Origin of the sequence: Frisingicoccus sp., from assembly GCF_048388605.1 — a bacterium.
Lineage (GTDB): Bacteria > Bacillota > Clostridia > Lachnospirales > Lachnospiraceae > Frisingicoccus.
The window spans coordinates 1-42,562 of record NZ_DBGCTU010000053.1 but is presented as its reverse complement, the minus strand read 5'-3'; the positions used below and the strand labels follow the sequence as shown (position 1 = coordinate 42,562).

At 46.1% G+C, this 42,562-nt stretch carries 44 protein-coding genes and 1 pseudogene; 8 read left to right on the top strand and 37 right to left on the bottom strand.

The window, feature by feature from the left end:
* The 4 genes from ACMN7X_RS14705 to ACMN7X_RS14690 all read left to right on the top strand — a co-directional run.
* A partial coding sequence (locus tag ACMN7X_RS14705; RefSeq protein WP_418748202.1) for a winged helix-turn-helix domain-containing protein occupies positions 1-240 on the top strand: 240 nt, incomplete at its 5' end.
* Positions 237-1,268 carry a sensor histidine kinase gene (locus ACMN7X_RS14700; RefSeq protein ID WP_418748201.1) on the top strand — a complete coding sequence of 344 codons (1,032 nt, stop codon included), beginning with the start codon at positions 237-239 and terminating at the stop codon, positions 1,266-1,268. The genes ACMN7X_RS14705 and ACMN7X_RS14700, both read left to right, overlap by 4 nt.
* Positions 1,269-1,390: 122 nt before the next feature.
* Complete coding sequence (locus ACMN7X_RS14695; RefSeq protein ID WP_418748200.1) at positions 1,391-2,056, top strand: ABC transporter ATP-binding protein; 666 nt, start codon at positions 1,391-1,393, stop codon at positions 2,054-2,056.
* Between the two features lie 12 nt (positions 2,057-2,068).
* A complete protein-coding gene (locus ACMN7X_RS14690; RefSeq protein WP_418748199.1) occupies positions 2,069-4,429 on the top strand; it encodes an ABC transporter permease in 2,361 nt (786 codons plus the stop codon).
* A gap of 180 nt (positions 4,430-4,609) precedes the next feature.
* On the opposite strand, the gene ACMN7X_RS14685 is transcribed toward ACMN7X_RS14690, so the two are convergent.
* The 20 genes and pseudogenes from ACMN7X_RS14685 to ACMN7X_RS14590 form a co-directional block, all read right to left on the bottom strand.
* A complete protein-coding gene (locus ACMN7X_RS14685; protein WP_418748198.1) occupies positions 4,610-4,873 on the bottom strand; it encodes a Txe/YoeB family addiction module toxin in 264 nt (87 codons plus the stop codon).
* Complete coding sequence (locus ACMN7X_RS14680; protein ID WP_418748197.1) at positions 4,866-5,132, bottom strand: type II toxin-antitoxin system Phd/YefM family antitoxin; 267 nt, start codon at positions 5,130-5,132, stop codon at positions 4,866-4,868. Before ACMN7X_RS14680 ends, ACMN7X_RS14685 begins: the two co-directional genes overlap by 8 nt.
* Before the next feature lie 116 nt (positions 5,133-5,248).
* Positions 5,249-5,848, bottom strand: a complete 600-nt coding sequence (locus ACMN7X_RS14675) for a YdcF family protein (protein ID WP_418748196.1) — start codon at positions 5,846-5,848, stop codon at positions 5,249-5,251.
* Between the two features lie 7 nt (positions 5,849-5,855).
* Positions 5,856-6,770 carry a DMT family transporter gene (locus ACMN7X_RS14670; RefSeq protein WP_418748195.1) on the bottom strand — a complete coding sequence of 305 codons (915 nt, stop codon included), beginning with the start codon at positions 6,768-6,770 and terminating at the stop codon, positions 5,856-5,858.
* Between the two features lie 4 nt (positions 6,771-6,774).
* Positions 6,775-7,512, bottom strand: coding sequence for a thiamine diphosphokinase (locus ACMN7X_RS14665; protein WP_418748194.1), 738 nt, complete (start codon positions 7,510-7,512; stop codon positions 6,775-6,777).
* Positions 7,509-8,168 carry a ribulose-phosphate 3-epimerase gene (gene rpe, locus ACMN7X_RS14660; RefSeq protein ID WP_418748193.1) on the bottom strand — a complete coding sequence of 220 codons (660 nt, stop codon included), beginning with the start codon at positions 8,166-8,168 and terminating at the stop codon, positions 7,509-7,511. Before rpe ends, ACMN7X_RS14665 begins: the two co-directional genes overlap by 4 nt.
* Positions 8,169-8,170: 2 nt before the next feature.
* Complete coding sequence (rsgA, locus tag ACMN7X_RS14655) at positions 8,171-9,049, bottom strand: ribosome small subunit-dependent GTPase A (RefSeq protein ID WP_418748192.1); 879 nt, start codon at positions 9,047-9,049, stop codon at positions 8,171-8,173.
* Positions 9,050-9,060: 11 nt separating this feature from the next.
* Positions 9,061-11,229 carry a Stk1 family PASTA domain-containing Ser/Thr kinase gene (gene pknB / locus ACMN7X_RS14650; protein ID WP_418748191.1) on the bottom strand — a complete coding sequence of 723 codons (2,169 nt, stop codon included), beginning with the start codon at positions 11,227-11,229 and terminating at the stop codon, positions 9,061-9,063.
* A complete protein-coding gene (locus tag ACMN7X_RS14645) occupies positions 11,223-11,963 on the bottom strand; it encodes a Stp1/IreP family PP2C-type Ser/Thr phosphatase (protein WP_418748190.1) in 741 nt (246 codons plus the stop codon). The genes pknB and ACMN7X_RS14645 overlap by 7 nt, the downstream gene beginning before the upstream one ends.
* Before the next feature lies 1 nt (position 11,964).
* A complete protein-coding gene (gene rlmN / locus ACMN7X_RS14640; protein WP_418748189.1) occupies positions 11,965-13,020 on the bottom strand; it encodes a 23S rRNA (adenine(2503)-C(2))-methyltransferase RlmN in 1,056 nt (351 codons plus the stop codon).
* Between the two features lie 3 nt (positions 13,021-13,023).
* Positions 13,024-14,361 (bottom strand): 16S rRNA (cytosine(967)-C(5))-methyltransferase RsmB, encoded by a 1,338-nt coding sequence (gene rsmB / locus ACMN7X_RS14635; protein WP_418748188.1) that lies wholly within the window; start codon positions 14,359-14,361, stop codon positions 13,024-13,026.
* On the bottom strand, positions 14,351-15,070 hold the full coding sequence (locus ACMN7X_RS14630) for a zinc metallopeptidase (protein ID WP_418748187.1): 720 nt from the start codon (positions 15,068-15,070) through the stop codon (positions 14,351-14,353). Before ACMN7X_RS14630 ends, rsmB begins: the two co-directional genes overlap by 11 nt.
* 11 nt (positions 15,071-15,081) lie before the next feature.
* On the bottom strand, positions 15,082-16,023 hold the full coding sequence (gene fmt / locus ACMN7X_RS14625; protein ID WP_418748186.1) for a methionyl-tRNA formyltransferase: 942 nt from the start codon (positions 16,021-16,023) through the stop codon (positions 15,082-15,084).
* Positions 16,024-16,025: 2 nt separating this feature from the next.
* On the bottom strand, positions 16,026-16,499 hold the full coding sequence (gene def / locus ACMN7X_RS14620; RefSeq protein WP_418748185.1) for a peptide deformylase: 474 nt from the start codon (positions 16,497-16,499) through the stop codon (positions 16,026-16,028).
* A 15-nt stretch (positions 16,500-16,514) separates the two neighbouring features.
* Positions 16,515-18,740: a replication restart helicase PriA gene (priA, locus tag ACMN7X_RS14615; protein WP_418748184.1), complete on the bottom strand. Its 2,226-nt coding sequence runs from the start codon at positions 18,738-18,740 to the stop codon at positions 16,515-16,517.
* Positions 18,741-18,838: 98 nt separating this feature from the next.
* Complete coding sequence (rpoD, locus tag ACMN7X_RS14610) at positions 18,839-19,942, bottom strand: RNA polymerase sigma factor RpoD (protein ID WP_418748183.1); 1,104 nt, start codon at positions 19,940-19,942, stop codon at positions 18,839-18,841.
* Positions 19,943-20,147: 205 nt separating this feature from the next.
* Positions 20,148-20,396 (bottom strand): annotated as a pseudogene (gene rpoZ / locus ACMN7X_RS14605) (DNA-directed RNA polymerase subunit omega); the annotation flags it as partial.
* 3 nt (positions 20,397-20,399) lie between these two features.
* Complete coding sequence (gene gmk / locus ACMN7X_RS14600) at positions 20,400-21,044, bottom strand: guanylate kinase (protein ID WP_418748182.1); 645 nt, start codon at positions 21,042-21,044, stop codon at positions 20,400-20,402.
* Positions 21,037-21,303, bottom strand: coding sequence for a DUF370 domain-containing protein (locus ACMN7X_RS14595; protein ID WP_418748181.1), 267 nt, complete (start codon positions 21,301-21,303; stop codon positions 21,037-21,039). The genes gmk and ACMN7X_RS14595 overlap by 8 nt, the downstream gene beginning before the upstream one ends.
* 22 nt (positions 21,304-21,325) lie before the next feature.
* A complete protein-coding gene (locus ACMN7X_RS14590; RefSeq protein WP_418748180.1) occupies positions 21,326-22,204 on the bottom strand; it encodes a YicC/YloC family endoribonuclease in 879 nt (292 codons plus the stop codon).
* 198 nt (positions 22,205-22,402) lie between these two features.
* On the opposite strand from ACMN7X_RS14590, the gene ACMN7X_RS14585 reads away from it, so the two are divergent.
* A complete protein-coding gene (locus tag ACMN7X_RS14585) occupies positions 22,403-24,148 on the top strand; it encodes an Rqc2 family fibronectin-binding protein (protein WP_418748179.1) in 1,746 nt (581 codons plus the stop codon).
* A gap of 52 nt (positions 24,149-24,200) precedes the next feature.
* Here the strand turns inward: ACMN7X_RS14585 and ACMN7X_RS14580 are convergent, their stop codons facing one another.
* The 4 genes from ACMN7X_RS14580 to ACMN7X_RS14565 form a co-directional block, all read right to left on the bottom strand.
* The gene (locus tag ACMN7X_RS14580) at positions 24,201-24,857 is read right to left on the bottom strand and encodes a GDSL-type esterase/lipase family protein (protein WP_418748178.1); all 657 of its coding nucleotides are present in this window, start codon (positions 24,855-24,857) and stop codon (positions 24,201-24,203) included.
* A gap of 154 nt (positions 24,858-25,011) precedes the next feature.
* A complete protein-coding gene (locus ACMN7X_RS14575) occupies positions 25,012-25,398 on the bottom strand; it encodes a hypothetical protein (protein ID WP_418748177.1) in 387 nt (128 codons plus the stop codon).
* A gap of 21 nt (positions 25,399-25,419) precedes the next feature.
* A complete protein-coding gene (locus ACMN7X_RS14570; protein ID WP_418748176.1) occupies positions 25,420-25,788 on the bottom strand; it encodes a hypothetical protein in 369 nt (122 codons plus the stop codon).
* A 123-nt stretch (positions 25,789-25,911) separates the two neighbouring features.
* The gene (locus tag ACMN7X_RS14565) at positions 25,912-26,139 is read right to left on the bottom strand and encodes a hypothetical protein (protein WP_418748175.1); all 228 of its coding nucleotides are present in this window, start codon (positions 26,137-26,139) and stop codon (positions 25,912-25,914) included.
* Between the two features lie 112 nt (positions 26,140-26,251).
* Between ACMN7X_RS14565 and sdaAB the strand changes: the two genes are divergently transcribed.
* Both sdaAB and sdaAA read left to right on the top strand, forming a co-directional pair.
* On the top strand, positions 26,252-26,923 hold the full coding sequence (sdaAB, locus tag ACMN7X_RS14560) for an L-serine ammonia-lyase, iron-sulfur-dependent subunit beta (RefSeq protein ID WP_418748174.1): 672 nt from the start codon (positions 26,252-26,254) through the stop codon (positions 26,921-26,923).
* Between the two features lie 21 nt (positions 26,924-26,944).
* On the top strand, positions 26,945-27,826 hold the full coding sequence (gene sdaAA, locus ACMN7X_RS14555) for an L-serine ammonia-lyase, iron-sulfur-dependent, subunit alpha (protein ID WP_418748173.1): 882 nt from the start codon (positions 26,945-26,947) through the stop codon (positions 27,824-27,826).
* A gap of 77 nt (positions 27,827-27,903) precedes the next feature.
* On the opposite strand, the gene ACMN7X_RS14550 is transcribed toward sdaAA, so the two are convergent.
* The 12 genes from ACMN7X_RS14550 to trxB all read right to left on the bottom strand — a co-directional run bounded on the left by ACMN7X_RS14550 (position 27,904) and on the right by trxB (position 40,721).
* Positions 27,904-29,028, bottom strand: a complete 1,125-nt coding sequence (locus ACMN7X_RS14550) for a permease (protein WP_418748172.1) — start codon at positions 29,026-29,028, stop codon at positions 27,904-27,906.
* A gap of 53 nt (positions 29,029-29,081) precedes the next feature.
* The gene (locus tag ACMN7X_RS14545) at positions 29,082-30,686 is read right to left on the bottom strand and encodes an FAD-dependent oxidoreductase (protein WP_418748171.1); all 1,605 of its coding nucleotides are present in this window, start codon (positions 30,684-30,686) and stop codon (positions 29,082-29,084) included.
* 12 nt (positions 30,687-30,698) lie between these two features.
* Complete coding sequence (locus tag ACMN7X_RS14540; RefSeq protein ID WP_418748170.1) at positions 30,699-31,373, bottom strand: 4Fe-4S dicluster domain-containing protein; 675 nt, start codon at positions 31,371-31,373, stop codon at positions 30,699-30,701.
* Positions 31,374-31,393: 20 nt separating this feature from the next.
* Positions 31,394-32,227, bottom strand: a complete 834-nt coding sequence (locus ACMN7X_RS14535; protein ID WP_418748169.1) for an FAD/NAD(P)-binding protein — start codon at positions 32,225-32,227, stop codon at positions 31,394-31,396.
* On the bottom strand, positions 32,220-33,260 hold the full coding sequence (locus ACMN7X_RS14530) for a 4Fe-4S dicluster domain-containing protein (protein ID WP_418748168.1): 1,041 nt from the start codon (positions 33,258-33,260) through the stop codon (positions 32,220-32,222). The genes ACMN7X_RS14535 and ACMN7X_RS14530 overlap by 8 nt, the downstream gene beginning before the upstream one ends.
* Before the next feature lie 3 nt (positions 33,261-33,263).
* Positions 33,264-34,259: a 4Fe-4S dicluster domain-containing protein gene (locus tag ACMN7X_RS14525; RefSeq protein ID WP_418748167.1), complete on the bottom strand. Its 996-nt coding sequence runs from the start codon at positions 34,257-34,259 to the stop codon at positions 33,264-33,266.
* Entirely contained in the window at positions 34,252-34,704 is a 453-nt protein-coding gene (locus tag ACMN7X_RS14520; protein ID WP_418748166.1) for a hydrogenase iron-sulfur subunit, read from the bottom strand. The genes ACMN7X_RS14525 and ACMN7X_RS14520 overlap by 8 nt, the downstream gene beginning before the upstream one ends.
* The gene (locus ACMN7X_RS14515; protein ID WP_418748165.1) at positions 34,695-36,680 is read right to left on the bottom strand and encodes a 4Fe-4S binding protein; all 1,986 of its coding nucleotides are present in this window, start codon (positions 36,678-36,680) and stop codon (positions 34,695-34,697) included. The genes ACMN7X_RS14520 and ACMN7X_RS14515 overlap by 10 nt, the downstream gene beginning before the upstream one ends.
* A gap of 22 nt (positions 36,681-36,702) precedes the next feature.
* The gene (locus ACMN7X_RS14510; protein WP_418748164.1) at positions 36,703-37,086 is read right to left on the bottom strand and encodes a 4Fe-4S dicluster domain-containing protein; all 384 of its coding nucleotides are present in this window, start codon (positions 37,084-37,086) and stop codon (positions 36,703-36,705) included.
* Between the two features lie 12 nt (positions 37,087-37,098).
* A complete protein-coding gene (locus ACMN7X_RS14505; protein WP_418748163.1) occupies positions 37,099-37,881 on the bottom strand; it encodes a CoB--CoM heterodisulfide reductase iron-sulfur subunit B family protein in 783 nt (260 codons plus the stop codon).
* A 111-nt stretch (positions 37,882-37,992) separates the two neighbouring features.
* A complete protein-coding gene (fumC, locus tag ACMN7X_RS14500) occupies positions 37,993-39,387 on the bottom strand; it encodes a class II fumarate hydratase (RefSeq protein WP_418748162.1) in 1,395 nt (464 codons plus the stop codon).
* 422 nt (positions 39,388-39,809) lie between these two features.
* Complete coding sequence (gene trxB / locus ACMN7X_RS14495) at positions 39,810-40,721, bottom strand: thioredoxin-disulfide reductase (protein ID WP_418748161.1); 912 nt, start codon at positions 40,719-40,721, stop codon at positions 39,810-39,812.
* A gap of 160 nt (positions 40,722-40,881) precedes the next feature.
* Between trxB and ACMN7X_RS14490 the strand changes: the two genes are divergently transcribed.
* On the top strand, positions 40,882-41,874 hold the full coding sequence (locus tag ACMN7X_RS14490; protein WP_418748160.1) for a 1-aminocyclopropane-1-carboxylate deaminase/D-cysteine desulfhydrase: 993 nt from the start codon (positions 40,882-40,884) through the stop codon (positions 41,872-41,874).
* 52 nt (positions 41,875-41,926) lie between these two features.
* On the opposite strand, the gene ACMN7X_RS14485 is transcribed toward ACMN7X_RS14490, so the two are convergent.
* Positions 41,927-42,259 carry a sporulation initiation factor Spo0A C-terminal domain-containing protein gene (locus tag ACMN7X_RS14485; protein ID WP_418748159.1) on the bottom strand — a complete coding sequence of 111 codons (333 nt, stop codon included), beginning with the start codon at positions 42,257-42,259 and terminating at the stop codon, positions 41,927-41,929.
* Between the last annotated feature and the right edge of the window lie 303 nt (positions 42,260-42,562).

Below are 42,562 nucleotides of genomic sequence, written 5' to 3'. Positions count from 1 at the left end.
ACTTTATCTCCGATGGAATTTAAGATGTTAAACCTGTTCCGTAAAAATCCCCGGCAAGTGCTGACCCGTGGACTGCTTTTAGAAAAGCTATGGGATATAGACGAGAAGTTTGTGGACGAGCATACCCTGACGACTTCTATCAGCCGTATTCGCGGCAAGATTGAAGCGGATGGAGGCGCACCTTACATTAAGACTGTTTACGGCATGGGCTATCAATGGACGGGAGGCGAGGCAAAATGAAACTTAAGGGTCTTTCAGTGAAGCGGCTGTTTGGCCGGGTAGCACTGGGACTTGTCCTTTCCATGTCGGGAATCACTATCGCATTGTTTCTTATAACAAATCAGACGGCGGTGCTGCTGACTGGCGGGGTGCTGCTGCTGTGCGCCCTTGTGGGGATTTTTATACTGACGCAGGCGTTTGGGAAACGACTGTCACAGTTTACCGCTGACTTGTGCCAGACCTTAGATCACATGATTGCCGGGAATGAAGCGCCAAAACGTCCAGAGAACAGCGAAACCCAGCTTGCCAGAATCGGCCACCGGCTGGCAAGGCTCTATCAGATCATGCAGGAGAACCGCCGCCGGGTGGATGAAGAACGGCAGGAGTTACAGACCCTTGTGTCCGATATTTCCCATCAGGTGAAAACACCGGTAAGCAATCTGAAAATGGCGACGGACACGCTATTGGAAAAGCCTATGACCGAGGCGGAGCGCACCGACTTTATCGAGGGAATCCGCAGCCAGACGGATAAGCTGGACTTTCTCTTTCAAGCCCTTGTGAAAACCTCCCGGCTGGAAACGGGCGTAATCCAGTTGGATAAGAAACCAGTCCGCCTTTTTGATACCGTGGCGCAGGCCATGAGTGGAATTGTGTATGCAGCAGAAAAAAAGAAAATTGCCGTGTCCGTGGACTGCCCAGAGGATTTATTCTTTTCCCATGACAGCAAGTGGACATCCGAAGCCCTCTTTAATCTGCTGGACAATGCGGTGAAGTACACCCCGGCAGGCGGGAAAATCACGGTATCGGCAGTGTTGTGGGAAATGTATATGGAAATCAAAGTAGCCGACACGGGCAAGGGCATTTCCGAAAGCAATCAGGCCGCTATTTTCCGGCGCTTCTATCGAGAAGAAGAAGTACACGAACAGCAGGGCGTGGGCATTGGCTTGTATCTGGCCCGCGAAATCGTAACGCGGCAGGGCGGCTATATCAAAGTGGTTTCGGAGCCGGGTAAGGGGTCGGAGTTTTCCATTATGCTGCCTGCAAAATAAAACGCGGCGTAACATTTCACCCTGATTTTCCTTGAATTTTTTGCCGCTGTAACATTTCACGGACATTTTGGGTATACAATGACCTTATCAATCGGCAGAAACCTTGAAAGGAGTTTTTGAATATGAGTGTTTTGCAGACCATCGACCTGAAAAAGTATTACGGCACCGAGCCGAACATTACCCGTGCATTAGATGGCGTCAATTTCTCTGTGAAGCAGGGAGAGTTTGTCGCAGTGGTTGGAACCTCTGGCAGCGGCAAATCTACTCTGTTGAATATGATGGGAGGACTTGATACCCCCACTTCCGGCAGCGTCATTATGCGCGGAGAGGAATTGTCAAAAAAGAGCGATGAAGAATTGACGATCTTTCGCCGCCGTAATATCGGCTTTATTTTCCAAAACTACAATTTGGTGCCTATTTTGAATGTGAGTGAGAACATTGTCCTGCCGGTAGGTTTGGATGGTGATGTAGTAGATCAAAAGTTTATGAATGAAGTTGTGAGAATACTGGCGTTGGAGGATAAGCTGCAAAATATGCCTGACAACCTTTCCGGCGGACAGCAGCAGCGTGTTGCTATCGCCCGTGCCCTGATTACAAAACCGGCGATTATTCTTGCCGATGAACCAACCGGGAACTTAGACAGCAAGACAAGCGCTGATGTATTGGGGCTGTTAAAACGTACTGGCATGGAGTTTAATCAGACCATTGTAATGATTACCCACAACAACGAGATTGCCCGGCTTGCTGACCGTATTGTGCGGATTGAGGACGGCAAGATTGTGGAATAGGGAGGAGAAACTATGACATGGCCTTTTGAAAATGATACCAGCGCAGCAGTAAAAGCATTTGCAGTAAGAAGCTTGAAAGTAAGTCGAAAGAAAAACTCTCTTATTGTGGCAGCGGTACTGATTATAACTTTTCTTCTAACGCTTGTTTTATCTGCCGGTAACATCTTTGTTTCTGCGCAGAGGACAGAGTCTTTAAGACTTATCGGGACTACTGCGGAAACAACTCTCAGTAACCCGACTGAGGGGCAGAAAGAATTGCTGAGAAGCTCGACGTTGGCAAAGCATGTTGGCATGGAATTGTATTTTGGAACCATAAAAGATACCGGAAGCCGTATTGGAATATCATATATTGATGTGGCGGAATGGGAATGGCACAGATTTCCTCTTGTTCGTAATTTTGTAGGGCAATTCCCGAAAAAAGAAAATGAAATTATGGCTGCACTCTGGCTGTTAGAAGATATAGGAATTAAAGAACCGGAGCTTGGTATGGTAGTTTCCGTGACCTACTTTGATAGAGATAATGCGGTGCATAGTCAAGAGTTTATCCTGTCTGGATATTTTGAGGATAATTCTTATATACGATCAGGCGGTAGAGGAAACCTGTATGTTTCTCCGGCCTTTGCCATGTCCGTAGATAAAATGTCGGAGACTCTTTACATGGATTTGACTGGAAGTAATAAAGAGAACGCGCTTCAACAACTGGCAGCAGAATTGCGCTTACAATCAGGACAGAGTTTAACTTTGTCACCTGCTTACGAAAGTGCGGGAAAGGTTTCATGGATTACGATTGGATTTTTGGTTGTTATTATCGTATTAAGCGGATACCTTTTTATATACAGCTTCTTTTATTTTTCTGTTTCAAAGGATGTGCAAATGTATGGTGAGTTAATTACCATAGGCGCCACAAAAAAACAGATAAAACGAATTATGTACTATCAAATCAGGAGACTGCTTATAAGAGGAACGCTGATAGGAGGAACCGCCGGGTTTATTGGCGCTTATGCTATTCTGCCGTATTTTATAAATATCTTTTTTGACGGACAGATAAATATTGGGTTTGTTAGTGTGATCGTAGGAACTGTGGTATCCATAGCACTTTCTTCTTTGGTGGTTTATATCAGCTGTAACAAGCCTGTCAAAATGCTTGCGTCAATGCAGCCGATCAATACCATTCGTTATGAGAATTACAGTAATATCAAATACACCAAAATTCCGGGGATCAAAAGCTATGTCCTTGATATGGCATGGAGAAATTTATGCCGTAGGAGAAAAAATGCCATTATGCTTATAGTGTCATTTACATTAGGCTGTACGGCCTTTTTGGCAATCAGCCTTTTCTACGAAAGTATTGATCCAAAGCAATATGTAGATCGTTATTATCAATATGATATAGAAGTAACAGACGAGTCGGGCGAAGGAACAACCATTACAAAAAATATGTTGACGCAGATAAACGGGCTATCCGGAATAGAAAAGATAGATGTAATAGAAAGACAACGTATTTTTATAGAGTACGATGAAGATATTTTTCAAGAATACTTGATGGATTTTCAAAGGAAGACCAGTCTGGATATTAGCAGCTATGATCGTAAAACCTTATCAGAGCAGTTTTGGAACTATGTTTATAGTCTTCCGGAAAAATATGCTGAAGATGATGAACCCGGTGCGGCTTATTTGTCCGAAGAATATGCAGAAATTCTTCCAATCGGTACTGTGTTCAGCATAAAAGTTTCTCAGGTGGCGGCTTACACAGTTCATGTTGCAGGGTATATTGATGTTGAAGACTCTCTGCCCGCTGGAGGTATGGCGCCAGTCCTTTATCTTTCAGACGCGACAAAGAATAGTATCGGCGGAGAGGATAGTATTTTCCAAATCGGTATTATGTGCGCAGCCGGGCAAGACAACGAAGTGCTGACAGAGATTGAAAGCATACTTCCAACAGGCGGTGTAAAAATAGAGTCAAAGGCGGCATGGGAGGAAAAGTTGTCCAGTAACATGAGTATTTTTTATATTGCGTTAGGCGGGTTATCAATATTTTTGTTATTTAACAGTATTCTCAACTTTATAAATACAATGTATAGCAGTTTACAAGAAAGGAGCGCTGAGTTCAAAACATTATCAAATGTCGGAATGACAGAAAGACAAATCAAAGCTATGCTGAGGCATGAGGGAACCATATACACCATGATCATAGCAAGTTTAGTGACCTTGATTGCGTGTGTGGGAGCTAAATTGTTGTTTGGCGGTATTTCCGGAATTGCGCCTTATGCTGAGTTCCATTTCCCCATAATGCAACTACTGGGTATTGTTGGGTTAGTAGGAATTATATGTATGGGAGTTCCCGGTGTTATGTATAAAAAAATGAAGCCGTGAACTATGCAAACACCCTTGCATAGCAATTATAAGGAATCTCCGATGATAATGTTATCGTCGCACAATCGAAACAACAAAACGCCAGAGCAAAATCCACTATATTCAGGAAGTCACACTCTACAAGCGGGTGTTGACTTCCTTATGAACCTCCGTCTAATTCCGATTTTCCCTTTTTATAAATCACCTATCTCCATAATGATATCTGCACGCTAATATATATACGTTTTTTTCATCAATTTTATATATCAGCCTATCTTTATCATTTATACGCCGACTCCAAAATCCTGTCAAATTTCCAGTCAACGGTTCCGGCTTTCCTATTCCAACATTTCCATTCCGACTAATATCTTCTATTAAGGCATTAATCTTTTTTAAAGTTTTTTTATCTTCTGTTTGCCAATAAATATAGTCCTTCCAGCCATTTTCGGTAAATACTTTATTCATTTTCGCCCGCCTCAGCCAATTCCTGAACAAAGAATTTTCCTTCTTCCAACTGCTTCTTCGATTCCATCAGCCAATCATAATTTGCTTTGTTGCCCATAACATAAACGTTTTCCATAAGATTATTATAGGCTTCCTCAGATATTATCACGACATTTTTATTATCTTTCCTGGTAACAATCATAGTCTCATAATCATCAGTTACTTTATCCATATAAGTTTTCATATTATCTCTTAAATTCGTATAATTCACTGCCAACATATCGTCGCCTCCAAAACGTACAGTTTTCTGTACTTATATTATATTGCATAGATTTCTTCACGTCAATATTTATTCCATTATTGATACCCATACGGGATGCCTGAATAGGTATAATTTTATCTTCCTACCATTCGATATACTTTATAACCGATATAGAAAAATTCCTCTCTGGCCAGAAATGGTATTTTCGTCTTTAAACTTATATATCTCGAAGTCGGCGTCGGCGAACTATAAGCCTCGATTCCATAGTCGCGGGCCATGAGCATTGCCCGCTTCATATGAAGAGGATCGCTGACAATGATCGCCGTGCGGTATCCCTTCTCGTCCATAATCTTTTTTGCATTTGCAATGTTTTCCTGAGTAATCACAGATTCCTCTTCCAACAGTATATGCTCTGCCGGCACGCCCTGCTCAATCGCATATTGTCCGGCGACCCAGGCATCTGACCTGGCATTTCCTTCTCCAACTCCACCGGTAAAAATCAGCGTATCCACATATCCGTTTTGATACAGCCAAATGCCATGATGAATCCGCTCCCTGAATACCAGGGAGATTTCGCCGTCCGCCGTTCCTGCGCCCAGAACAATGGCTGTATCTGCGGACTGTTTTTCATCCACCGAGGCATATTGCCATATCGACAGGGCTGTCGCCGCCAGATATATCGCGAGCAAAAGGAAAATTCCGAGCATCACAGGGAAAATTCGCTTCTTTTTCATTTTTGTTTCAAACCTTTCCCCTATCCACGGCCGCAGCTTTATCCACACTCCCGGAGGAGTCCACACCCCTTGCCGTATCCACCTGTGAATATGCGGCGACGCCGCCAATGGCGATCACACCGCCAAGAATCACCAAGGCCGCCGGAATCTCACCGAAAATAAAGAATCCGAAAAGGGCTGAAAAAAAGGACTCCATCAATTTCACTGTCGAAATATAGGAAGCGCTGAGATATTTCAGTCCCCAGCTGTAAACACTGTGGCCAAAAAAAGTACAGAAAATCGTCATCCCGAAGGCAGCGCCGTAATCCGCCATTGCATAACCGGTAAAGGGCGTTCCCGAAAACAGCATCCCGACACAAACGGTCAGACAGGCAAAGCCATAGACAAAGCACGTGTAAACCGATGTTGAAATATGGGTTCTGCAGGACCTTCCTATAAGTGTATAAGCCGACGCAAAAAAGGCGCCAAGCAGCGCAAGGGCATCCCCGAATATGACGTTGCTGCCGCTGCCCATATCCGACACCGCAATAAGCACCGTTCCGAGAAACACTGCGCCAATCCCAAAAATTCCCTTTCGGGGAATCTTTTCGCCGCACCATAAAACAAGGCTTATTGAAACAATAAAAGCCTCCATATTCACGAGGACAACCGAAGCCGCAATACTCGTATATTTCAACGATTCAAAAAATGCGGTAAAATGCAGGCCAAGAAACAGGCCGCCGCAGGCGCACCAGAGAATATCCCTTATTTTCAGCTTTTTTATTTCTTCCCGAAATTTAATAACAAGCATCGGAATCAAAATAAGTACCGCAAAAAGCATCCGATAAAATACAAGTACAATCGATGGGGCCGATGACATACGGACAAAAATAGCCGACATGGCGATACTTACCGTCCCCAAAATCATTATCAGTTTCTTCATTGAACTAATCCCTGGATAAGATCATCCAGGCTGTTCCCTCCTCTATTGTAATCCATCCTTCCTCCGCCGTCAGTTCATTGCTGACGCAGAGACTTTCTCCAAAATGGGTATCTGCCCGGTCCAGCGGATATTTAAACCCCTGAAGCGTTATGCCGGACAAATCCATTGTCGCCGGGATCAGCGACATATATTTTCCGAAGATTCCTTCCATTTTCAAATGATGGGTTCCCCGAATCATCTGAATCTGATTATTCTTATCAATGATCATGCCGTCGATTCCCGCATCCATAATATTCTTTAACATTTGAAGATTTGCCAGAACATGATCCAGCCGGGTGCCTGTCGCGCCCAAAATGTGAAGAATCTTCTCCCCTGTCTCTTTCATGGGAATTTCCTGTTCCGGCAATAACTTCAGTGAAAGCCCTTCCGACATCGGGTCCAGCGGCACTCCCATCCCGGAAAACAGCTCTATTGCCAGTTTTACCGCAATATCCGTATCCGTATAATCCTTTTCAGGGACAAATTGATGCACACAGATATCCTCCCGATGGATATATTTTTCCAACACTGCCCCATCAATCGTATCAAAATCTCCAACCAAATGAGTAATCTTTATTCCGGCCCTGTCGGCAAAAGCCAGGCCGCCGTCCACGGCGATCACTTCATCATATCTATTATTTTTCAAAAAAGAGAAGGCAAAATCATCATCGATATTGCCTCCCGTAATAATCAGCACTTTCATTCGTATTTCTTAAATACCTCCAGAAATCCTTTGACATTCTCCTCCACTGAACCTTTATAGACAGCGGAACCTGCCACAAAAATATTTGCCCCGGCCTCAATGAGCATGGCCACATTGTCCGGCGTCACACCGCCGTCCACTTCGATATCCACAGACAGATTCCGTTCAGAAATCATCCGGCGGAGACGGCGCACCTTATCCGTTGTCGTTTCAATATATTTCTGACCGCCAAATCCCGGATTGACACTCATGAGCAGTACCATGTCCACCTCCGGCAAAATCTCTTCCACAGCCGAGAGCGGTGTCGCCGGATTTAAAACAACTCCGGCTTTGATGCCATAGCTCTTAATCACCTGTACCGTTCGATGGAGATGTTTACACGCCTCCGCATGGACCGTGATCATATCGGCTCCCGCATCGACAAACTCTTTAATAAAACGAACCGGTTCATCGATCATTAAATGCACGTCAAATACTTTATCCGTCACCGGGCGGATAGCCTTGATCACCGGAATCCCAAAAGAAATATTCGGCACAAACTGTCCGTCCATCACATCAATATGAATATATTCCGCACCGGCCGCAGCGGTCTTTGCCACATCCCGGCCCAAATTCGCAAAATCCGCGGATAAAATCGATGGTGATAAAATCAACATCGTCAATACCTCCTCTGTTCTTTTAACTCCCGATACATCTGAGCATAACTGTCATAACGTATCCTGCTGATCTTTCCCTCCGAAAGCGCCCTCTTCACGCCGCAATCCGGTTCATTTAAGTGATTGCACCCCGCAAAGCGACATTCTGCCTCATAGGGCAGAAATTCCGGGAAATAGAGTTTTAATGTTTCATCCGTAAAATCATTCAGATAAAGAGAACTGAATCCCGGCGTGTCAAACAGATAAGTCTCCTCTCCCAGATAAAACAGTTCGGAATGGCGGGTCGTATGGCGCCCCCGCTTAATCTTCTCACTGACTGTCCCGGTCGCCATCTCCGCTTCCGGCAAAAGCCAGTTCATCAACGAAGACTTACCCACACCGGAAGGTCCGGCGAGAGCCGTCGTCTTTCCGGCAAGCAGCCTTTTTAAACTATCCAGGTTCACCGCCTCTCTGACACTGACAAAAAATACCGGATAACCGCTGACCTTATACACGTTTTCCAAAATATGCTCTTTTGAAGTATCTATCAGATCACATTTATTAAAACCAATGATCACCGGGATGTGCCTGTACTCCATCTGAAGCAGAAAGCGGTCTAAAAGTCCGAGATTCGGCTCCGGCTGAGCCGCGGCAAAAAAGACCAGCGCCTGATCAATATTTGCCACCGCCGGGCGAATCAGTTCATTTTTCCTTGGCAGGATATCCCGGATATTTCCCTTTTTATCCGCCTCGCTGATGACATCAATTTCCACATTGTCCCCCACCAGGGGTTTTACTTTCCGGTTGCGGAACACGCCCTTCGCCTTACATTCGTAAATCCCCCGATGTTCAACATGGATATAATAGAATCCTCCGATTCCTTTAATGATCTTTCCCTGCATAAATGCCTCAATTAACTAAAATAAATCGTATAGGATGCATACTGAATACCTTCCACATAAGCATAGACCGTTGCGGATGTTCCGAGTTCCCCTCTGGCTGTTCCGCTCCAGCCGGATTCATAGGCATCCGCGGAGCTGCAATAAGCCGTATATATCGTTTCCACAGTGCCGTCGGCATAAGCCACCTGAAGTGTCACCGTACCGGCAGTCAACGCGGCCTGGCTGCCTATATCATGGCCGAACGGGTTATCCCCCGGCATATAAACCGAAGCACTGCCCTCCGGCGGCTCGGTTTCCTTCGGGCCTGTGCTTACCACAAGGTCCACATAGGTTCCTCTGGCTACCTGAGAATTAGCCTCCACACTCTGGCGGACGATATTGCCTTCTTCCACACTGTCACTGTCCTCATAGGAGACATTTCCCACATTCAATCCGGCATTCGCCAATTCATTCACCGCATCATCATAGGACTTATCAATCAGATACGGCATCGTCGTTTTCTGTTTTCCTTTACTTACCGTCAACGTGACTTTTGTGCCAAGTTTGACCGTCTCTCCGGCCGCCGGTGATGAACTGATCACACGGTTCTCCTCAATGGTATCATGATATTCGTTTTTCACCGTAACCTTCAGGCCCATACCCTCCAACTGGGATTTTGCCTGTTCCAGAGATACGTCGATCACATTCGGCATTTCTGCGGACTCATCGCCCTTGCTGACAAACAAGGTGACAATAGTTCCCTTATCTACCTTTGTCCCGGCTGCCGGTGTAGTGCTGATAATAATGCCCTTTTCAACAGAAGCATCTTCTTTTTCCTGAATCTTATAGTCCAATTCATTTTCCTGAAGAAGGGAAATTCCGTCATCCTGCGTCTTTCCGGCACAGTCCGGCACCGGAATCTGGCTGCTCTCCGTAGTGATATTTCCGGATGTCCTGGTTGACTTCGTATTTCCTTTTCCAAAGCCGTCAAAAAGTCCCGCGGCCCGGCCGATCAGGAAGAAGATAACGATTACAATGATCACGGCGCCGACAATGCCGAAAATTGTCATCGTCTTATCCAATGCCGGACTTACATCCTCCTCATCCTCATCTTCTTCAATGACAGGCACCGGTTTTTTCGGTTTCGCCTTTCTGCGCTCATGATGATTATCATATTCTTCATATTCTCTGCGCTCTTCCTCCAGCTGACGGCGTCGGCGTTCCTCCGGTGTCAGCCGTTCTGCCCGTCTGGCCGCTTCTTTCTTTTTATTCAGAGAAGCATTGCGAAGCTTTTCCACATCATTTTCATCCATGACTACCGTAGTGCTGTCGCCAACGCCGCCCATGGCCGGCACTGCGCCGATAACAACATAATTTCCGTCCGGCTCCGCAAGGGCTCGGCGCAGATCCATGATCAGCTCTTTGGCCGAACTGTAACGCAAATCCGGTTTTTTCTGAGTACATTTAAGAATAATGCGCTCCACACTCCGCGGAATATCCGGATTCAGCTGCCGCGGCGGTGTCATATTGCCCTGAATATGCTGCAGAGCTACCGATACATTATTTTCACCGTCATAAGGCACCCTGCCGGTAACCATCTCATACATCGTAATACCAAGTGAATAAATATCACTCTTTTCATCACTGTAACCGCCTCTGGCCTGCTCCGGCGAAATGTAATGTACGGAACCGGCGGCATTGGTTGTCACCGTTGTCGAATCGGCCGCCTTTGCAATGCCGAAATCCGTCACCTTAACCTTTCCGTCCCTGGACATGATCACATTCTGCGGTTTTATATCTCTATGAATAATCCGATTGGCATGGGCAGCCCCCATACCTGAGGCAATCTGAACAGAAATATTCAAAACCTCACGGACATCGAGTTTTCCTTTTCTTTCAATATAGTGTTTCAGCGTAATCCCCTGAACCAGTTCCATGACAATATAATAAATGCCGTCCTCTTCACCAACATCATAGACATTGACAATATTCGGATGGGATAATCCGGCGGCCGACTGGGCTTCCACCCGGAATTTTTTTACAAATGTAGCGTCCGCGCTGAATTCCGGCTTTAATACCTTCACAGCGACAAAACGATTTAATTTCTGGTCTTTGGCTTTATATACATCCGACATGCCGCCGGCTCCGATCCTGCCGACGATCTCATATCTTCCCGCCAAAAGCGTCCCTGCTGCTAACATCTATTCACCTCCACATCAAAAGGGTCAATAACAATTACTGCAATATTATCTAAACCGCCGTTATGTTTGGCTTCATCAATCAATTCATCAACCACATCACCAATATATGTATTCTTTACAATGTCATACAACATATCATCTTCAACCATATTGGAGAGTCCGTCTGAACACATGAGAATCTGATCGCCCCGCTCCAAATCCACCTCAAAGAAGTCGACCTTCGCATTCTCTGCCGCCCCGACAGCCCTCGTGATAATATTTTTATCAGGATGATTTCTGGCTTCTTCTTTCGTCAGCTCTCCGGCTCTCACCAATGTCGCCACAAAAGAATGATCCTCCGTCACCTGGTTAATCTCTTTATCCAGAAGATAGAGACGACTATCCCCGATATTTCCCACAAAAAGCTGTTCATCTTCAATATAGGCGACAACCATCGTTGTCCCCATACCCTTTAAATTTTCATCCTCGGCCGCTTTTTCAATCAATTTTCGATTGGCATATTTTACGCCTTCATCCACCATGCGGATCAAAGCGTCCGGCTTCGAACTCTTTATATATTTCAAAAAACATTCCACGGCATATCGGGACGCAAAATCGCCCGCTCTATGGCCGCCCATGCCGTCTGCTACGATAAACAGATTCGGGAACGCGCCCACCGGTTCCTGCGAATAAAAAATGAAATCCTGATTTACTTTTCGAACCAGTCCCACATCTGTTTTTCCAAATACCCGCATTCTATACCTCCTTTTCTTCCGTCTGAGTCATATATCTGCGGCGTAATTGACCGCAGGCCGCCTGTATGTCCCGACCCATTTCTCTTCTTATAGTAACATTTCCCCCATATTTTTCAAGATTATTTTTGAAATTCACAATGGATTTCCTGTCAGACTGTATATAATCCCTCTCTTCCACCGGATTGATCGGGATCAGATTCACATGCCACATGAATCCTTTCAGCAAATGGGCCAGTGCCCGGGCATCCTCCGGCGAGTCGTTGACTCCCCCGGCCAGACTATACTCAAAAGTCAGCCGCCGTCCATTTGTATCATAATAATAGCGGCAGGCCTTCAGAAGTTCTCCGATTGAATATTTATTGGCAATCGGCATCATGGATTTTCGTTTTTCATCATTGGAAGCATGCAGAGAAATGGCCAGGGTGATCTGAAGATGTTCATCCGCCAAACGGTAAATCTCCGGCACAAGGCCGCAGGTAGAAAGGGTAATATTTCTCTGACTGATATTCAGTCCTTTCTCATTTGAAATCATTCGTATAAAACGCACCGCCGCTTCATAATTATCCAGCGGTTCTCCGGTTCCCATAATGACCACATTGGAGACCCGCTCCCCGGTCTCTCTCTGAATGGCATATACCTGCCCAAGCATTTCCGCCGCCGTCAAATGCCGCTCCAATCCAAGAAGTGTCGACGCGCAGAAACGGCAGCCCATCCGACAGCCCACCTGAGAGGAAATGCACACCGAATTGCCGTGTTTATATTTCATCAGAACACTCTCTATGATACTGCCGTCTTCCATTCGAAAAAGATATTTTCGTGTACCGTCAATCTCTGAAACAAGGAGGTCGGCCACTTCCACCGGACAGAGGGTCGTCTGCGCTTCAAGTCTCTGCCGCAGATCTTTTGGCAGATTTGTCATCTCATCAAAACGCTGCACCAGCTTTACATGCATCCACTCATAGATTTGCTTTGCCCGGAATTTTTTGTCTCCCAGGACGTTCACCACAAAGCCTTCCAGCTCCTCAAATGTCATCGACCTGATATCTGTTTTTTCCATAATCTATCTCCTTCGGAAACGTGCAATAAAAAAACCGTCCGTGCCGTATTCTCCCGGCATGAGCTGAATATATCCCCGTTTCACTGTGTCCGCAGAAATCCCCTCCGGCAAAAATTCCGCCAGAGACTCTGCTTCAAAAGGAAAATGCTCCTGAAACCAACGGACATTTTCTTCGTTTTCCTCCGAAGTCACCGTACATGTACTGTAGATCAGGCAGCCTCCCGGCTTTACATAGGCGGAAACCACCGTTAGTATCTCCCTCTGAAGCTTTGACAGCGCCTTTATATCCTCCAAAGTCACCCTGTATTTTATATCCGCCTTCCGGCCGATAACGCCGAGGCCGGAACATGGCAGATCGGCGATAACAATATCCGCCGACGCCTTATCCGCCGGCACGTACATAAGGGCATCCTGACATTCGGCCAAAATATGCTGTGCCTTCATCCTTTGGATATTTTCCTCGATCAAAGCGACCTTGGATTCAGTCAGATCTCTGGAAATAATCTTTCCGCCCTCTGCCAGGAGCTCACTTATCTGAATACTTTTGCCTCCGGGAGCAGCGCACACATCGATCACCTTATCCGTCGGCTTCACTCCGGCAGCTTTTGCCGCCAGCATGGAACTGACATCCTGTACAGTGCACAGTCCGTCTCTGAATTCGGGCAGCGCTCCGAGATGATCAAAGCCCTTCAGGGAAAAAGCTTCCGGGATCAGTGGATTCTGAACTGCTTCCACCCCCTGGATCTCCATTCGCTTCTGAAACATTTCCGGGGTCAGCCCGTTTTTGCGCAGGCGCACGGTCAATGGCTGCTCTCTGAGAAACCACTCAAACATTTTTACCGTATTTTCCCGGCCGTAACACTGCTCCCAGTAATCCGCCAGCCACCGTGGCTGTGAATAGCAGACCGGCAGATCATCCTCCGGCACTTTCAGCTTTTCCGGATTCCGAATCATATTTCGAAGGATTCCGTTAACAAAGCCGGAAAGATTTTTAAATCCCCGTTTCTTTGCCAGCTTCACCGCCTCATTGCACACAGCCGATTCCGGCACTCCGTCCATATATTTTATCTGATAAACCGACATTCTCAAAATCGTCCGAATAACCGGTTTCATTTTCTTTATTTTTACACTGGAAAAGCGCTCGATCATCCAATCCAGCGTGATCTGCCGTTCCAGCGTTCCCCGGGTCAGCCGGCTGATAAACCGCCGCTCCCCGGCGCTGAGATACTGATATTTCTCCAGCATCCTGCGAATTGCCACATGGGACGGCACCTGTTCCCGCTCAATCTCCAGAAGCAGATCACAGACAACATCCCTTAAATTTTCCGAATTAGTCATCATCTCGTCCCCGACCGCCAAACAATATGATCAGTCTTAATAACTGCAAAATACTTGCCGCCGCTCCGGCCACATAGGTGAGTGCCGCCGCGCTCAAAACCTTTCTTGCTTCCTCATTTTCATCACCCTGCAAAAGACCTGTCGAGGAGAGAATTTTAAGCGCTCTGGAGGACGCATTGAATTCTACAGGCAAAGTCACCAGCTGAAAAAGCACTACCGCAAAAAAGAGAAAAATTCCGGCCCGGATCAGCATCTGATTCCATCCCATGATAACACCGATCAAAATCAAAGGCCAGCTGATGGTCGATCCAAAATTACATACCGGCACAAGCGCTGTCCGAATCCGAAGCGGTGCATAATCCTTCTGATCCTGAATCGCATGGCCGCACTCATGGGCCGCCACACCGATCGCCGCCACACTGGTGGCGCCGAAAACACTGTCCGAAAGTCGAAGTACCTTCGCCGAAGGGTCATAATGATCCGTCAGATTTCCCTGGATTCTCTGCACACTGACATTATAAATCCCCGCCTGATGGAGAATCGTCTCCGCCGCCTGGGCCCCGGTGATCCCCCGCAGATTCCGTACCCGGTCATAACGGGCAAAGGTGGACTTTACTCTGGAAGAGGCCCACATGGACAAAATCGCGCCAATTAAAATTAAAATATAAGTAGGGTCAAAATAAAACCCCGGATAATAACCGTAACCATACATAGAAATCACTCCTATCCCAGTATTTCACCTGCTGCCATCGGACATCCCCGGAGAAAGGCTCCGGCATCCATCCGTTTTTTTCCTTCCATCTGGAGTTCCAGTATTCTAAGGGCCCCTTCGCCCGTCTGAACCGTAAACCCTTTTTTATCCACTGACAAAATCTGTCCCGGCGCCGCGGCTTCTCCGCCGTCATTCGCTGGAACAACTTCGGCCTTCCAAAGTTTCATCGTTTTTCCATGATAAAATGTATAAGCGCTCGGCCATGGATTCAAACCGCGGATCAACCGTTCAATCTCTCCGGCCGGCATGGAAAAATCAATTTCCCCCAAAGCCTTGTCAAGCATCCGGGCATATTCCCCGGCCTGACTGTCATCCTGTTTTTCCGGCCGGATCGTCCCGGCTTCAATCCCCCTTAGCGTCTCAACCAAAAGTTCGCCGCCAAGAACACTGAGTTTATCGTGAAGGCTGCCTCCGGTCTCATCCTCCGCCAGCGCCACCTCGGTTTTCATCAGCATATCTCCCGTATCCAGGCCCACATCCATCTGCATGGTCGTCACGCCGCTGACCTTTTCTCCCCGGATGACCGCCCACTGAATCGGCGCCGCTCCCCGGTATTTCGGAAGCAGAGAGGCATGCACATTGATACATCCATATTTCGGAATGTCCAACAATGCCTTCGGCAAAATCTGCCCAAAGGCCACCACCACCATCACATCCGGATTTAAATCCCGCATTTGCCCGATAAATTCCGGATCTCTGGCCCTTTTTGGCTGATATACCGGCAGATTATGTTCCAGCGCCTTTTCCTTTACCGGCGGAAAGAGCACTTTTTTACCCCTGCCCTTCGCTTTATCCGGCTGTGTTACCACGCCGATGACTTCATGTCCGGCTTCTATGATTTTTTCTAAGGTCGGCACAGAAAAATCCGGCGTTCCCATAAAAACAACTCTCATACTTATTCACCCTCTTCATAAACAACATCTTTCAGTTTTCCCTCGACCTTTTCCACATAGAGATGACCGTCAAGATGTTCAAATTCATGGCACATTGCCCGGGCAAAAAGCTCGGTTCCCTCCACTTCAAAAGGCTCAAAATTCTCATTCAGCGCCCGGGCCTTTACATAATTCGGGCGGGTGACAACACCGGATTTCCCCGGCACACTGAGACAGCCTTCTTCCCCGGTTTGAGAACCTCCGGACTCGACAATCTCCGGATTGATAAATACATAAGGTCCCTCACCCACATCAATCACGCAGATGCGTTTCAAAATTCCAACCTGAGGTGCAGCCAGTCCGACACCGTTTTCATGATACATCGTATCCAGAAGATCGCCGATCAATTCCTTTGTTCTCGGTGTCAGTTCTTTCACTTCCTTTGCGATTTTATTTAATACAGGGTCGCCCTCATATCTCAATTTTCTCAGTGCCATCATTCTTCCTCCATTTTAATATAAATTCATCGGATTGATATCGAACTGAACATTTATTTCCCGGAATAAAGCCTCCCCGCGAATAAACGCCTGTGCTCTTTCCCTGCTTCGAATCAATCCATTTATCTCATTGCTTTTTATATAGATCACCTTTCGGTAACAATCTTTTTCTTTTGCGCGAAAGCCCTCTGCCGGCGGCAGTATATGAACGTCTTTCCCGGCCATCACACCGGCAAGAAGCAGTGAGCCCTCCCGGGCTGTCATTTCATCCTCATGCTCAATGATGACCGCCATCATATGCCCGGCCGGCGGATATCTCATCAGCTGCCGATATAAGATCTCCTGGCTGTAAAAGGCTTCAAAATCCTGAGCCGCCGCACAGGTCACCGCATAATGCTCCGGCTGATATGTCTGGATCACTGCCAACCCCGGTTTTTCTCCGCGCCCGGCCCGCCCGGCTGCCTGAGTCAGCAGCTGGAATGTCCGCTCTCCGGCCAGATAATCCCCGGAAAACATGGACAGATCCGCCGCAAGAACGCCAACCAGCGTCACATTCGGAAAATCATGCCCTTTGACGATCATCTGAGTTCCGACGAGTATATCCGCCTCCCCCTTCGAAAAGGCCTGAAACACTTCCATAGAACTGTTTTTCCGGCGCATTGAATCCCGGTCCGCCCGGAGAATCCGCGCCTGTGGAAAACGTTTTTCCAACATCTCCACAACCTTTTGCGTTCCCATGCCAAAGGCCCCGATATATCCGGAACCACATTCCGGACAATTTCCCGGCAAAGGCAGTGTCAATCCGCAATAGTGGCATTTTAAAACATTCCCCTCAGCCTTGTGCAGTGTCATAGAAATATCACAGTGCGGGCACCGGATAACATGACCGCAGCTTCGGCAGGATATAAAACCGGCATATCCCCGGCGATTCAAAAACAGCAAAATCTGTTCCTTCTTTTCCAGCCGTACTTCCATCTCCCGCTGAAGCTTCCGGCTGAAAATCGAATAATTTTTCTGTTTCAACTCATTTCTCAGATCGACGACACAGGTCTCGGCCATCGCCGCCCCTCCGGCCACTCGTTTCTTAAGCAAATGCAAACCGTAAATACCCCGTACTGCCCGGTCATAGGCAACAACCGAAGGCGTAGCCGACCCAAGGACGACCTTACCTCCGCACAGGCGCATGCGCTCAACAGCCACATCCACCGCATGGTATTTCGGCGTTGTATCATTTTTATAGGCGCCGTCCTGCTCCTCATCGATAATAATCAAACCCGGATTCGGGAATGGCGTAAAAAGTGCGGAGCGGGGTCCGATCATAATATCAATTTCCCCATTTTTTGCCTGGATATACTGGTCATAGCGTTCACCCTCCGACATCCGGGAATTCATGACCGATACGCGCCGGCCGAACCTCTGCCGAAAACGCCCGATATTCTGATAAGTCAGGGATATTTCCGGAATCAGTACGATCGCCTGCCGTCCCGACATCAGAGTCCGCTCGATCAGCTGCATATAGACTTCGGTCTTTCCACTCCCCGTGACGCCATACAAGAGATGAACCATCCGCTCATCCTCACAGATATCCTCCACCGCTTTTTGCTGTTCCCGGCTGAGCTGCACCTGTTTTCCGTCCTCCACTCCCAAAAAAGGAATTCGATAATCGGAAGCTTCCCGGACCTCGATCCATCCATGCTTTATCAAAGTGCGCAAAGCATTCATCGGAGAGGGAACATTTTTTTTCATAATATCCTCTGTGATTCCCTTTCCCTCTCTGTCGTCCAAAAACAGGGCAAGCAGCGCTGCCCGGGAGGCAAATCTCGGCTGAACGGAAAGTTTTTTCATCTCTGCCTCAGCTTCTTCCCGGGAGACCGCCAAAAAATATATTTTTTTCGTTCCCCCCTGAATCTTTCGGCGGACACACAACACTGTCTTCAATGCCTGAATCCGCGTGCATCCATACATCCGGCACATCCAATCCGCCAGACAGATCATCTGAGACTCTACCACCATAGAACCTTTGGGGATACTATATATTTCTTTTAATTTATCCGGCGCATAATCCGGTTTTTCAGAGAATCCGATGACAAAACCTTTAATGATCCGGTTTCCGCTGCCGAAGGGAACCATCACCTGGCTGCCGACCCGGACTTTCGACTCCAGAATCTCCGGTACAATATACTGAAATACCCGATTCAATGCTTCCAGCGATATATCCACAATAATATCTGCGTATTTCAACTCCGTACCTCCAGTATTTTCTGTTGAACAAGAATACCGCAGATGGCCCGCTCCAAAAGCAGGCATCTCCGGTATCCCACAGTTCTTTATAATTCATATTACGCAAGAAAATCTTTCAGCTTCTTGCTTCTCTGAGGATGACGAAGTTTTCGAAGCGCTTTCGCCTCAATCTGACGAATACGCTCGCGGGTCACAGAAAACTCCTGACCGACTTCCTCCAGAGTTCTGGCCTTTCCGTCTTCCAGTCCAAATCTCAATCGGATGACCTTCTGTTCTCTCTCAGTTAATGACTGAAGCGCAACCTCCAGTTCTTCCTTCAGCATCTCGTCCGCCGCATGCTGTTCCGGCTGAAGTGTTGATTTATCCTCGATAAAATCTCCCAGATGGCTGTCTTCTTCCTCGCCGATCGGCGTATCCATAGATACCGGCTCCTTCGAAATCTTCAGAATATCATCCACTTTTTCCACCGGAACTCCCATGACCTTCGCGATTTCCTCCGAAGTCGGTTCACGGCCGTATTCAGCCAGCAATTTACGGGATACCCGAATTGTTTTATTAATTGTTTCTACCATATGTACCGGAATACGAATGGTTCTGGAATAATCGGCCAATCCCCTGGTGATCGCCTGACGGATCCACCAGGTTGCATAAGTACTGAACTTGTAACCCTTTGTATAATCAAACTTATCGACTGCTTTCATCAGCCCGATATTTCCTTCCTGTATCAGATCCAGGAAACTCATTCCCCGGCCCACATAGCGTTTGGCAATGCTCACAACAAGGCGCAGATTAGCCTCAGTCAAATGCTTTTTAGCTTCCTCATCGCCCTCGCCCATACGGCGTGCCAATTCAGCCTCTTCCTCTGCGGACAACAACTGAATATTACCAATTTCTTTCAGATATTGACGTACCGGGTCCTCAATATTAACGCCATCCGGCACGGATAAATCTGTATCCTCAACTCGGACCTCATCATCATCATCTAAAAGAAACTCTGCATCGCTGTCGTCATTGCTGACCTTGAGAACATCAATTCCCTTGCTTTCCAGATAGTCGAAAATCTGCTCACTCTGGTCCGCATCCAGCGCCATGCTGCTGAATGCGTCCATAACTTCCTGATATTCAAGAACATTCTTCTTCTTTTTAGCATTCGAAACCAGTTCTTCCAGTTTTTTTGTAAACAACAACTTATTGTCTTCCATACAAAATTCCCCATATCTCCATTTTCTGCAGTACAACTAAATTATAATGAATTTCTTGTCATATAACAATACGAATTGTAAATTTAATTTGAATTTATGCTTCCGGTTTTTCCTCGTCTCCGCTTCCCGCTTCTTCTGCTTCCTCCGCTTCTTCTCCGGACACTTCCGACATTCCGTCCTCCGCCTCGTCATCTAACTCCAGCATATCTTCGCCGGTCTCATCATCCTCACCGAGGATTTTGATATTGCCGGAATACAGTTCCTCGACCGCGATAGATAAAGGTTTTCTGCCCTCCGCGTCTACCACCAGAGGTTCGGCGCCGGAAATGAGCTGTCTCGCCCGTTTTGCTGTGGCGATCACAATCGAATAACGACTCTGCACTACCGGGGCTTCGCCCTCTTCCACACCGCTGTTGACAACTTCTATTAAATCTGAATATGATGGATGTAACATAAATTATTCTCCCTTCTTGTATGGGGCAAGGCCTTCTCTGAGACTTTCTATCAGTTCCCCGCCATAAACTGTTTTCCTTTTTTCACTCTCAATAATACGATGGATCATTTCCGCGCACTCTGCAGCCTTTCCGGTTTCATTGAGAACAATATAATCATACTTAGGCATATATTCAACTTCTTCCGCCGCCCGGGCCAGACGGGATAAAATAACCTCTTCCGTCTCAGTCCCCCGGCCCCGAAGCCGTGCCTCAAGTTCTTCAACTGTCGGCGGCGTCACAAAAATCAACGCCGTTTCCGGGTAACGTTCCTTCACTTTTAAAGCGCCCTGCATCTCAATCTCTAATACAACGGAAATTCCCCGGTCCAATTTATCGAGCACAAAATCCTTTGGAGTTCCGTAATAATTATCGACATAGCAGGCATACTCTAAAAACCGCTCTTCACCGATGCGCCGTTCAAATTCGGCTTTATCCAAAAAGAAGTAATGCTCACCGTCCACTTCCCCCTCCCGCGGATCACGGGTCGTTGCGGAAACAGACAGGCAATATTCCTGAGCATGGGCGCTGAGAAGTTCTTTTACAACTGTTCCTTTACCGGCGCCGGAAAATCCGGAAATAACCGCCAGAATTCCTCTCTGATCATTCATCTTCCTCATCCTTATTTATAACTTTGCCGGCAAAACGCCCGGTGAGAGTCTCCGGCTGTAAGGCCGAAAGCACCAGTTCATTATTTTCCATAACGATCACTGCTTTTGTCCGGCGTCCCTGGGTGGCGTCAATGGCCATTCCCGCATCCTTGGCATTTTGTATCATGCGCTTGATCGGCGCAGAATCCGGATTAATGATGGCGATCACCTTACTTGTATTCACCACATTCCCGAATCCTATATTCATAAGCTTTCCCAAAAATCATCTCTCCTGTTCAGGCTTATTCAATATTTTGTATCTGTTCTCTGACTTTTTCAATCTCCGTCTTTAAATTAATAGCCCGGTTCGCAACCTCCAAGTCATTTGCTTTGGATAAAATGGTATTTGCCTCCCGGTTCATCTCCTGAGCAATGAAGTCCAGCTTTCTTCCAATGCTTCCGCCCTCCAGCAGCGCATTGCGCGTGCTTGTGATATGACTGCGCAGGCGAACGATCTCTTCATCCACACAAATTTTGTCTGCAAAGATGGTTGTCTCCGTCACAATACGGCTCTCATCAATGGTGGAATCTCCAAGCAGCTCCCTGACCTTTGCCTCCAGCCGCTGGCGATGCTCCGCCAGGATCTCCGGCGAACGTGCCTCAATGAAATCCACATCCTCAAGCATTCCGTCCAATTTGCCGATCAGATCATTTTTCAGATTTTCACCCTCAGCCAGGCGGGTTTCCACAAACTGTTCGCTGGCTTTATGAAGCGCTTCTTCCAAAACACTCCAGAGCTCATCCGCATCAATGCTCTGCTCTTCCAGCGTCAATACATCCGGATAACGGGATAAAACCGATACCCGTACATCATTTTCAATGCCGAACTGGTCACTCATCTGCTGCAGGACACGGACATATTCCGCCGCCAGTTCTTCATTATATTTAAGGACCATATTATTCTCCGTATAGTCCTCATAAGTGATAAATACATCCACCTTCCCGCGCTGGATATATTTTTTCAGAAGATTCCGAATGGCCGCCTCAAAAATGCTCAGTTTTTTAGGCATTTTCACATTAATATCACAATAACGGTGATTGACTGCCTTCATCTCAACAGTAATCTTCTGCTGTTCATTTGCGATTTCGCTTCTGCCGAAACCTGTCATACTTTTCAACATTGCATGGTTCTCCCATCTATCAAGTAAATTTGTAAAGTATGGTTATATCTTTCCATAGTAAGGCTATTGTATAACCATATCAATTTATTATAATTCAAATAAAAAATACCGTCAATAGTTTCTCTCCTCATCTCTTGTAGAAATTTTTAATATTTGTTATACTTGATTTATTCTAATTTCAAGCAAGGAGAAAATATCATGGCTTTTGACGGAATTGTAATTTCCAGTCTAGTATGGGAACTGAATGAACGGCTTGCAGACGGCCGTATCAACAAAATATATCAACCGGAAAATGATGCGATCGTGCTGACCGTCAAAAACAACCGGAATAACTATCGCCTGCTGCTCTCCGCCAGTCCTTCCCTGCCTCTGGCCTATCTGGCTGAGGACACGGGGACAAATCCGATGGCAGCCCCAAACTTCTGTATGCTTTTGAGAAAGCATATCAGCGGCGGCCGCATCGTTTCGATCATCCAGCCGGAGATGGAGCGTATCATCAAATTTGAGATCGAACATTTAAACGAACTCGGCGACTTATGTACAAAATTTCTGATCGTGGAGTTGATGGGCAAACACAGCAATATTATATTCTGCCAGCCGGACGGCACCATCATCGACAGCATTAAACATATTTCACTCAATGTCAGTTCTGTCCGGGAAGTCCTCCCGGGCCGCAGCTATTTTATTCCAAATACCATACAAAAAATGAATCCCATGGCTGTCGGAGCTGAGGATTTCATAGAGAAAGTGCTGTCAAAACCCCTGCCCGTCGGCAAAGCCATTTATACAAGCCTGACCGGTATCAGTCCGATCATTGCCGAGGAAATCTGTTTCCGTGCTTCCATCGATTCGGGAATGAGCACCAGCGGATTATCAGACGCCGAAAAAATTCATCTGTTTGGCGTTTTCAGCCGTCTTATGGAGGATGTGGAAAATCATCATTTCGCACCGGTCATTATCTACCGGGGTAAAGAACCGGCAGAATTTTCCGCCCTGCCTTTAACCTGCTGCAGTGATCTGGAAAGCCGGAGTTTTGATTCGATCTCCACAGTGCTCCGCAGCTATTATGCCGAAAAAAACGCCGCCACCCGGATTCGTCAAAAATCCCATGATCTGCGCCATGTGGTAAACACCGCTTTGGACCGCACCCGAAAGAAATATGATCTGCAGTTAAAGCAGTTAAAAGATACGGAAAAACGGGAAAAATATAAAATCTATGGGGAAATGCTGAACACCTACGGTTATGGCCTTGAAGAAGGCGCAAAAAGCCTGACCTGCCTGAATTACTACACAAACAAAGAAATCACCGTGCCCCTGGATTCAACGCTCTCGCCTCAGGAAAATGCCAAAAAGTATTTTGAGCGGTACGGCAAATTAAAACGTACCTTCGAAGCCCTGTCCACGCTGACGGAAGAAACCCACGAGGAAATGGAACATCTGGATTCCATCAGCACTGCACTGGATCTGGCTCAAACTGAGGGGGATCTGGCCCAGATTAAGGAAGAACTGATCCAGGCCGGCTATGTAAAACGTCACACCGGCGGAAAAAACACCAAAAAACAAAAGCTGACAAGTCAACCGCTTCATTATATTTCCTCCGATGGGTATGACATTTATGTCGGAAAAAACAATCTTCAAAATGAAGAGCTGACCTTTAAGTTTGCCAACGGCGGCGACTGGTGGTTCCATGCCAAGGGTATTCCCGGCTCCCATGTTGTCGTAAAAACCGGCGGCGATGAACTGCCTGACCGCACATTTGAGGAAGCTGCCCGCCTCGCTGCATACTATTCCAAAAACCGTTCCAGCGAAAAAGTGGAAATTGACTATATTCAGCGCAAACATGTCAAAAAGCCAAATTCGGGAAAACCGGGCTTCGTCATTTATCATACAAATTATTCAATGATGATCACACCGGATATTTCAGATATCCGGCTGGTAAAATAAACCGCAAAAAGGGATTCAACGGCCGATTGTTGACCGGAGAATCCCTTTTCTTTTATTCGTTTATTATTTCTTTGACCTTTCCGGCGAGAGCCTCCGCCAGCTTTAAATGCCCCTCCTCCATCATATGGATACTGTCGGCTTCTCCCGGCTCTGCCACAGCCGCCGCATCAAAAAATTCACACCCAAACTGATCGGCCACCAATTTATACCAGTAAGCCATCCGTTTTGAATTCTCCACGGCTTCCCTGCCTTCAAAAAATTCGGCAAAGGGAGATGCTTCAATTCCCGCACCCACATGTATCGGCGACACAATAAGAATCTTTGTGTCCGGTTGATTGCATTTATATTTCAAAAAACTTGTCAGCTTCATCATCATATTTTGAAGTCCTCCGGCAATATCTCCTGCCGGAAGGTGAAACTTTTTCTTCAGTTCATTAGAACCCAGCATAATGATCAGCATATCAAAAGGCACATGGCTTTCCACCATCGGCAGAACATAATCCATACCCTTTTTATTTCCCCATTCCCATGGGTCCTCACAGGAGATAGTCCGGCCATTCTGGCCTTCCTCTATAATCTGATATTCATCGCCTAAAATCTGCTGCATCCGCATCGGCCACCGGGTGTTTTCGTCATACCTCTCACCCGTCACCGGATTGTACCCCCATGTATTTGAATCTCCAAAACAAATGATACGTTTTTTCTTCATGACTCATTCACCCCTGATTTTTCCTGTTCCAAGGCCGAAGCTCCTGCCCCCTGCTGTGTCCGGGCTCTCTCCAAAATAAATTTTTCAAGCTGCCCCTTCTCCTCCGGCCGACAATATATTTTTTTAGTTCTCTTCTTTCCATGAATATCTACCTTTACAATATGCTTTTTCCCGAATTTCTGACTTTATGTATGGATGACCATGGAACAAATCCCTGATACGTCCGAATTCCATTTTCACAAATCCGCTGAGGGAGACAGTCCATAAAAAATCCAACAACAAGCTCTGCAAAAAGCAAAATAAAAAAATATGTACTTTCCTTTGTTTTACCTATCCAAATGCCATAAATACATAATAGAAGCAGCACGACATAAAGTACGGCACTTGCAGCGATAAGCTGTCCGGATTTTCGAATCTTATATATTGCCTGCCCGGACCGTGCCTCATTGCCAAAATGATAATACCATTGCCTGCATATAAGACCCAGAATAAACACTTGATATAATATAAAATACCTGCTGATATAATCAATAATACCCATCCGACCACTCCCCTCATACGTTCATTTTTCGTTCCACCATCCAAAAAAAAACTCTGCAATAAAAACAATGGAAATAACAATCAAAAATTTAAAAGCAGAACGAAACAGATTTATATACAGTAAAAACGCCAATAAAATTATCATCGCCGCCGATCCGACAACATATATCTCTTGCTTCACAAAGCGCCCGATAAATTGGACAGTGCAGATGAGCAGCGTAAGAACACTCTGGTAGAGAATTGCATACATTCCGTATTTAACAACCTCAAACGTATTCCGTGTCATTTCCTGCATCTGTACAGCAAATGTATCTGCATAATATAACATTCCGGCACAAACAATCAACAAAAAAATATACAAAACCGTAACTATCCTTTTTTTGCTTTCCACAACCTTCCTCCTTTGCAATTAAAGCAACAATATTCTGACTAATTTTAGTATAATATATTTTTTATCAGAAAACAACAGGGTGACCATGAATTGCATCATTCATGCCACCCTGTTCTATTCATGTCAGCCCTCCACAATCCATTCTTTGCGCTGCTCCAGCTCTCTATTGACAACGCCAATCCAGTACATTTCTTTTTTCAAAAGGTGCCTGTCCCACGGCAGCATGGATTTTTTTCGGTTTTGAAGCTGAGATTTCCGCAGCAGCAGATCGGCAACCAGTTCCTCTTTTGTAGCCAGTGCCAGCGACTCCTCGTCCCATTTCCGAGGTTTTGTTAAAGTTTTACGATACATATACTCCCCCTGATTATCAATCTATGTTTTCTGTCTCTGGATTATTACAAATTGCGCTTTTAAATCTTTCTTTTTTAGTATATCATAGAACTATAGAAAAGGAGAAGGTTTTATGAACGATATTAGTATGTTTGATATTATCGGTCCGAATATGATCGGACCTTCCAGTTCCCATACGGCCGGGGCTCTGCGGATTGCCCATCTGGCCGGAAAACTGGCCCCGGCAAAAATCCTTTCCGTAACATTCATCCTCTACGGTTCTTTTGCATGGACTTATCGGGGCCATGGAACGGACAGGGCGCTGGTCGGCGGGATTCTCGGTTTTCTCCCGGATGATGAACGAATTCGGGACTCCTTTCAATATGCTAATGCGGCCGGTTTGAAATATGAATTCATTGAAAATACCACTGAAAAAAATATTCATCCAAATACAGTGGACATTTTGCTGCGCTGCGAAAATGGTCGGACAATTGAACTTCGTGGGGAGTCGATTGGCGGAGGAAACGCTGTTATCCGGCGCTTAAACGGTGTCGACATCGCGCTTTCCGGCGCATATTCCACATTGATCGTTCATCATAAGGACAAAAAAGGTGTTCTGGCCTATATGACAACCGTGTGCAGCGGCATTGATCTGAACATTGCTTTCATGAAGGTTTACCGCAAAGCCAAAGGGGATGATGCTTATGCCATCATCGAGGTTGATTCTGATATTAACCCTTCCATCATTAATGTATTGGAATGTCATGATGCCATCATCAGCGCAACCATCGTACCGGCAATTTAAAAACGGGGGAGGAATATTTTAATGAATTTTATCAGCGGAAAACAACTGCTTGAAATATGCTCTGAAAAACATATTCCGATTTCCCAGGCCATGTTTTTAAGGGAAACGGATTATCTGGAGCAGGACCCGGTGGATGTGACACGAAAAATGGAACGGGCTTATGATATTATGAAGCAAGCCATTCATCGGGCTTTGACCGAAGATCTGATCAGCACCGGCGGTATGATCGGCGGCGAGAGCAAACAGATAGACGCCCTTAGAAAAGCAGGAAAAAATATATGCGGTCCTCTGGTTTCCAAAGCCATCGCTTATGCCGTCGGTGTCCTGGAAGTCAATGCTTCCATGGGCCTTATCGTAGCCGCGCCGACTGCCGGCTCTTCCGGGGTTATTCCGGGCGTGCTCTGTGCGGCGCAGGAAGAATATAATATGGAAGACGCTGTCATCATCCAGGCTCTTTATACGGCGGCCGCCGTCGGCTATCTGATCACCCGAAATGCAACGACCGCCGGCGCCGAAGGCGGATGTCAGGCTGAAGTCGGCTCTGCCAGTGCCATGGCTGCGGCGGCCATGACTCAGCTTATGGGCGGAACGCCGGCCCAATGTCTGGACGCCGCCTCCTTTGCACTCATTAATATTCTCGGACTGGTTTGCGACCCGGTGGGCGGCCTTGTTGAAATTCCATGTCAGAACCGAAATGCCATGGGTGCTTCCAACGCTTTAATCAGCGCAGAAATTGCCCTGAGCGGTATCCAAAGCGTCGTACCGATTGATGAGGCCATCGAAGTAATGTACCGCGTCGGCCGCGCACTGCCGGTTTCTTTAAGAGAGACATCCCAGGGCGGAACTGCCACAGCGCCAAGCGCCTGCCATGCCTGTCGGGTTAAACAAAAAACGATTGTGTGAAAAGCAATATAAAGAACAATATTTAAAAAGCTTCTCCAAGTCATCTTCTGACTTAAAGAAGCTTTCTTAACATCTATTTATCCGAACAAAATGACAATAAACTGGGATGCCAACACAACTGCAACCAATGCTACCGGATAAGTGGCCGCATAGGCAGAGGCCACATCATCGCTCTTGCTCACACGAATCAGAGTACCCAAAGCCGGAGTACTGGTCATACCTCCGCAGATAGAGCCCAGAGCATTGAACAGGCAAAGCTTTAACGGCTTTCTGGCCACAAAAAAACCTACAAACATCGGAATTACAGCCATGATGACTCCATCCAAAAAGAGCACCACACCATACTCCTTTAGAATTTCCACAAAGCCTGCACCGGCGCTGACTCCTGCACCCAGCAAAAACAAAATCAATCCAAGTCCCCTCATATTTTCCAATAATTTTTTATTAACAGAAATATTTATAGGACCTATATGTGCAAAATGTCCGAAAATCAATCCTGCAATCAGCGGGCCGCCGGATGTCCCCAAAGAGAAGGTCGCGCCGCCGGGCAGCGGTAAAGTAATTTTAGCCAGCAAAAGCCCCACCACAATTGCTGCTGCAAAGGCAAAAAATCCATCCGGATCAATGTCAAAAAATCTTCCGCTGCAGGGCTTGATGGTTATAGTGGAGGCCGCTTCCATTTTCTTTCTTTCCTCGTCCATATTGGCTTTCAATAATCTAGGTGTCAGCTGTACAAAAAATACAACGCTGATTACGCCAAAAGGATAGGCAATTCCATAACCGATAGATGCCATATCTTTTGCATCACCTGCTGCTTCCATAGCTGCTGCAAGTCCCGGTGTGCTGGTGAGAGATCCGGTCAGCAAACCGGTTGCAAGCGCTGCCGGTACATTAAACAATTTGATGATGACCCCGCAGGCTAAGGCACCGGAAAAAACGATGAGCAGCCCCAACAACACGTAAGATGTGGCATTTTCTTTGAAATTGCGAAAAAATTTTGGACCGGCGATGAAGCCGACGGAAGTGACAAAGCACACCAAGCCAAAGTTCTGAATAATAGCCGGTATTTCCACTCCAAAGTGACCAAATACAAGCGCTACCAACAATACACCTGCGGTTCCAAGCTCCATACCTTTGATGCGGATCCTTCCCAGCAGACAGCCGATTGCTGTAATTAAAAATATAGCTAATAACGAAGTCATCTTATGTTTTTTCTCCTCTAACCATTATCTATCATTTGTTATCTTAATTTAAATTAAATATTTTTTTGATGAGTGTAATTCGGCAGCAATTTGGGAGAAACGATATTGCTTTCAATTCCGGCCTCCTTTATTTCGGCATCAAACTGATCTACATGCTCCAGGGTCAACTCACCAACAGTAACGCTCTTCGCCTTTTCAGAGGCCTGCTGTCCGGCGCTGCGACCGAATACGATAATGTCCAACAGCGAATTTCCCATCAAACGGTTGCGCCCATGGATGCCTCCGACAACCTCACCGGCTGCATACAAGTTTTCTACGCAGGTCTGCCCGTCAACTCTAATATCCAGACCGCCATTCTGATAATGCAGTGTCGGATAAACTAAAATAGGCACTTTGCGGATATCAATATCATATTTACCAAACATTCTCATCATAGCCGGGATTCTCTTTTCAATGGTCCCTTCACCGTGGATTTCTTCAATCAGAGGGGTATCAAGCCATACAGCCGGTCCTTCACCGGTCTCCAGACCCCCTCCCTGCTCTGCACATTCTTTAATAATTGAAGCCGCCTCCACATCACGGGTCTCCAATGGATGAACAAATGCAATGCCATCTTTATTCAACACCTGTGCACCAAGAGAACGTACCTTTTCAGTTACTAAAGCACCAAGAATCTGAGAAGGATATGCTGCACCGGTAGGATGATACTGAAGTGTATCGGCATACAGCAGCTTGGCACCGGCACGATAGCCCAAAATCAAGCCATCAGCGGTTGCGCCGTAGTGATTGGATGTAGGAAATCCCTGGTAATGCAGACGACCTGCTCCGCCAGTGGCAATGATGACCGTCTTAGCCTTAGCTATCAGTATATCTCCGGTTTCCATATTCATCAGCACAGCACCTGCTGCCTTGCCTTCTTTATCCTTAATCAATTCGATGGCTGCAGTAAAGTCAACCACCGGGATACCGCGGTTCAACACTTCATCCCGCAAAGTACGCATAATCTCTGCACCAGAATAATCCTTAGCAGCATGCATTCTCTTTCGGGAAGTCCCTCCGCCATGAGTAGTAATCATAGTACCGTTTTCTTCTTTGTCAAACATAACACCCAAATCATTCAACCATTTTACAGCACCAGGGCCTTCGGTTACCAGTTTTTTCAAAAGTTCCGGCTTGTTGGCATAATGGCCGCCGCCCAAAGCATCCAGATAGTGGACAGCAGGAGAATCGTTCTTTTTGTCAGCAGCCTGGATACCGCCCTCCGCCATCATGGTATTAGCATCACCAATTCTCAGCTTAGTTACAATCATAACTTCAGCACCATTCTCATGAGCCTCAATTGCAGCAGAAGAACCTGCTCCGCCACCCCCGATGACCAAAACATCCACTTCATAGTCCACCTTGCTCAGATCAATGTCCAGATTCTTCACTCGGCTGTCAGCCTGCAGCAGAGCAGCCAATTCGGTGGGAACCTTTTCGCCTTTATTGGGACCTGCCTGCAAAACAGAAAAGCCCTCCCACTTATAATCCGGATGAAATTTACTCAGCACATCGTCCTTTTGATCGGAAGTCAGACGCTCCGGCAGCACGCCCAAACGGCTGGGGCGGGTAGCTTCTACTTTTTTGATAGACTCTAACAATACCTCAGATGTATACACAGTTACCCCTCCTTATTTCTCAATTTCTCTGGTATTATACAGCTCTTTGATTTCTTCAATCGGCTTCTGCATCAAATCTTCCAGCATCTGATCAAAATCGCCGTTTTCTATTTCCTTTACACGATTGGTCAAATGTGCGGCCGACGGCATCAAATATTTGCCGGTCAGACGTCTTGCCAGGATTGCTACCTGCGGATGAGAAATCCTGGCCGGACAGCGAGAAGAACAAACACCGCACATAATGCAGTCGAAGGACTCCTCTGCGCATTTCTTAAACTCGCCTCTCTGAGCATAGGCAATGTACTGCATCACATTCAAGCCCTGGGTACAACTCTTGGTGCAGGCATTACATCCAATACAACTGTATATTTCCGGATAAAGCTGCATCATAATCTGCTCATCAGGAGTCACCTTTTTGATGTCGTATAGCTCCTTCACCAGTGGAAAATACGGCAAGGTAGCCACATACATATTGTTTTCAACTTTTGTCTGGCATGCCAGACATGCATGCAGATCACGGTCATTTTTAATTCTGTAGATGGTTGCACACGCACCGCAAAATCCGTTACGGCAACCACATCCGCGAATCAGCTGATATCCAGAGTACTCCATAGCACCCATGATTGTCAGATTGGAGGGAACAGAATACTTTTTTCCAAATAAAAATACATTTACCATTTCTTCCATAATTTTGTATCCTCGCTTTATCAATATTCGTTAGGAAGTTCATCCAACTGATCACATCGGAACACCGGACCATCCTTGCAGACATATTTATCACCAATATTACAACGACCGCATTTACCAATGCCGCATTTCATACGAAGTTCCATAGTGGTATATACCTGAGTTTTTTCGAATCCCAGCTCCTGGAGGACAGACAGAGTAAACTTAATCATAATCGGAGGACCACAAATAATCCCAATCTTATTGGTGTCAAAATTCAGTTCTTTCACATAATCCGGCACAAAACCCACATGTCCGTCCCAGCCCTCCTGCGGACAATCAATAGTCAGATGCACATTAATGCCCTCTTCCCGATACCACTCATTGATAATTTCAGGATAATCAACCAGGTCGTCTTTAGAACGTGAACCATATACAATGTCAATCTTGCCATAGCGATCCCGATAATGGCGGCAATAGTTAATGACCGAACGCAAAGGCGCCAGACCAATACCACCGGCAATAAACAAAAGATCCTTTCCTACAAATTCCGTATCAACCGGAAAAGGATGCCCATAAGGGCCGCGTATCAAAATCTGCTGCCCGAACTCAATCTGGTGAAGCCAAGCCGTCAGGCACCCGCACTTTTTAATACTGAATTCCTTAAAGTCGGTATTGGTTGGAGAGGAAGTAATGGAAAACATTGCCTCGCCTACGCCGGGAATAGAAATCATGGCACATTGTCCGGGTTTATGATCAAAAGGAATTCCACCATCCAGAGTGTTTACCCGGAAGGTTTTTACATCGGGCGTATCAACGCGCACGTCGGTTACGACACCAATGGAAGGAATTAGGCTTTCATGAATCTCACTCATTATCTTCTCCTCCCAATGCTCTAATCACTTTTACAATATTCATGGAAATGGGGCATTTCGCCAGGCAGCGCCCGCAGCCAACGCAGGAATACATTCCATTGTTGTTAGACGGAAAGTATACCAGCTTGTGCATGAACCGCTGGCGAAACCGCTCTATCTGTGTCTTACGGGAGTTACCGTGCGCCATCAGTGTAAAATCGGAATACATGCAGGAATCCCAGCAGCGATACCGCTGTACGCCATGACCATTGTCGTAATCACGAATGTCATAGCACTGACAGGTAGGACATACAAAAGTGCAGGTACCGCATCCAAGGCAGGATTCGGACAATCTGGCCCATTTGGGAGAATTAAACTTCTCCAACAGATGTTCACCGTCAAAACCTTTCAGATTCAAATCCTTAAGCGGCAGCTTTTCCAGAATGGACCGAATCTTCTTCTTCTGCTCTTCTACTTTGGCCTCGCCCTCAGCTCCGACTTCTTCCAAAAGCTCGGACACTGCTTCCGTATAGGCTTGCCCTTTTTCAGTGTTTGCCCGCCAATACAGGTTGTCGCCTGCCATCCAGCAGGTGATATCTCCAGCTGGACTTGCCGCTTCAATACCAAATATACTGCAAAAACAGGTCTCCTCTGGTTCATTGCAGGCCATGGTAATAACTACGCCATTTTCCCGACGGTTCTGATAAAAGGTATCCATCGGATCCGCCATAAATACCTTATCCAGCACGTTAAAGCTTTCGGCATCACAGGCCCTTACGCCGAATACGACAAAGGGCTCAATTAAATCGCGGTTTTCCTCCACTGAAAGGCTCTTGCCCTCCACCTTAAACTTCATCATGTTCTCTGTCTGCGGGAAAAACAAATCTTTAGCGGATTTTAATGTATTCAATTTGTCCAAACGGACCCAGGCATCCTCACTCCAGCGGTGAAACTCTACTTGGTCGTTTTTCTCAATGGGCATATACAAAGCCTTGTTCTCTGCCATTTTGACAAACAGTTCAGGCAGACGATCTACTGTAATTTTCAACATCATCCTTTACCGCCTCTCTTTTAACAATGCACGCGCAACGTCATTGGTTATGATACCAGGTTCCACATCCGTTTTGGTGTATTCGGTCAGCGGTCCCTTTGTTTCCAAATCGGCGCCAGCCTGATACTCACCGTAAAACTCATCAATATCTTTAATAAACTTACGATTCAACAAATGCAGCGGAATGCCCTGAGGACAAACACGGGAACACTCTCCGCAATCTGTACAACGTCCAGCCACATGGAAGGCCCGTATGATATGAAACATATTCTCTTCAAAATCATCGGCATTCGACTTTGCGGCTACGCCAGAGGCGGGATTATCAAACACACACTGCAGGCAGGAACAAGCGGGACACACATTACGGCAGGCATTGCAGCGGATACATTTGGAAAGCTCATCTCTCCAAAAATTGAAACGTTCATCCGGCGTCATCGCTTCCAGCTTAGAAACCACTTCAAACCGATCTGTGTCGGGCTTCCATGCAGGCTCGTCAGACTTGATCACTTCATCGGCGGCCACATGCCGACTGCCTTTGCAACAAAAGCATCGATCCAAAATCACATTCTCCCGCTGAATGATCCTGTTTCCATACAGAGTTTCTATCACCAACCGAGACTCTTCCTCTTTAATGCCCTGAATACCCTTAATTCCCATATTACGAATCTTATTAATATCCAGCTTTCCACGGCAAGGCACGCCTACTGCATACACATTTTCCCGTATAATCCGGTGCTCCGTCAGTAGCTGATTGAAACTGTATGTATCACAGGGTTTCAAAAGAGCAATCACCTTTCCATCTTTCTTTGTTTCTTTAATCAAATATTTGCTCAAATTGGAAGCAGAAAAACCATCGTACACCAGAGCTTTTAATTCCTCTAAAGAATTAAATACCGCCGGTGTTTCATCATAGAAAAACTCACCGGTTTTCCACCCAAGGACCCGGTCAGCCGCCCGGCTTTTCAAAAGCTCTCTGACTTTCTTTTTAATTAAATCAGTCATTCTTGCACCTCAGATCCCTTAATTTCTTATTTTCACCCAGTTCATGGATAATTTTAGCGAACTCATTCATCGTATTGGAGAACTTAACACCCTCCGCTGCAGAAATCCACTCTACTCTGGTACGTTCTCTTTCAATTCCCAGATAATCCAACATACTAAACAGCAAGGTCATGCGTCGCCTTGCAAAATAGTTTCCGGATGTATAGTGACAGTCTCCCGGGTGGCAGCCGGCAATAATCACACCGTCAGCACCCCTCTGGAAAGCCCGCAGAATAAACAGCGGATTGACACGGCAGGAGCATGGTACCCGTATGATCTTCACCTCCGCCGGATATGACAAACGGCTGGAACCAGCCAAATCGGCGCCGGCATAGCTGCACCAGTTACAGCAAAAGGCTACGACGAGAGGCTTATACTCTTTTTTGTTTTCTTCAATTAACGGCATATTGCATCCACCTCCGCCATAATTTGATTCGTCGAGAAACCCTTCAGATCCATTGCACCGGAAGGACAGGTAACGGTACAAGCGCCGCAGCCCTGACAAACCGCCTCATTTACCTGCGCAATGCGGCGAACCTCCCTTACACCATAATCGTTGACCTCTTTCTCGATATATGAAATAGCACCATAAGGGCATACTTTCTCACAGTTGGAGCATCCGTTACACTTCACCTCATTCGAATGCGCCACACAAGGATTATTTACCAGATGGTCCTTCGCCAAAAGTCCGATCACCTTAGCCGCACAAGCGCCGGCCTGCGAAACCGTTTCCGGAATATCCTTTGGACCCTGTGCCATACCGGCCAGGAAAATACCCGCCGTCGGGCTTTCCACGGGCTTCAGCTTCGCATGTGCTTCTGTCATAAAATCGTTCGTATCGATGCTGGCAGTCAGCATCGTCGCTACACTCCTGGCAGACTTATCCGGCTCCGTAGCAGCGGCCAAAACCACCATGTCAGCCTTTATCCTTAGCTGCTTATTATTCAAAAGATCCGACCCCTGCACAATCAACTTACCATCTTTATCGGTAACCTTGCCGACCATTCCCTTAATATAGTGCACCCCATATTGTTCCACCGCACGACGGTAAAACTCATCAAAGTTCTTACCCGGTGTACGCACATCTATATAAAATACATATACCTCCGTATCCGGATACTTATCACGAACGAGCATCGCATGCTTGGCAGTATACATACAACAGATCTTAGAGCAGTAGGATTTACCGCAGCCGGAAGTGTCACGGGAGCCGACGCACTGTATAAATACCAGCGTGTGCGGATGCTCATGATCAGAGGGCCGAAGCAGCGTGCCCTGGGTCGGGCCGGCTGCATTCATCAGACGCTCAAATTCCAGAGAAGTAACCACATCGGGATACCTGGAATATCCAAATTCATCGAAATTATCTAAGTTAATCAGATTGAAGCCGGTAGCCATGACAATGGCGCCGTACTTCTGCTTTATGATCTCATCTTTCTGATTGAAATCGATTGCATGGGCCGAACAGGTCTTCTCGCAAAGACCGCATTTGCCGGTCTTCATATGAATACAATATTCTGGATCAATCGTCGCTGCGTTCGGAATAGCCTGTGCAAATGGAATATAAATCGCGCCGCGGTTAACCAAACCCATATTAAACTCACTCTTTGCTTTGCGGGACGGACACTTATTGGTACACTCACCGCAGCCGGTGCATAAATCGGTATTAACGTATCGGGCCTTTTTACGAATAGATACCTCAAAGTTACCAACAAACCCCTTAACAGACTCTACTTCACTGTAGGTGTACAGGGTAATCTTATCGTTTGCTTTCGCATCCACCATCTTAGGGGTCAGGATACATGCGGCACAGTCGAGTGTGGGAAAGGTTTTATCCAATTGTGCCATCTTCCCACCAATAGTAGGAGATTTCTCCACAATATCCACTTCATAACCGGCTTCTGCAATATCCAGAGCTGTCTGAATACCGGCGATTCCACCGCCGATAACAAGTGCTCTTTTCGTAACATCACTCTGGCCTGCAATCAGCGGAGTATTTAAATGTACTTTAGCGAGGGCTGCCTTAGCCAGGATAATGGCTTTCTCTGTAGCTTCCATCCGAACTTTATGAATCCAGGAACAATGTTCGCGAATATTGGCGATTTCCACCATATAGGGGTTAAGGCCGGCAGACTCTGCTGCCTTTCTGAAAGTTGCTTCGTGCATTCTGGGAGAGCAGGAACACACAACAATACCCGTCAGGCCGTAATCGGCAATCGCCTTTTTTATCAGCGCCTGACCATTTTCGGAACACATATACTGATAATTCACTGCATATACAACACCGGGTTCGCTTTTAACCGCTTCTGTTACGGCATCGACATCAACAGCTGCGGCAATATTCGTTCCACAATGACAAATAAAAACGCCTATCTTCTGCACTTATGATTTCCACCCTTCTAGGTTATTTACTATACTTACGAAATGCACTGACAATCGCCTGCTGAGGAAGTTTTTCTTCCAGTTTGTCCGGAATTTCTTCCGCCTTCAAATGGTTTTCACCCTGACGGCGGATCACAGCCAGACGTACCGCTTCAATCAGGTTAGCCGGTTCTACACTTCTGGGACACCGCTCCACACAGGCAAAACAGGAAAGACAATTCCAGATGGAGTTCGACTGTATGAGCACATCTATATCTCCATTTTCTACCATTGCCACAAACTGATGCGGATGATATTCCATCTCATCATAGGCTGGACAGGTACCGGAACATTTTCCGCATTTCATACATTTTCTGGTATTGACGCCACTCATTCTGAGGATTTGCTCTTGTGTATATTTTCCCATCATAAATCCTCCTTATTTCACGCCTAATGCTTCTGCCAAAAGTTCCGTAAAGTATACAACGGGAAGCTTATGCTCTGTGCTATTGGCATCTAAATTGTACATACAAAGCGGGCATGCGGTAATAATTATCTCTGCCCCTTTATCAATCGCAGAGGAAATGATCGCATCCACTTTCTTTTCGGCCAGTTTTTTATTTTCCATGCTGACATACCCGCCGCAGCATTCATTGCGATAAGCCGTCTCTACCGGGGTTGCTCCGATACTGCAAATAAAATCCTCTATAATCGTAGGATTTTCAGGATTATCAAACTGCATGACTCCGCTGGGACGAAGCAGCAGGCATCCATAGTAGGCGGCAATCTTCCGTCCTTTGAGCGGGTTTACTACTTTCTCTTTGATTTTTTCAAAGCCAACCTTATCCCGCAGCATCTCCAGATAATGAATTACCTGTGTCTCACCGGTATACGGCTCATCCGGCTGCAAATAATTGTTGACTTTCATCTGAATATCCGCATTTTCCTGCATATCATGATTCACCCGTTTGATCACATGATGACATGCAGAACATAGCGTTAATAGTACCTGGTCCTTCTTCCTTGCGCTCTCCAGCGCTCTTACGGCCGAAAGCTTCGTTGCGATTTCATCGCAGGCCATAGGATATACAGCGCCACAGCACTGCCAATCGGGAATTTCTTCCATTGTAACACCCAAAACCTCCGCAGATTTTCTTGCATACATGTCAAGATCTTTCGCCTTGGTTTTCAGAGTACATCCCGGATAATAACTAAAAATCATCTCGCACATCCAATCTCTGTTTTTTTCCATGCAACCGAAGCAGCCCAAGCTGCTCCGGTGCGAGTTACACAATAAACCGGAAGACTGTAAGCTTCCCCCAAAGCTTTCAATTTATACCATATCCTCCGGATGGAACACTTCGTCAAATCGCTCTTCCGTCAGAAAACCCAACTTAATACAGGCTTCTTTCAAAGAAATGTTTTCTTTAAATGCTTTCTTCGCAGTCCTGGCTGCGTTATCATAACCAATATACGGATTCAAAGCAGTAACCAGCATAAGCGAATTATGCAAATTGTGCTTCATTACCTCCCGATCAGCCGTAATACCCACCACACAATTATCATGGAAGGATTTCATCCCATCCGCTAGCAAACGAACAGACTGAAGAAAATTGTAAATCAAAACAGGCATAAATACATTCAGTTCAAAATTACCCTGAGATGCTGCCATACCAACAGCCACGTCATTAGCGATCACCTGTACCGCCACCATCGTCATGGATTCACACTGTGTCGGATTCACCTTGCCTGGCATAATGGAACTTCCGGGTTCGTTTTCAGGAATATGGATTTCGCCCAAACCACAACGAGGGCCGCTTGCCAGCCAACGAACATCATTGGCAATTTTCATCAGGTTTGCCGCCAGTGCCTTCAGTGCGCCATGGGCAAACACCAAATCATCCTTGGAAGTCAACGCATGGAACTTATTGGCTGCTGTTACAAACTCTTTGTCCGTCAGCTCACTCACTCGCTTCGCCACCTCCTCGGCAAATCCTTTGGGAGTATTCAGCCCGGTACCAACTGCTGTACCGCCCAGTGCCAACTCCTTCAGTCCCGGCAAAGCCTTCTCCAACATATCCTTAGTTTTTTCAATCATGTTGCGCCATCCGCTAATCTCCTGAGAGAACTTAATAGGAGTCGCATCCTGCAGATGAGTACGTCCACTCTTAACCACATCATTGTTTTCCTTTTCCAGCCGCTTCAAAGTTTCGATAAACTCATCCATCACCGGAAACAATTTATCCTCTATACTGATCACTGCTGCAATATGCATTGCCGTAGGAAAGGTATCGTTAGAACTCTGCGACATATTAATATGATCATTTGGATGTAAAAATTTCTTGCCGTCTAAATCCCTGTCAGCAAAAATTTTTGCTGCAATCTCATTGCCGCGGTTTGCAATGACCTCGTTGGCATTCATATTTGACTGAGTGCCGCTTCCCGTCTGCCATACCACAAGCGGAAAATGATCATTCAAAGATCCTGAAATCACTTCGTCACAGGCTTTCTCAATGACCGCCTTTCTGTCCTCATCCAGTTTACCCAAATTAAAGTTTGCCCTGGCCGCTGCCTTCTTTAAAATACCAAAGGCATGAATAATTTCCCGGGGCATCAGTTCATCGCCAATTTTAAAATTCTGATAACTTCTCTGGGTTTGTGCTGCCCAATAGCAGTCTGCCGGCACCTGAACCTCACCCATCGAATCACATTCAATACGGTATTCCATTGGTCTTTCCTCCTAATACAATGTATAATTTCTCTTACTTTATAAGATAATTTTATAGGATGACTTATAACAAATGTGCAACAGAAATATAACATCTAAAAATGTATAAATAATTTTCTATAAGCATTTTTTTATATACAGATTAAGTGATTTTGCACAAACATCAGACCCTAATTCTTTAATATGATAATAATAATATGTGCAAACTGACAGATGTTTAAAAAAATGATAAAATACGTAACACTTTTGTAGCGGTTAATCCGGCATAATTATTGTAAAATTTATTAAATTATCGACACCAAAAATAAAACGGACTATCCGAATTTCTCCATCTCCAAATTTATCCTTGGATTATAGAAGTAATTCATGATAGTCCGCTTTTTAATTCAATTCAATATAATAGCAATTTTATGCTCTGCAGGTTATTCATTCCGATTAACATATTCACAGGCTGCCAGTCCGGCGACAGCTCCGTCCGCCGCTGCCGTTGTCAGCTGACGCACTGTCTTTGTCCGGCAATCGCCCGCGGCAAAAACGCCGTCATTGCTTGTCCGGCAATCCTCTCCGGCCCGAATATAACCGCCCCCATCCAGCTCAACCAACGGTTCAAATGCCTTATTGTCCGGCATCTGTCCGATTGCCACAAAAAGTCCCGCAACGGAAATCTCGCGGCTTTCTCCTGTTTTCGTATCTTTCACACGAATTCCCTGAACATTTCCCTCTCCGATAATATCGGTAACCACTGCATTTAACACAAATTCAACGTTGTCTTTCTTACGGAGATTTTCTGCCAGCCACTGTTCTCCCCGGAATTCATCCCGCCGATGAATCAAATAGACTTTCTCGCAATAAGCGCTTAAGAATTCCGCATCCTCCAGGGCTGTGCTTCCGCCGCCGACAACCGCCGTCACCTGTCCCCTGAAAAATGCGCCGTCACAGGTAGCGCAATAGGACACACCGGCTCCGACAAGGGATTCCTCCTTATCCACGCCAAGGGGCCGATTTTTTGCCCCTGTCGCCAGAATCACCGAATGGCATGGAATCTCTCTCTCTTCTGTGTATACCACAAAATCCTTACCCTCTTTTTCTACTCGGATGACTGCTTCAAATTCAATCTCCGCCCCAAGATTCTGAGCCTGCTCATACAGCCCGGTGGCAAATTCAAAACCGGAAATCTTCGCGATCCCCGGATAATTTTCAACCTCCGGCGAATTGATGATCTGTCCGCCGTAATTTTCTCCCTCGAGCACCAGTACACTTTTTCCTGCGCGCACACCGTAAATGGCTGCCGAAAGTCCGGCCGTACCTGCGCCTATGATCACTATATCATACATAAAACTAACCTCCGTCATATTAAAACATTTATATCTCAGTTTAACACAAATCCGGCTTTCTTAAAAGTCCCGCATGCAAAACCATTGACTTTTCATCTATTTCGCCCTAAACTAAATTGAAATAACACGATATTCTATCTTTGAAAGGATGTGACTGCAAATGTTTGGTTATCCAAAACTGGCCTTCCTGAATCTTCCGACCCCTGTGAGTTATCTTTCCAATCTGTCGGACAGTCTGGGCATTGAACTTTATATGAAGCGGGATGATCTAACCGAATTCGGTGTCGGCGGAAATAAGCTGAGAAAACTGGAATATCTTGTCTATGACGCTAAAGAAAAAGGGGCAACCATGCTGATCACCGTTGGCGGAGCGCAGACAAATCATGGACGTCTGACCGCCGCAGTTGCCGCAAAATATCAAATGAAATGCGCTATTGTTGCAATGGATGATTATCCGGGCATCCTCACCTCTAACATGCTCCTTGACCGCATTTTCGGCGCCTATGTGTTTTTACATAAAAATGACGGCACCCCGCTGATGGATGTGGTTGAGCGGGTCGCCGACAAATTTGAGTCCCAGGGAGAACGCTGCTATTTCATTCCGATGGGCGGTTCCAATGAAATCGGCGCTCTCGGTTATTACGAATGTGCCCAGGAGATAAAAAATGAATTTAAGTCCGGCCGTGTTGTCGTTCCCCTCGGGAGTATGGGAACCTACATGGGGCTTTTCTGCGGCCTCCACGATTCGGGCCTGAAGCTGACCGGCGTGCAGATCATGCCTTATGAAGAGAATATTTTCAATTATGCCGTCAACTATTTTCATCGGGTCAAAGAAGCCTGGAAACTGGATTTCGATGTTACCGAAGATGACTTTGATATCGCAACAGATTATCTCTACGGCGGCTATAATCTTCCTTCCGGGACTGTGCGGGATGCAATTTATGATATGGCCCGTTCCGAATCCATTATTCTGGATCCATGCTATACCGGAAAGACCTATGCAGCCCTTCGCGATATGGTTGAACAAGAAAAAATTCAAAAAGGAGAAACCGTTATTTTCATTCACACCGGCGGACTTCCCGGCGTTTATACCCCATCCCATCAAAAAGCCTTTGAGGCGGAACTGATGGACGGCGTAACCGTTTTGAAATAATAATTCTAAAAAAAGAAAGTATTTCCTCCCCTCAAAGAAAATACTTTCTTTTTTATTGGATATTTTCAGATAATAGATAACTTGACAATATATCTATAAATTCGCCGGATGTCGGCCTTTCATAAAGCGGGATCCCCGCCATAGACTCCAGAACGTCTGTATACTCGCTGCCCCAGCAGCGTTTTACCACCGTTCTTATATCTCGCTCTACACAATTAATTGTCGTATGATGAAGTCTTGCGATTTCCGGGTACAAGGATTTAGAAATATACAGCAGAAGGGATGCGTCCTCCATCACTAATCGCACCGCATCTGCCACATAGTAATATCCCTTGTATGTACGCCGTATTCCCAGTGCCTTTAATACCTCGTCTATACGGCTCATAATTCACCTCCTGCGCTGACCGTTTTATGATAACACAGCCGTCGTTTTTTGTCATCATATGCTCAAAAAAGAATACACATAAGACATGCTTCGACATATGTCTACACGGTTTTTCACAGATTTTCTTTAAATAAAAGAAAACAATCCTAAACTAAATATTTCCGAACTGATTTTATAGAAGAAGTTCTATTAAATTATATATGTCTTTTTAACTATCTTTTTATATCTTCTCAAATGTCCGCAAAGCCTTATTTTATCGGCTCTACGGGCATTTTGCTTTTGTGGTAAACCTCACATATCTAG

Excerpts from the sequence above, each read along its gene's own strand:
- ACMN7X_RS14510 (WP_418748164.1), bottom strand. The coding sequence starts at position 37,086 with ATGGGAAAATATACACAAGAGCAAATCCTCAGAATGAGTGGCGTCAAT.
- gmk (WP_418748182.1), bottom strand. The coding sequence starts at position 21,044 with ATGAATGATCAGAGAGGAATTCTGGCGGTTATTTCCGGATTTTCCGGC.
- rsgA (WP_418748192.1), bottom strand. The coding sequence starts at position 9,049 with ATGCAGGGAAAGATCATTAAAGGAATCGGAGGATTCTATTATATCCAT.
- rpoD (WP_418748183.1), bottom strand. The coding sequence starts at position 19,942 with ATGGAAGACAATAAGTTGTTGTTTACAAAAAAACTGGAAGAACTGGTT.
- trxB (WP_418748161.1), bottom strand. The coding sequence starts at position 40,721 with ATGTATGATATAGTGATCATAGGCGCAGGTACGGCCGGACTTTCGGCA.
- ACMN7X_RS14550 (WP_418748172.1), bottom strand. The coding sequence starts at position 29,028 with ATGACTTCGTTATTAGCTATATTTTTAATTACAGCAATCGGCTGTCTG.
- ACMN7X_RS14680 (WP_418748197.1), bottom strand. The coding sequence starts at position 5,132 with ATGTTGGCAGTGAATTATACGAATTTAAGAGATAATATGAAAACTTAT.
- ACMN7X_RS14505 (WP_418748163.1), bottom strand. The coding sequence starts at position 37,881 with ATGATTTTTAGTTATTATCCGGGATGTACTCTGAAAACCAAGGCGAAA.
- sdaAA (WP_418748173.1), top strand. The coding sequence starts at position 26,945 with ATGAATTTTATCAGCGGAAAACAACTGCTTGAAATATGCTCTGAAAAA.
- ACMN7X_RS14665 (WP_418748194.1), bottom strand. The coding sequence starts at position 7,512 with ATGAAAGTGCTGATTATTACGGGAGGCAATATCGATGATGATTTTGCC.
- ACMN7X_RS14585 (WP_418748179.1), top strand. The coding sequence starts at position 22,403 with ATGGCTTTTGACGGAATTGTAATTTCCAGTCTAGTATGGGAACTGAAT.
- ACMN7X_RS14580 (WP_418748178.1), bottom strand. The coding sequence starts at position 24,857 with ATGAAGAAAAAACGTATCATTTGTTTTGGAGATTCAAATACATGGGGG.
- ACMN7X_RS14525 (WP_418748167.1), bottom strand. The coding sequence starts at position 34,259 with ATGACTGATTTAATTAAAAAGAAAGTCAGAGAGCTTTTGAAAAGCCGG.
- ACMN7X_RS14700 (WP_418748201.1), top strand. The coding sequence starts at position 237 with ATGAAACTTAAGGGTCTTTCAGTGAAGCGGCTGTTTGGCCGGGTAGCA.
- ACMN7X_RS14565 (WP_418748175.1), bottom strand. The coding sequence starts at position 26,139 with ATGTATCGTAAAACTTTAACAAAACCTCGGAAATGGGACGAGGAGTCG.
- fumC (WP_418748162.1), bottom strand. The coding sequence starts at position 39,387 with ATGGAATACCGTATTGAATGTGATTCGATGGGTGAGGTTCAGGTGCCG.
- ACMN7X_RS14490 (WP_418748160.1), top strand. The coding sequence starts at position 40,882 with ATGTTTGGTTATCCAAAACTGGCCTTCCTGAATCTTCCGACCCCTGTG.
- ACMN7X_RS14645 (WP_418748190.1), bottom strand. The coding sequence starts at position 11,963 with ATGCGGGTATTTGGAAAAACAGATGTGGGACTGGTTCGAAAAGTAAAT.
- pknB (WP_418748191.1), bottom strand. The coding sequence starts at position 11,229 with ATGTTAGCAGCAGGGACGCTTTTGGCGGGAAGATATGAGATCGTCGGC.
- sdaAB (WP_418748174.1), top strand. The coding sequence starts at position 26,252 with ATGAACGATATTAGTATGTTTGATATTATCGGTCCGAATATGATCGGA.
- ACMN7X_RS14540 (WP_418748170.1), bottom strand. The coding sequence starts at position 31,373 with ATGGAAGAAATGGTAAATGTATTTTTATTTGGAAAAAAGTATTCTGTT.
- ACMN7X_RS14575 (WP_418748177.1), bottom strand. The coding sequence starts at position 25,398 with ATGGGTATTATTGATTATATCAGCAGGTATTTTATATTATATCAAGTG.
- ACMN7X_RS14670 (WP_418748195.1), bottom strand. The coding sequence starts at position 6,770 with ATGAAGAAACTGATAATGATTTTGGGGACGGTAAGTATCGCCATGTCG.
- ACMN7X_RS14695 (WP_418748200.1), top strand. The coding sequence starts at position 1,391 with ATGAGTGTTTTGCAGACCATCGACCTGAAAAAGTATTACGGCACCGAG.
- ACMN7X_RS14485 (WP_418748159.1), bottom strand. The coding sequence starts at position 42,259 with ATGAGCCGTATAGACGAGGTATTAAAGGCACTGGGAATACGGCGTACA.
- ACMN7X_RS14520 (WP_418748166.1), bottom strand. The coding sequence starts at position 34,704 with ATGCCGTTAATTGAAGAAAACAAAAAAGAGTATAAGCCTCTCGTCGTA.
- rpe (WP_418748193.1), bottom strand. The coding sequence starts at position 8,168 with ATGTTGATTTTATCACCATCGATTTTATCCGCGGATTTTGCGAATTTG.
- rlmN (WP_418748189.1), bottom strand. The coding sequence starts at position 13,020 with ATGGAAAAAACAGATATCAGGTCGATGACATTTGAGGAGCTGGAAGGC.
- def (WP_418748185.1), bottom strand. The coding sequence starts at position 16,499 with ATGGCACTGAGAAAATTGAGATATGAGGGCGACCCTGTATTAAATAAA.
- ACMN7X_RS14590 (WP_418748180.1), bottom strand. The coding sequence starts at position 22,204 with ATGTTGAAAAGTATGACAGGTTTCGGCAGAAGCGAAATCGCAAATGAA.
- fmt (WP_418748186.1), bottom strand. The coding sequence starts at position 16,023 with ATGAGAGTTGTTTTTATGGGAACGCCGGATTTTTCTGTGCCGACCTTA.
- ACMN7X_RS14685 (WP_418748198.1), bottom strand. The coding sequence starts at position 4,873 with ATGAATAAAGTATTTACCGAAAATGGCTGGAAGGACTATATTTATTGG.
- rsmB (WP_418748188.1), bottom strand. The coding sequence starts at position 14,361 with ATGATGACTAATTCGGAAAATTTAAGGGATGTTGTCTGTGATCTGCTT.
- ACMN7X_RS14675 (WP_418748196.1), bottom strand. The coding sequence starts at position 5,848 with ATGAAAAAGAAGCGAATTTTCCCTGTGATGCTCGGAATTTTCCTTTTG.
- ACMN7X_RS14630 (WP_418748187.1), bottom strand. The coding sequence starts at position 15,070 with ATGTATGGTTACGGTTATTATCCGGGGTTTTATTTTGACCCTACTTAT.
- ACMN7X_RS14535 (WP_418748169.1), bottom strand. The coding sequence starts at position 32,227 with ATGAGTGAGATTCATGAAAGCCTAATTCCTTCCATTGGTGTCGTAACC.
- ACMN7X_RS14690 (WP_418748199.1), top strand. The coding sequence starts at position 2,069 with ATGACATGGCCTTTTGAAAATGATACCAGCGCAGCAGTAAAAGCATTT.
- ACMN7X_RS14530 (WP_418748168.1), bottom strand. The coding sequence starts at position 33,260 with ATGATGTTGAAAATTACAGTAGATCGTCTGCCTGAACTGTTTGTCAAA.